This window comes from Flavobacterium sp. MMLR14_040 (assembly GCF_033657265.1).
Lineage (GTDB): Bacteria > Bacteroidota > Bacteroidia > Flavobacteriales > Flavobacteriaceae > Flavobacterium.
This window is the reverse complement of the sequence record NZ_JAWVWO010000024.1, coordinates 1-57,671: the sequence shown is the minus strand read 5'-3', so window position 1 is coordinate 57,671 and position 57,671 is coordinate 1. Positions and strand designations below refer to the sequence as shown.

The following is a 57,671-nucleotide window of genomic DNA, read 5'->3' as shown; positions in this document are numbered from 1 at the left end:
AGTTTCAGGATAACTAATACCAGTTGCTTTTTTCCAGTTTTGACCTTTATCTTCAGAATATTCAACAATTAATCCGTCATATCCTTTATAAAACAAATAAATCATATCAAACTCAACATAGGGAGAGGTAATATTTGTAAAATCAAATATTGGAGATTCTAATGTAAAATCAGAATTTGCTGGCATTCTTTCAGGAGTATTGTAATTTATACTACCCCATAAATATTTTGAATTAGTATCTCTAAATGAAATCGCGGAAGTTTGCTGCCATACAAATTTTTGATTCGTAAGTATTGATTTTGAATACCAACCACCTGGTGTTTTTTCGAAATCCTGAAAATATGGAAATTGAGTTACAACTCCATTATAAACCGAATTTGTAATACTGTTATTCGTAGTTATTGGATCTTGACTATAGGTTACAAAAGCTTCATAGTTATACAGACCAGCTGCTGACAAATCGATATTATCTAAAGGAATTGTCATTTCTGAATTGCCTTTAAACACAGTTTGCAATGTAATATCTTTCCAGATAGTTTCGCTTCCGGAAAGCGTATTTAAATATCCCACTTTTAACTGAGATCCTGCTGGTATATCCTGGCAGCCCAAATTATAAATAGTTACCGCTAATGGATGATTGGCTGATAAAACTTCGCCCGAATAAGATGGGAGATTTAATCCTGTAAGTTTAAGGTCAAAATCTTTTTGGGCAGGAGGAACCAGTAAATTTGAAACAAAAGAAACTCCGTTTTTGGATCCAAATTCTGTAACGGGATTAAAATCAAATTTAATTTCTACATAATTTACTGTAGTTAAACTTATTACATAAGGAAGATTCTCCTGAATTTTTATAACCGTTTCCTCCCCTATGCTAAGATCTTTATCAAAACTAATAATACTGTCATTAGTGTAAAAAACATTAAATCTACCACCAAAACCTTGTGTCATCAATCTTAATTTGTAATTTAAGGTCTCATTAGCTTTAATTACAGTAGATCCGGTATTTTTAATTTTAATATAAAAAGGCTCATCGCCTTTTAAAGGACCACACACGGAAGTAGGCTTTTCAACTGAAACAAGAGATATTTGTTTGTCTGCATAAGCAGCTCCAACACCAATAGCATTCCAAGCATTGGTAACTTGTTTGTACTCTTCAGAACCTAAACCGTATAAATCTTCCACAACCATTAAAGTTGCCTGACGCATATTACTAAAGTTTGAAGAGGGAGATAAATATTCTGTAAGCGTTATGTAGGCTATTTTCTCTACTTTAGCAAGGCCAATAGCTTTAACATCGTAACTGTTATTTAGGTCATTTACCCCTTGACCGCCTTCACTTAAAAGATAAAACCAATAATTTGTGATTCCGCTGTTAATGTGCACACCACCATTATCGTAACTTATATTTAATGGATTTACCCAATTTATTCCTCCATAAGTGTCAGGCTGACCCTGAGCTTTCGGATTAGACATACTTCTCATACTTCCGTGGGAATACAATTCATTTCCCAACATCCAAATGTTTTCTTTTTTATCTTTTCCAACATAAAATTCAACGGCTATACCAAATATATCACTGAAAGATTCATTCATAGCGCCTGATTCTCCCTGATAAATTAAACCCGCCGTGAAACGTGTTACACCATGTGTTAATTCATGAGCTGTAATTCCTAATCCAACATAAGGCGTATCGTAACCATCTCCAAATTGTGCCCATCCGCCTGTCCATGAAGCATTTTCGACATTATTGCCTAAATGTGCAAGACCAATAATTGTCATTCCTTTGTTGTCGATACTATTTCGATCAAATTTCTCGCCATAATATTCTATGGTTTTTTGCATACCCCAATGAATATCAATGGCAACTTCATCGTTATTTTTATTATGCAATTCATTCCAAATATTATCTTCATCAATAAAATCAGTAATTACTTCATCTGAAGCCTGATCATTGTGATTCAGGTTCATGGTATACATTGGTACATTATATTTTCCTTGCAAACCTTCTAATCTATAGCCATCAGCATATTGTTTGGTATTAAAAGTTACATCTCCGGCGTATCTTGATTTACCTCTTCCCAGCCTTTGGCCTTCGAAGCTGGCATCTCGATTTAGGTCGATAATAAGAATTATTTTTCCTGAGTTTGCATCTACATAAATAGTCTGGCTCGATTGCGGATTTGTTGCATAAATATCAAATTTCCATGCGAGGTAATATTCCTTTAATTCAGAAGAAAAATTAGGCCCAACATAAACCAATTCGCCTTGAGGTTTTGCACTTATATTTTTATCCAGCAAAGCACCTAATTTTTTACTTTCCCAAATATATTGTTTCGCATTTACTTTCCTAAGTGCATTTTCTAAAGCTGTTGCAGCATTTATTTTATAATTGCTGCTTACAGACAATTTTTTGGCAGTATAGCCAAATGCATCTATTTTGGTTTTATTTTCTCTAACCTTGTAAATTGCTCCTTCAACGGGAACAGAATTATGCAATTGCTGATAAGTAGCCAGGGTTCTTCCATGATTATCAGAGATTGATTTTAATTGCATTTTATCTGATGCAGACAAATCAAAAGCTTCTTTTTTAACTTCGAATATGTTTTTGGCAGTTAAACTTGAAGATTTAGCAAAAGATTTAACTTTCGTGCTCACAGTATCCTGTGCATTTGTTTTCTCTGTAACATTTAGCTTTTGTCCAAATAATTGCTGGCTTTGCTGCAGTTGTTTTGTTACCGATTCACTTTCTTCTTTAGAAAGTTCTTTACCGTTTATTTTTTCTTCTTCCTGAGTTTGAAGACTACCGGCATTGTTACTCTGAATAGAATTTGGATCATTACTTGTCTTATTAACTTGATCTTTTGTCTGATTTGGTGCTGGCTCATCTACAGCCATTTTCATACCATCCTTTTTTACGCTTTGAAAAGGAGACTGAGCCATTCCTACAGAACAGGCAAAGAAACTTAACAAAACAAACAAATACTTGATTTTGAGGTAAATTTGGTTCATTCTTCTAAATTTAAAATTAATATTATGGTTAGTTTGGTTATAATCACTTTAAATGGTATAGCAGCCATTCAAAGTGCTTTTCTTAAAATCATTTTGGAGTTTGATCTTCAGGATTTTCTTTTGTTATTTTTTCCAGAATCTTTAATAGGATTTCCTTTTTTGTTTTTGCCTCTTCCAAAAGCTGCTCTATACTTTTAGCTGGTACTTTTTTTTTCTTCTCGTTCATTCTAATTTATTTGCATCGATTTAGTAAATGTAGAATGGACACTATCTATTTTTTGAAAAAAGCACTATTACAAAAACACTCACAGGTAAAAAAATATCACTCAAAAAGCACTCAAAAAAAAATAACCCAAACAAAATCAGCTGATTAGTTTGGGTTATTTTTTTTAATTTATTACGCTTAAAATGTATTGAGATAAGTGGAGAGATTTACCTTTTCGTTGGTCAAATCAAATTTTTTCCGCAGTCTTGTTCTGGAATTTTCGATCCCTTTGAAGGATTGCCCCGTAATTTGAGAAATTTCTTTTGTTGTTAGATCCAGGTATAAAAGAGCACATAATCTTCGGTCTTTCGGAGTAAGGGAAGGATAATCATTCTTTAGTTTATCAAAAAAGGACTGATGAACCTGTTCAAAACTTATTTCAAATTCTTTCCAGATATCGGTATTTAAATTCTTTTCCAAACGCTTTAAAACTATATCAATAGCCTGCTGCATTTCTTTATTAATAGCTTTGAGTTTAATTTGTTTTAGATCAGTAAGGATTTCATTAATGCTGTCTGTACGATGTATTTCCGACATTGCCTTCCCTACCAAAACCATATTTTTAGCTTTCAGGTTTTCTTTTAACCCTTGCATTTTGGTATTTAATTTTTCTTTTTCCAGTTGATTTTTAATATTTCTGTTTCGGTATTTTATGAGTAAAATAATTAAAATCAAAATGCCAACCACCAATATTAATCCCACTACAGAATACTTAAATAGTTTTTTTTGTTCTGTAAGTGCTTTTATTTGTGTGCGAACTTTGTAATCCTGTTCCAATTTAATTCTTTCCAGATTTACTGCTTTTTCCTCAACATTAATGCTGTCGTTGATTGCATTGTATTTCTGGAAATAATGTACTGCATTTTTATAATCAGCCGTACTTATATACACCTCATAAAGCATTTTATTGAGTTTTAAACCCGAAAAGCTGTAAACATTATCTTTACCTAACTCTAATGCCTTTTTTGCATTTACAATTACAGCATCGTAGTTTTTCTCTTTTAATTTATATTGTGAAAAAGACTCATACACAAAAGCTTTTACAGTATTATCAATTGGTTTATCTACTAAAGTAAAAGCCTGGTCGAAATAATAATCAGCATTTTTTTTATCTTTTTTTAATGCATACGCTCGCGCTAAATTAGTAAAGACATAAATTTTTAAGGTATTATCTTTTATCGTTGCGTTTATGGCTTGAGCCTTTTGGTAATAAAATAAAGAAGAATCTGCATTTTTATCTAGATATAAAGTACCAATATTGTTTAAAATTTTTACGAGCTTAACACGATCATTCTTAGACTTTTGATAATGATATACGTTTAAGAAATATTTTAATGCTTTTTCTTTATTTTTCCCAAGTGAATAAATAATGGCGAGATTGTTTTCTAATTTTGATAATTCTTCAACATTATTTTTTTGCTTGTAAATGTCATGCGCTTTAAAATAATATTTCAAACCTACATCAAAAACTTCTTTTGAGGCATACATTTTTCCTGCCGTAACATACACATACGCCAGCGTGAGTTCTGAATTTTCTGTTTTTCTTGCTTCAGATTCGGCTAATTCAATATATTTTATAGCTCTGTCCCAGTCGGTTTTTTGTAGCCTTAAAGCAATTTTCCGACAGAGTTCTACTTTTTTCTGATGATCATTAATAGTATTTAGATCATCAATCAGCTCCTTTGTTGATTGTGAGTGAATAGTAAAGGATAGAATAAGGAAAAAGAAGGAAAATAATCGTGTCGTCATATTAATAACTCTAAAGAAGGATTCAAATTTAAACAAAAAAAATAGGATTAATAATACATAAAAAATTAAAAAAGATTGTCATGCTGTCCAGAATTTGAAATTATAACTGCTTTACGCGATTAATATTATATGCTAAGTAATCAATTATGAATTAAATTAAAAAAGCCGTCTCAAACGTATTTGAGACGGCTTTTTTTGTAAATATCTACTTGAAATTAATTAGCCTTCGGCATTTCAATTCCGGTTTGGTCTAATAAATAAAGTAAGCTTGTCATTGTTGCTGCTCCAAGTTCTAATTCTCTTTTATTAACAGCATCAAATTTGTCGTTTGCAGCGTGGTGATAATCGAAATAACGTTGAGAATCAGGTTTTAAACCAGCTTTAACAATCGCTTTCGATGTTAAATGGCTAATATCAGATCCTGCATGTCCAATTGTAAAACTATGAACTAAATAAGGCTCAAAAAAATCTCTAAATCCTTGTATTTTTTTTAGGTTCGCATCGTCTGCTTCAATTGAAAAACCTCTTGGTGAAAACCCGCCTGAATCACTTTCTAAAGCAAAAATATGGTTCTCATTTTTTTGTTTTGAAACTTCTTCGTATTTCGCTCCACCTTTTCCGCCATTCTCTTCATTCATAAATAAAACTACACGAATTGTATTTTTAGGTTTGTAGTTTAAATTTTTAAGAATGCGAACTACTTCCATACTTTGTACTACTCCTGCTCCATCATCCTGAGAACCATCAGCCAGATCCCAAGAATCTAAGTGACCGCCAACAACCAGAATGTTTTCCGGAGTTACTGTCCCTGTTAATTCTCCAATTACATTGTATGATAATGCATCTGGCAAAGTTTCACAAGATTGTTTGAAATAAAATTTTAAAGACGGATTGCTTTTTAAGGTTGCACTTAATAATTCAGCTCCGTTTGTACTAATCGCCGCTGTTGGAATATATTGCTCTTTTGGCAAATCACCATAACTTTGCGCGCCTGTATGAGGAAAATCATCTAAACGCAAATTCATCGAACGAACAATTGTTCCTACTGCTCCAAGTTTAGCCGCTTCTTTTGCACCAGCAAATCTTTGATCAACACAAGCTCCGTATGAAATGAAAGTTTCTATGTTTTCCGGATTCATTGGTCTGTTAAAAAACACAATTTTTCCTTTTACTTTATCTCCTAATTCGGCAAGTTCCTTAATTCCCTGAACTTCTACAACTTCTGCCGTAAGTCCTGTTTTTGCAGTTGCAACAGATCCTCCCAAAGCACAAATTGGCACAGCAGTTTTAACTTTTCCGTTTAGGATAAAAGCGCTTTCTTTTTCGCCACGAACCCAATGCGGAACCATAACTTCTTGTAAATACACTTTATCAAGTCCTAAGCTTTCAAGCTGAGATTTAGTATAATTAACAGCCAGCTGTGCGTTTTGAGATCCCGATAAACGAGCTCCAATATCGTTAGATAAATACTCTAACCAAGTGTAAGCTTTAGACTCGGTTAAGGCCTTTTTATAAAATAATTTAATGTTTTTTTCATCATTTGACTGGGCAAAAGATGTCAATCCGCTTAAAACTAATGCAGTTAAAAGAATTGTTTTTTTCATAGGTTTAATGGCTTTTTTCGGGTTACTTAATTTGCTTTTGATAGCCCTACAAAGGAACAAAATTCTTTTTATAACTCAGGGAGATTTTAGTGAACCTTTTATAAAAAATAGTTACAAAACTATTTTACTTCAATAAGCTTTGTTTTTGTACTAATCCCATTTTCGTTAAAAGCTTCAACCGTAAAATAATATTTTGTGCCTTTATCCAAACCTCTAAAATCATACGTGCTTTCATCATAAACCATAATGGTATTGTATAATTTATCCGGAGCAATTCCGTAATAAATATTGTATCCAATTGCATCCGTTTGTTTTTTCCAGGAAATCATTGCATTACGGGAATCTTTGGTATTTCTATTTACTTTAAAACCAGATACTGCTTTTGGTTTTGCTGCTAATCCGTTTCCAAAAACCCTGAAATCTGAAACGGCAAATAATCCCGAAGCATTATGAATGTTTTCCATTTTAATGTAACGAGCTTCAATTGGTTTTGTTAATTCAACATAATCATGCGGAGCATCTTTATCATTTTGAGATTTATCTACAACTAATGTCCAGTTTACAGCATCATCAGACATGAATATTTTATACTGATAATAAATATCCATCGCTTTATTGTATTGTGTTGCCTTATGATCGGCATAATTGATTTGCAACGCATTTATCTGCATTTTTCTTCCTAAATCAAGCTGTAACCATTCACCCGGATTACTTGTTTTTGCCGACCAATAGGTTTGAATATTTTCGTCTGTTAAATTATTAGCACCATAACAGAATTTTTCATAGACTTTTTTGCCTCCATTATCCATTCTGTGTGTTTCCACTTCCATACAATCTTCAGAAGAAGAAACGGTTACTGGTTTTTTATAAGATAAAAGCATCCACCCCGAAGAAGCTCCATTTTCGTGATTGCGTTGTTCCGTCGGAAGTTTTATTGGAAAATCTCCGTAAGAGGTGTTCGAATACATGACATCATCTTTATCAAATCCGGCAGGAAACATATCAATACGACGCTCAAAACGGTCTTTTATTGAGATTTTGCATGTTCCGGTATTCCAATAATTTCCATAAATATCTGCAAAAGTATTTCCGTGTCCGGCACCAATTACAAATCCTCCGGGTTTATATGACATCGGATTGTGTTTTTGATACACAAATGGCCCTAACGGACTATTACCCACATGAACTCCGTTTGCATATCCTTTAAATTCAGTTGCGGGAGCACCGTATTGCATGTAATATTTACCGTTGTGTTTGGTCATCCATGCACCCTCAATAAAATTACCCCAAGGTGCAGGTTCCATATCATTATTAGGTCCAAAACGTTCCCAACCGTGTGAAGCAGGATCTAAACTCACAACCGCTTTTGCCTGACCGTAAGGTTTTTGAATATCCTCAACTTCTGTCGCTGCGTACAATTGTGCATAATCTGCCTGATTTCCTTTTGGCAACCATGTTTTATAATCTACTTCTACACCTACAAGTGGTAATTTTCCGCTTGAACCGTAGTACATATATACTTTTTTATCATCATCCTGAAAAATAGCAGGATCCCAGGTTGGTAACATTGCTTTATCCACATGTCGCAACCATTTTCCTGACTTTGGATCGGCTGTTTTCCAAATCGGATGATCTTTTTTCCATGTTGAACCAACATAAAACAAAGTATCGTTTACCACCCACGCAGCAGGGGCACACTGGTCATCATCTCCGGGCTGTCTCTGAAAACTTCCGTATACAAATTTCCAGTCAGACATGTCCTTACTCCAAAAGAAACCTGCCTGATTTGTAGCAAATAAATAATATTCGCCTTTATAAGTAATGATAACAGGATCCGCACTTGAACGACGCGATTCAGGAATTCCGTTGTGCTTAAAAGTCGTGTAATTGTATCCAATATTTATTGGATTACAATAGGTTGAAGTCGGTTTATTAGGATCAAACCATTCTGTTTTTCCAGGAATGGAATTTTGCGCCGAGATATTAAATCCTATCAAAAGCAACAAAAGCGATATAGATGATAGTTTATGCATTTCTTTATTTTTATGTTATGAGTTATTCGTTATGAGTTATTTTTTAAAAGTATTCTTAACGCTTAAGTTCTAAATCTTTATTCTTTATTCTTTATTCTTTATTCTTTATTCTTTATTCTTTATTCTTTATTCTTTACTCTTTCCGTCAATAATTCCGGTTCATTGGTTGTGATATAATCGAATTTATTTTCGATAATCCAATCCATTATTTTAGGATCATTAACCGTCCAGACATTTAGTGTTATATTATTTTCTTTAGCTTCTTTGATCCATTCCGGATGTTTTTCAAAAACTGAATAATGAAAATCCACACCCGTTATATTGTCTAATTTGACTTCTTTTGGAGATTTATTTCCTTCCAGATATTGCAAAGAAGTTTTAGGGTCGATTTCTCTAATTTGTTTCAGAATGTCATAATCAAAACTGATATAGCCCGTAATTTTATCGGCTTTAAGCTTTTTGATCGTTTCAACTGTTTTTAGTGCTGTTTTCTTTCCCCTTTCTTTGCTTATTTCCGAAGGTTTTATTTCACAGACCAAAAATGTGTGGTTATTATTTTTTTTGCCTTCCGTGATATATTCATACAAAGTAGGCAGTTTCTCTCCGTTTGAAAGTTTGAATTTTATTAAGTCGGCATAATTCGTTTCTTCAATAAGAAGTTTGTTATAATGCGCGTCATGATTGATTACCAATGAATCATCGGCTGTTCGCCATACATCAAACTCTGAACCGGCCAATTTTAAATCAATCGCATGTCGAAGTGAAGCAATTGAATTTTCAGGAAGATTATTTGTTTTCCATGCTCCGCGATGCGCAACAATCGCATTTTTCTTTGCCGTGCAAGAAGACAAAACAACTATTGCAAACAGAAACAGGAATATTTTAGATATTTTAATGGTTTTCATTGGATAGAAAAATTAAATTATTTGAAAAATTTGAGTTTTTATTGATTTAAAAATCCGTACTAATTTTAATACATTTTAAGACTAAAAAACTATAAAAAAGCCCTCCGTATAACCAGTACGAAGGGCAATTTCTAATTAACAAACCAATTATTTAGTTAACTCAAAACTAACTTTCTTATCGGCATTTGAATTTCCACCAACGAAAACATCAAACTGTCCAGGTTCTGCTACGAATTGTAAATCAGAATTATAAAATTTTAAATCTTCAACAGTAATTTCAAAAGTTACTGTTTGTTTTTCCCCTTTTTTAAGGGTTATTTTTTGAAAGTTTTTCAATTCTCTAACTGGTCTTGTTACCGAACCAACTAAATCTCTGATATATAACTGAACGGTTTCTTTACCGTCATAATTTCCTGTATTTGCAACATCAACGGTAACTTTTAATTTTCCGCTGAAATTCATTTTATCAGATGAAATTTTCGGATTTGAATATTCGAAAGAAGTATAACTTAAACCAAATCCAAATGGAAATAATGGCTCGTTTCTTTCATCGATATAATTTGATCTGAATTTTTCAAATTTTCCTTCTGTATTAGAAAGTGGTCTTCCCGTATTTTTGTGTGCGTAATAAATTGGCACTTGTCCTACGCTTCTAGGGAAAGTTGTTGTCAATTTTCCGGAAGGATTTACATCTCCAAATAAAACATCGGCAATAGCGTAACCTGCTTCTGTACCGGCGAACCATGCATTTAAAATTGCCGGAACTGTTTTTTCCTCGTCTGTTATAACTAACGGACGACCATCAAACAATACCAAAACAACTGGTTTTCCTGTTTTTAATAACGCGTTTAATAAATCTTTTTGCGCTTGTGGAATTTCTAAATTAGTACGGCTGCTTGATTCTCCGCTCATTTCAGCAGATTCTCCCAGTGCCGCCACAATTACATCTGACTGATTGGCAACTTTTAAAGCTTCAGCTAATAATTCTTCTTTCGAACGTGCATCACGATGTAAGGTTTTACCAAACATTGTAGCATTTGTTTCAAAAGTTTCATCATAATCTAAATTGCTTCCTTTTGCATATAACACTTTCGTTGATGCTCCTGCAACCTCTTTAATTCCAGCTAATAATGAAACTGCATTTTCCATTTTTGTAGCTACACTCCAGGTTCCCGGCATGTTTTCTTTTGCATCTGCCAATGGTCCGATAAGTGCAATAGTTCCAGATTTTTTAAGAGGTAAAACCTGATTTTGATTTTTTAATAAAACCAATGACTGAGCAGAAATTGATCTTGCTTCTTTTCTGCTGCTTGCAGTAAAAATCTCTGTTTTAGCTCTTTTTTCATCGCAATATTTATAAGGATCTTCAAATAATCCTAAGTCATATTTTGCTTCTAAAATAAGTCTTACCGCATTGTCAATTTGTGAAATAGTAACTCTGTTTTCATCTAATGATTTTTTCAAAGTGGTTAAGAAACCTTCTCCAACCATATCCATTTCAACACCGGCATTTAAAGATAAAGCTGATACATCTTGTAGATTTCCCATACCGTGTTCGATCATTTCAGGAATTCCTGTAAAATCTGTTACAACGAAACCTTTAAAACCCCATTGTTTTCTCAAAACATCGGTCATTAACCATTTGTTTCCCGTTGCAGGAATTCCGTCAACTTCATTAAAAGAAGCCATAACCGATCCAACACCAGCATCAACAGCTGCTTTGTATGGAGGGAAATAATCGTTAAACATTCTGATATGACTCATATCAACTGTATTGTAATCACGTCCTGCTTCTGGAGCTCCGTATAAAGCGAAGTGTTTTACACAAGCCAAAATCGAATTGTTTTTCGAAAGATCGCGTTGTTGGTAACCGTTTACCATCGCTTTTGCGATTTGGCTTCCTAAATAAGGATCTTCACCTGAACCTTCAGAAACTCTTCCCCAGCGAGGATCACGTGATATGTCAACCATTGGTGAAAACGTCCAGTTAATTCCGTCTGCACTTGCTTCCTGAGCAGCAATCTGGGCACTTCTTTCGATCAAATTCATATCCCATGTACAAGATAATCCTAACGGAATTGGGAATGTAGTTTCGTAACCGTGAATAACATCCATACCAAAAAGTAACGGAATTTTCAAGCGGCTTTTTTCGACAGCAATTTTTTGAACTTCTTTAATTTTTTGTACCGATTTGATATTGAATAAACCTCCAACTTTTCCCTCGGCAATATTTTTTGCAACATTAGAACTATTAGCTTGTCCTGTAGTAATATCACCAGATGTAGGTAAATTTAACTGCCCTAGTTTTTCGTCTAAAGTCATTTTTGAAATTAACTCGGCTACAAACTCAGATTTCGGTTTCATTTTTACTGCATTTTTAGTGTTCTTTTTTTGGGCGTAACCCAAAACAGCACATCCTAAAAATAGTAAGACTAATTTCTTTTTCATTCTATTGTTTTTATTTATTTGTATTTGTTTTCATCTGTTTAAACATCCAGTGATAAATTTCCGGATTGTCATAAACTCTTGTCCAGCTATCGTGACCGGCATCATCAAAAATGGTCAGCTGAACATCTTTTGCATTGCATTTTTTTAATTCTTTGTAAATCGCAATTGCATAATCTACTTTTACCACATCATCCACTAATCCGTGATAAATTCTGGTTGGAATATTGGCTATTTTACAAGCACTTTCTAATTCAATTAAATCAACAAAACCAGAAATAGGAACTATTGCTGCAAACATATCCGGATACGAAAGTGCCAAATTCCACGCTGCCCAGCCTCCGGAACTTAAACCTGTAACATAAATTCTGTCAGGATCTATTTTGTTTTCTTTCTGAATTTTTAAAATCAATTCATAAATAGATTCAATACTCCATTTTTCACCTTCCTTACATTGCGGAGCCAAAACATAGGCATCTAATTGATGTGTTTTTAAATATTTTAAAGGCCCATGAATTTTTACTTTTTCAATGTCAGTTCCTTTTTCTCCATCACCTGAAATAAAAACTATTAAAGGTTTTTTCTCCTTTGTATTGGCGGGTTTATGTAAAACGTAACCTAATTCATAATTGGCCACCACAACCGTTTTTAGTTTTCCGTTCGTGTCAGTTTGTGCAAAACTTGCCACAGAAAAAAGAAACATCACTAATGCTAAACTATTTTTAATTTTAAATACCATTAAAAACCGTATTTACCTGATTTAAATCCAAGTTTTACTAAACCTTGTTTTACTTCGGGAGCATTCATAAATAATTTCCATAATAATCCAGTTCTGTAATTTTCGATCATCACAACTTCTGGTCCCTGATCGATTGCTAAATATCGTTTTGCAACCCAGTTATTATTCTGTAAACTCAAAGCATCATAAAAACCGGCATTTCCCCAGGTTTCTTTTTTATGATTATCGTATAAATTACGAATTACAGCCATTGATTCTTTTGGCGTATAAACAATCGAGCTTATAGCAGCAGTTGGCGACATCACGCCCTGATCATTGCTCGGCATATGTGCATTATACCCAATTGAACCATCAGGATTTCTTGAATACGAAGCGCTTAATCCCCAATAATCAGCACTATATCCTTTCTTAGGATTCTCTACACAATATTCATAATTGATTTTGGTTTGATTGACATTCAAATCCCAGTAATTAGCATATTTATCGCTCAATTGAGTTGGATCAAGTCCGACATAAGAATAATGCGCCCAGAATAACGGACCTCCAAATTCTTCTGCTCCGTTATGTTTTAAAATTAACGGAAGATTGTATTTTGTTTTTGATGAAACAATTCCTCCGCTTCTTGCCCAGCCTTCGTGGTATACTTTTGCATCAATTGCATGTGTTGGAGAAGAAGCTGCCATTACGTAAGTAATTAAACATTCATTGTATCCTTCTAATGCAAAATTCATTTGCCATGCATATGTTGGTGACCAGTGCCAGTATAGAACATTTTTGTTGTTTGTGTACCAGTTCCACTCCACTCCTTTCCAAAGTGCGTCATATTTTTGAGCTACTGCTTTTTCTTTTTCAGAACCGTCTTTTAGATATTCGCGAACCGTAATCATTCCCGCAACCAAAAATGAAGTTTCAACTAAGTCTCCACCATTATCCTTGGTTCCAAAAGGCTTTACTTTTCCTGTATTTCCGTCTATCCAATGTGACCATGCTCCATGAAAACGATCGGCTTTGCCTAAAAAATCTGCAATTTTGTTTAATCTTTCAACACCTTGATCTTTGGTAATATAACCTTCAGACATTCCAGAAACAAGCGCCATCAATCCAAAACCAGAACCTCCTGTTGTTACAATATTCGAATCATTTTCAGGATAAACTCCATCCGGATGATAACGTTCTCTGGCTAACCCAGAGTTTGGTTCAGCATAATCCCAGAAATATTTAAAGGTTTGTTTTTGAACAGCATCTAAAAGTTGTTCATCTGTTAATTTTACAGTTGCAGTATTTTCTCCTTCATTTTCTTTTGATTTTTCGGAATTTGATCCGCAACCAAAAAAGCTAAAAACTAATAATAAAACTGAAATTCTAATCATTATGAAAAAATTATGGGAATTTGTAAATAATCACTTCCTTCCAGAAACCAGAAGGAAGTGATATTTAGAATATTAATTGTAACCAGGATTTTGAGAAGACATTCCTTCTGATATTAGAATGAAAGATGCCGGAATTGGGAATACCTCATTTTTACCGACTGTAAATACTTTTCCATCTGCAGCAAAAGCATCTTTTGCCTGACCAGTTCTAACTAAATCAAAGAATCTGTCAAATTCAAAAGCTAACTCAACTCTTCTTTCTTTATATATTGCAGTTCTAACTGCTGCCTGAGAAGTTGCCGGAGTATCACCTAAACCAGCCCTGTGTCTGATTATATTTAACAATGGAATTGCTTCTGAAGTTTGCCCTAATTCATTTAAAGCTTCCGCTTTCATTAATAACACTTCAGCGTATCTTAAATATTTAATATTAGCATCTGTTTCCCATGCACTTGTATATGCAGAAGAATATGCTTTATAATTATATCTCGGATTAGGATCGTCCTCACTAATTACAGGAATTACTCTTCCGTCGTATAAAGTAGTACCTCTAAAAATAATTGTTGCATCTTTTCTAACATCTCCAGCTTCATAAGCATTTACTAAACTTTGAGAAGGCTGATTGAATCCCCATCCCCATGCATCACGAACACCTTGAGTATTAGAATATCCCTGAATTCCACGGGCTGGTACTGCACCATTACCGTTTATTTCAAAAATAGATTCTCCATCATTTTCTCCTTCTAATCTGAACATTTTAGCATAATCAGGAGAAATAATATATCCGGTAACCTGATTACAGTTGTCAACAACATTTTGCCATTTTTTCTGATATAAACTTACTTTTGCTAATAAAGCATAAGCTGCACCTTTTGAAGCTCTTGCTTTTTCAGCATCAGCATATTGAGATTTATTTGGTAAAACTGCTGCAGCCTCCGTTAAATCTTTTTCAATAAAAGCATAAACTTCAGCAGTTGTTTTACGAGTTAACTGCATTGCTTTATCTTCTGCTGATAATGGAATACTCGAAACGTGATCTACAATTGGAACTCCTCCATAACATTTTACTAGAGTAAAATACATAAAAGCTCTTAAAAATTTTGCCTCAGCCATTAATCTTTCTCTTAATGCAGGATCAGCTTTGTCTAATTTAGGTAGAATTGCTAATGCCTGATTACATCTGTTGATTCCGTCATAGTTTGCATTAAAAGTACTTTCAGCAGATGGATTTGACGCATTATAAGTTAAGGCGTCCAAAACATCTTTATCAGTACCTGTATCACTTGGAGTTGAACCTTTATCAGCATCATCAGATGTAATACTGGCTAATCCAATCCATCCGAATGAACTCATATCCCAATCTAAAAACTTACTGTAAATTGAGGTAACAAAGGTTTTTGCACCGTTGTCATTGTTAAACAACTCGATATCATTTGTCGAAATAGTCTCAGTTTGTTTAACATCTAAGTAATCATCTGCACATCCTGTAAAAGTAAATGCTGATAACACGAAGAGTGATATATATATCTTTTTCATAATATTAAAATTTTAAATTAGCGCCAATTACAAATGATCTTAATGTTGGGTAAGCATCCAATTCAACACCTTGTGTTCCGTAAGGATTACCATCTCCATTTAACTCAGGTGAAAAACCAGAAAATTTTTGTGTAATAAACGGGTTAATAGCATTAAAATAAATTCGACAAGAACTAATAAATTGATCTTCTTTAAGAGGAAGTTTGTAACCTACAGTGATATTGTTGATTCTAAAAAAATCTGCAGATTCCATGTAGTAAGTTGAAGCAACAGGAACAATATTAAATGGTGCTGGATTTGGCGATGTTGCATTTGTTGCCGTCCAATAATCATTTGTCATAGAAGCTTCGATATTTTCGCCTCCAAAACGCTGTGCCTTTTTACCATTATATACTTTTGCTCCTCCAGTTCCATATCCATCAACTGAGAAATCAATGTTTTTGTAGACTAATCCTAAAGAGACCCCGTAGTTTGCTTTTGGCAAAATTGAACCTACATATTTTTTATCAGTTGTTGCAGATAAAGCATCCTGAGTTACTTTAGCGCCAGCAGCGTTGTAATAAAGCATGTTTCCATTTGCCGGATCTACACCTGCATATTCATAAAGATAAAAACTACCTAATGGCTGACCAATTGAGTTGTTATATAACAATTTAGTATCCTGACCATTTCCTAAATTACCTCCAATAACCTGAGATAATGAAACATCTTTTAAGCTTGTAAGTTCATTTTTGTTGTGTGAGAAGTTACCTCCAACCCAGTAGCTTAAATCATCATTAATTTTATCATCCCAACGTAAAGCAATTTCATAACCTTTGTTTGAAACTTCACCAACGTGAGAAGGAGAAGCTGTGGTAATTCCAGAAGTTGGATAAGGTTTTACATATAAAATTACGTTATCTGTATTTTTGTCATAAACGTCAAATGATCCTTTTAATCTGTTGCCTAAAAATTCGAAGTCTACACCAGCAGAAGCCTCTTCAGTAATTTCCCATGTTAAAGACGGGTCAATTTGAGAAGTTATACTTGATCCTTCATATAAAATAGAACCTCCTAAATAACTATTTAATCCAGAATTATAACTTTGACTGTTTAATGGTACATTTTGGTTACCCAATTTACCCCAGCTACCTCTTAATTTGATTAAGTCCACTCCTTTAATATCTGACAGGAAACTTTCTTTAGTCATAATCCATCCAAGACCAACAGATGGGAAAGTTCCCCAACGGTAATCTTTTGCAAAGTTTGAAGACCCATCACGTCTAATAGTTCCGGTTACTAAGTATCTGTCCATTAATTTGTATTGGAAACGTCCAAAATAAGATGCTAATTTACTCTCATTAAATACGATATCTTGTAAATTTGTAACAGTACCAGAATAATCTACACCTTTTGCATCTGTTGCATTATATAAAGACCAATAGTTAGAATCAGGACTCACATTTTTTCTGGTGATTACTAACTTTTCTCTTGGACCTTTAACAGAAGTTTCAATACCTGCTGTTAATTCAACATCGTGAACTTGAGCAAATACTTTATTATAAGTCAAGTAGTTAGACAAGTTCCAGTTAAAATACTGCTCTCTTCCTCTAGTTAATAAATTGATAGGATCAGTACTTGAATAATCAGCATCTTTACGAGTTGGATTAGCTGCTAACCAAACATTTTTAGTATCCTCAAAATTATAATTTTTCCAGGTATAGTATTCACCATTAAACTGTGAAGTAAATTTTAAACCTTCTAAGATTTCATAATCCAATTTCAAACCACCCTGAAGTGTAATACTTCTCTGTTCTTCATTGTAAAAATCTAATTGTGATACAGGATTTCCAACATTGTTAAATGAAGTTCCTGTTGGGCTTGCCACTCCGCTTGCATCTGCAAAAGGCGCACCATACTGACCATTAGCAAAACGCACCGGAACAATTGATGATTGTTTGTATGCATTTGTAAATGCACTTAACGGTTTTGGTGTAGAATTGGCTGATGTAAAGCTAAAGTTCTGATTTATAGTGATTTTTTTAGAAAGCTTAAATTCATTGTTATTTCTAAAATTTGTACGGCTGTAATCTAATCCGTTAAGAATCGCTTTTTCCTGATAGTTACCTGCACTAAAAAAATATTTAACAGTTTCTGAACCTCCTGAAATAGAAATATTATTTTGAGTGTAAGTACCAGTTCTAGTAATTTCATCAAACCAATTTGTATTAACAGGCTGATTTGTAGAGAATCTGTTCGTCCCTAAAGAAGCATTAGAATAGCTTGCATATTGATTAGCATCCGCCATTTTTACTTTCTTAAGCGGTGTTCTAATACCACCAAAACTTTCAATTTCTACAGAAACTTTATCTCCTCCTTTACCTTTTTTAGTAGTAATAATGATAACCCCATTTGCAGCTCTGGTACCATAAATAGCAAGAGACGAAGCATCTTTTAGAATTTCATAAGAAGTAATATCATTTGTATTGATATTATTGATGTTTTCCGTTGGCATACCATCAACAATATACAGAGGATTTCTTCCTCCTAATGCAGTACCCAAACCTCTAATAACTACAGAAGGTGTACTTCCAGGAGCATCTGAAGAAGTTACCTGAACCCCAGCTGCTTTACCCTGGATAGCCTGAGAAGCATTTAAAACCTTTGTTCTTGTAACATCTTCTGCTTTTAATGAAGTAATTGCCGAAGTATTATCAATTTTCTTTCTTGTACCGTATCCAATTACTACAACTTCTTTCAAGGCAGTATCACCTGATTCTTTTAATGTAATTGACATTGGTTCTGCTGTTGCGGGTACAGATACAGCGTCGAAACCCAGCATTGAGATTTTTATAATCTCACCCACTTTAGCATTTATTGTAAAATTTCCGTCGAAATCAGCATCAGCAGAAGTTCGTGAATTGGGAGCGCTAATAACTGCTCCGGGAATTCCCATTCCGCTACTGTCTACTACTTTTCCTTTAATTGCTTGTCCAGACATATAAGCCGGAAGAAGCAAGAATGCTAAAAAGCTAAAAATAAAATTTTTCATACAGTTCGTAATCGTTTAAGTTAGTAGAGCCAAATTAAACAATTACAACGTTGTAGTACATCAAATACCACTACTACATAGCTACATCATTGTGTTAAAACATTTATGTATACTATTAATTTTCAGTATTTTAAATGTTAAATTATTTTCCTTAAGATTACCTTATGATGTAGTAATGATGTATTGTAATTCTATAAAAAATGATGTAGAAAAATATAAAATATGTAAAAAATAAATGCGAATCTTACAGACTTAATAAAAACTTTGACAGATTTTCTTCCTGAGCCAGATTTAATTTCTTTCTTAGGCGATATCTGTGTAATTCTACACCTCTGAAAGAGATATTCATCATCGGTGCAATTTCTTTGGATGAAAGATTCATTTTAAGATAAACACACAATTTTATGTCTTTTGGAGTTAGATTTGGAAACTTCTTTGAAAGATTTATAATGAACTCGTTGTGGATTTGGTTCAGATTGGTTTCAAAAATTTCCCATTCGTGTTTATTGACTTCATTTATCTTAATCGCTTTTTTAATTTCACTTTTAAGTTTGTTAAAATCTTTTTCAGAATCCAAAATGCTTTGAATATTTTCAATCATCTCACTTTGTTTGGCTATAGACAATGATTTTCCAGCAACTTCGGATGATTTTGTTTGTAGTTCCAATTCTAAAATGTGTTTTTCATACTCCTGAATATTTAATTCGTTTTCAGCCTTCAACTCCATTTCAAGAATTTCTCTTTGATGTTTTAATTCCTCCGCCTGCAATTTTAATTTTTGCATATAACGCAGTTTATTCCATTTGTAATAGAAAAATAAAACCGCTCCAATTATTAAAAGATATAGTAAGATCATCCAAAAAGAAAAGTACCAGGGCTGAGCTACCTTAAATTCCAAACCTGAAACTTTGTCATAATTAGCGCCATCATGTTTATAGATTACTATTGAATGATAGCCGCTGCTCAAATTATTCAGCAAAATCAATCCATCTGAAATTGAATTAAAATCTTTGCTATTATTTAATTTATAAAACAAATTTGGTTTACTGGCTCCATAGATTCCAGATATAACATTAATTTTCAGCTCGGTGTTATATTTAATTTTAGAATCATCCGGAATTAAATTTCCATCATTAAAAGCTTCAACTTTTATCTGTGTATTTTGCTTATTTTCATATTTCAACTGAAGAGAAATAAAACCATCATCAAGATTTAATAAATAATGATTCTTGTTTTTAAAAATCCTGAGGTTATCATTGATTAATTTTCCTTTATAATATTTCTCCTGAATAATATTCCATACAAATTTATTTCCCTTAACATATATATGGTATAAAATTCCCTCCTGAAGTACCATAAAATGATCTTCATCTATACCAATCACATCAGAAACGTTCTTGAAATTTTCATTAAACAATTCGTTTTCTTCAAGCTTGTTGGTAATCGAATTATACGTATACCATGAATTGTTGATTAAGAAAAGTATTTCATTTCTAAATTCAAAAATCTTAACTCCAAAGTCATTCTTGATTTTACTTTGCTGGGTTACATTCTCAATTTTCTTAGTTTTATAGTTATCGTCGTATAAAACACGATACAAACCACGATAATTATCTGCGGCCCAAATTTCATTCTTTTTATTTTGGGCAACGTATTTAATTGGTTTAGTAAGATCGTTGATTATTTTATATTTAGTAAGGTCTAAGGGATTATCATAAACCAAAACGCCACTGTAAGTCGATTGAAAATAAGTATCATTAATACTGCTTTTCGATAAATTCCAACCACCGCTTACATTATTTATTTTGGTTAAAAAACCATTCTCATAAGAAAATGTTCCGTCATTGTGACCAATAATATACTGATCATTTATTTTGGTAATATTCCAGGCTTGTCCCTGAGTATTAGGAATCATTTTAAAATTATCTGCACCAAATTCAAAAACACCATGATTTGAAGCAATTAAATAACCTTTATTTGTAGTTGCAACAGAATAAATTGATCCTAACATTCCTGAATTGTCATAAAAAAAGGAAATTGGAGAATTTACTTCAACATGCGCGATTCCGTTATCTAATCCCAGCCACAGATCATTTTCTTTATCAAAGCCGATACTTAAAATAGAATTATTCATCAAAACATTGCTCCTGTCAATATTTTTATAAGTGTTTGTATTAAAATCATAAATAAAAACACCCCTATTTCCGGTTCCAATAACGAGTTTGTTTGTTTTTATAAATTTAGCAACATTAATTGTGGCTGCTTTTAATGTTTCATTCAATGGATTATTCCAAGCCCTTAATCCGTTATTTTCAATAATAAAAATTCCTTTTTTCTGAGTAAAAATATAAAATTTGTCATTATATTTTTCAATTGCATGTACAACTGTATTTTTTAAAACATTCCAGCCTTTTGGATTGGAAATTTTTGAGCCATCCATCCTAAAAAGACCTTTTTCAACAGAAGCAACGTAAACATTCTTATTAATTACAAAACAATAAGAAATTAGAAATGGAAATTTAATTTTTTGAATATGCTTTCCGTTATAAATAAAAACATCATTAAATGACTGGAAGTAAATAGAACCATTAAATCTGAAAATTTTCCAGATTTCTTCGTTATCTTTTTCATCAAACAAACGCAGATTTTTGGTAATCGAAACATATCGCATTTTACCGTCTTTCCTGTACCAATAACCAAATTCTTTGTATGAACCGGAATAAATCTTATCGCCTTCGATCATAATCGAACGAATAATGGTTTTATTTGGCAATGTATATTTTTCCCACATTACACCATCATATCGCAATAAGTAGTGATTATTAGCAAAATACATCGCATTATCTTTTCCCTGAGCAACATTCCAAATTTGATTATCACCCTGGTAATCTGATTTATTATAATTTTCAACGAAAGGAAGTAATTCTTGTGCTTGAATTTGAGAAGCGATGAAAAAGAAGAAAAATAATTTTAGAAGTATCGATTTCAAAATATTCGGATTTATATTCAAAGATAATGACAAATATTTAATTTCTATAATGTAAAAAGCTCCTCGACTGAGAAGCTTTTTACTTATAAATGTGTTTTAAATTTTAGTTATGAAGCAATTTATAAACCTGATTGGCAATTTCATATTCTTCATCGGTTGGTATAACCAAAACTTTTGTTTTTGAATTTGGCTTACTAATTTCTCTGATCGATTTCGAACGGACCTGATTTTTTTCTTCATCTAATTCAATTCCAAAATAGTCCATATCAGTACAAACCAATTTTCGCATATAAGATGAATTTTCACCAATTCCGGCAGTAAAAATAATAGCATCCAGACCATTTAAAGCTGCGGTATATGAACCGATATATTTTCTAATTCTGTAAGCATTCATTAATAAAGCCAATTGACAGTCTTTATTTCCTTTTTCAGCTTCCCCTTCAATATCACGTAAATCGCTGTAACCTGTAAGTCCGAGCATTCCGCTTTGTTTTAATAAAATTGCATTTACTTCATCTGCAGTATAATTTAAATTTTTAGTCAGATAAAAAATAACCGATTGATCGATATCTCCGGCGCGGGTTCCCATAATCAAACCATTTGCAGGAGAAAATCCCATGGTATGATCGATGCTTTTTCCGTCTTTAATCGCTGTCATACTACAGCCGTTTCCTAAGTGAATTGTGATTATTTTCGAATTATTTTCTAAATAACCTATCGCTTTTTCGGATACATATTTGTGACTTGTTCCGTGAAAACCATAAACACGAACTTTATTTTCTGTTAAAAGATAATTTGGAATCGCATATTTGTAAGCTTCAACCGGAATTGTCTGATGGAAAGCGGTATCAAAAACGGCGACTTGTTTTGCATCCGAAAAAATTTCTTCAGCAACAGTAATTCCAACCAAATGTGCCGGATTATGCAAAGGCGCTAATTCTGAAAGTTCTTTTATTTTTTCTTTAACTTCTTCTGTTATAATTGTTGTATCAGAGAAATAACTTCCCCCATGTACCACACGATGTCCAACTGCGCCAATTTCTGAAGTCGATTTTATAACTCCTTTTTCAGGATCTAAAAGCATATCGGCAACTTTTTGCAAACCTACTTTATGGTTCGCAATTGGAAGCAATTCTTCTAATGAATCTGAAGCTGTTTTGAACGTAACATTTGAAGTTTCCAGACCAATTCTATCAATCATACCGCTACAAATTACTTCGTTTGTTGGCATAATCATTAATTGGTATTTTATTGATGAACTTCCTGAGTTTATAATTAATATTTTCATTTTTTATGTTTTTGCCACGAAGGCACTAAGTCACTAAGTTTTTTTTACTAAAAGGCTTAAGCCTATATTTTTTTAAGAACGTGAATTTGAACGCGGATGACACAGATTGCTAAAGCAAAACGCGGATAGAAACGGATTTTTTTAGTTTTTGCCACGAGGAGTTAAGCCCACTCTGTTATATTTATGTTTTAGACACAAAGTTCAAAATTTTTAATTTTTAATTCCAGATTTTTAATTAATTAAAGTCCTTGCGCCTGAATTGCTGTAATTACAACGGTATTTATAATATCGTCTACAGTACAGCCACGGCTTAAATCGTTTACGGGCTTGTTTAAACCTTGTAACATTGGTCCGATGGCTAATGCTCCCGTTTCTCTTTGCACGGCTTTATAGGTGTTATTTCCTGTATTTAAATCAGGGAAAATAAGTACGCTCGCCTGCCCTGCCACTTCAGAATCCGGCATTTTGCTTTTTCCTACGGCGCGATCGACTGCGGCATCATATTGAATTGGTCCTTCAATTTTTAAATCCGGACGTTTTTGTTTTACAATCTCAGTTGCGGCTCTTACTTTCTCTACCTCATCCCCTTTTCCTGATGAACCGGAAGAATAAGAAAGCATGGCAATTTTAGGCTCAATTCCGAAAGCTGAGCTCGATTCTGCCGAAGAAATTGCAATTTCTGCCAATTGTTCTGCGGTTGGATTTGGATTAATAGCACAATCTCCAAAAACAGAAACCCGATCTTCCAGACACATAAAAAATACGGATGAAACTACAGATGAATTTGGTTTTGTTTTAATGAATTGTAATGCCGGCAAAATAGTATGTTGTGTGGTATGCGCGGCTCCGGAAACCATTCCGTCAGCATGACCTTTATAGACCATCATGGTTCCGAAATACGAAACATCTTCCATTAAATCTCTTGCCATTGTAATACTTACATTTTTGGCTTTTCGAAGCTCATAATAAGTATTGGCGTAATCTTCATAATTTTTTGATTCGCTCGGATTTATAATATTTACTTTCGAAAAATCAAATGTGATTCCGAGTTCTGTAACCTTACTTTCAATTTGTTTTTTATCTCCAATAATCGAAATATCAACTACATCCATATCTAATAATCTAGAAGCAGCCATGATAATTCGGTCATCATTTCCTTCTGGCAAAACAATATGCTTACGATGCTGTTTGGCTCTTTTCACCATATTGTACTGAAACATTTTTGGTGTCATTCCTTCCGGTACAAAAGTGATTAATCTTTCAGATAACGCTTCATTATCAACATATTTTTCGAATGTTGTAATGGAGGTTTCGATTTTGTGGGTGTTGTTGGCATAAATTTCAGATTTTATCGCACCAATTCGGTTTGTAATATGATACGTTCCGCCATCAACAGCAATAATCGGGACAATAGCAGAAAGTCCTTCAATAAGCTTTAAAATACTTTCCTCGGGAACAATATTTCCTGTTAGAATAATTCCTGAAATAGTTGGATAATTTGCTGATTCATTGGCTTGTAAAGCACCTAAAATAATATCAGAACGATCTCCCGGAGTAATTACAAGTGCATTATTATGCAAATGCACTAAATAATTGTGCAATTGCATGGCTCCTACACTGAAGTGTCCGATTTCATTGTTCAGATAATTTTCTCCAAATAAAACTTTGGCATCCAGCTCATTGACAATTTCCTGCATTGTCGGATTATTCAAACTTGAAATAAGCGGAATTGTATTGATCAAAACATTCGCTGGTAAACTTTTCTGTAGACTTTTTGTAACCAGCTCTATATTTTCCGGTTGAACTTTATTGGCAAAAACCGATAGAACCTCAACTTCTTTTATTTTGAAAGAATCATAAACCAAGTATAAACTATCAACAAGTTCTTCTAATGTTTTACCAACTCCTGAACCGATAATTATGGTAGGAATTCCGAGATTTTTTGCAATTAAAACATTCAAATCCAGTTCGATTGAAGTTCCTTCTCCCGTAAAGCTAGTTCCTTCCACAAGAACAAAATCAAAACGTTCTTCCAGCTTTTTATATTTCTCGATAATAAGATCCAGAACCTCACCTATTTTTCCTTTATTTTTCTTCTTTATAAGTTTGCTTTTTGTAATGGCATATGCCTCTTCAAACTTAATATCAAGGTTAAAATATGAGAGAACAGTTTCGATATGATTGTCTTGTTCTCCATCGACGAAATCTTCAATTATAGGCCTAAAATAACCCACTTTAGCCGTTTTACCAATCAAAATACTCATTAAACCGAGTGTAATAATCGATTTTCCGCTATTTTGATCGCTCGTCGCTATATATATTGCTTTACTCATAGTTATTTATATTGATTCTAAACAAAGGTAATCTAAATGAAATTTTTTCAACTGAAACAAACGTTAAAACCAACGTCTTTTTTTGAAATAAATAATAAGGGCAATGACTAATAAAAACATGCCTCCCATGACCATAAAATAACCATTTCTGGCACGTAATTCCGGCATATAATCAAAGTTCATTCCGTATACTCCCACAATAAAAGTGAGTGGAATAAAGATTGCTGAAATAATTGTCAGCGTTTTCATGATCTCATTCATTTTTCGGCTTTGTTCCGAAAAATAAAAGTTTGATGCGCTTTCTAATGAACTCATATCGGACTCAATTTGTTCTAAAAGTTCTAAACTTTTTTGATGAAGCCTGATAAAAAAATTAAAGGTATCTTTCTGAATGAGTTTATTTTCATCATCATCTTTAATTGTTTTCAAATAATACAATGAATCCCGAAGCGGCACAATGGCACGTTTTAGAAAATTGAAATTATCACGATGATTTTCAATCTTTTCCAGAATAATCGGGTCTGCACCTTTTTTGGTCAAATTGATTAAATCTTCAATTTTATCCTCTTCATCTTCAATTGTAATGTAAAAATTTTCCATTACAGCGTCCAGCAGTAAGTACAATAGATAATCGACTTTTTTTGTGCGAACAATTCCCGCATGTGTGCGAAGACGTTCCCTAATATGAGTGAAAAAGTCGCTACGCTTTTCCTGAAATGAAATTAAAACCCCATCTTTTAGAATAAAACTAAGCTGTTCAACGCTTATATTATCTGAATATTCAGATGGCAAAAGCGATTTTATATTAAAAAACAAAATATCCTCCTGCTCTTGTAATTTGGTTCTTTTAGTGGTATTTAAAATATCTGCCAGCAAAAAATCATCAACTTTAAAATGCGCTCCAATCGTTTTTATCAGATTAATATCATTTAATCCATGGATATTCAGCCAGTTATTCTTAGAGTAATCTATACATGTATTTAAAGCCAGAATAGTAAATTTATCGTATTCAATAACGTCTTCATTATCATATACAAAAAGCTGCATCTCAGATTCATGATCTTTATGAGAGCCTGTATACTCTAAAGTAATATGTTGAAGCTTGCGCCCTTTCTTGTATTTTATCTTTCTCATTCAAAAAATCAATTATATAGTAATATTACAAAAAAGAATCCGGATGGGAAATGACATTTGTCATTTTGTGAATTACCTAACAATCTATACTTATTAGACGCACTGCAGTGCGTCTCTACCATACACTACGTTCATTTATGGCCACAAAAAAACCGGACTATCACTAGTCCGGTTTTCATTATTGTTAAAGAAGAATTATTTGACTTCTTCGAATTCAACGTCTTCAACATTGTCACCTTGCGATTGCTCTTGTTGTGGAGCTGCTTGTTGACCTTGATCTCCTTGAGCATACATAGCTTCTGTAGCTGTTTTCCAAGCTGCATTGATGTTGTCAAGAGCCGTTTGAATAGCTGGAATGTCTTGAGATTGGTGAGCCATTCTCAATTCAGTTAAAGCGTACTCTACAGCAACTTTATGATCGTCAGCAAGTTTACTTCCTAACTCTTTCAATTGACTTTCTGTTTGGAAAATCATGCTGTCAGCTTCGTTTAATTTCTCAGCTCTTTCTTTAGCTATTTTATCAGCGTCAGCGTTAGCTTCAGCATCTTTTTTCATTTTTTCGATTTCTTCAGCTGTTAATCCAGAAGAAGCTTCGATACGGATATCGTGAGATTTTCCTGTTCCTTTATCAGTTGCAGAAACTTTGATGATACCATTTGCATCGATATCAAAAGTAACCTCGATTTGAGGAACTCCTCTTGGTGCTGGTGGAATACCATCTAAGTGGAAACGACCGATAGTTTTGTTATCAGCAGCCATAGCTCTTTCTCCTTGTAATACGTGGATTTCAACAGATGGTTGAGAATCAGCAGCAGTAGAGAATACTTGAGATTTTTTAGTTGGAATAGTTGTGTTAGACTCGATTAATTTAGTCAATACACCACCCATAGTTTCGATACCTAAAGAAAGAGGTGTTACGTCAAGTAACAATACATCTTTTACATCTCCAGATAAAACTCCACCTTGAATAGCAGCTCCAATAGCAACAACCTCATCAGGGTTAACTCCTTTAGATGCTTTTTTACCAAAGAATTTCTCCACTTCGTCAGCGATTCTTGGCATACGAGTAGAACCTCCAACAAGGATTACTTCGTCGATATCAGATGTAGATAAACCTGCATCTTTTAATGCTTTAGCAACTGGCTCCATAGAACGTTTTACTAAAGTATCAGATAATTGCTCAAATTTAGCTCTAGACAATTTTTTCACTAAGTGTTTTGGTCCAGAAGCAGTAGCAGTTACGTAAGGTAAGTTGATTTCAGTTTCTGCAGAAGATGATAATTCAATCTTAGCTTTCTCTGCAGCTTCTTTCAAACGTTGCAATGACATTGGATCTAAACGTAAATCAATACCTTCTTCAGATTTGAATTCGTCAGCTAACCAGTCAATAATAACCTGGTCAAAATCATCTCCACCTAAGTGAGTATCACCATTTGTAGACAATACTTCAAATACACCGTCTCCTAATTCAAGAACAGAGATATCAAAAGTACCTCCACCTAAATCGTAAACAGCAATTTTTTGATCAGTTCCTTTTTTATCTAATCCGTAAGCAAGTGCAGCAGCAGTTGGCTCGTTGATGATACGCATAACTTTAAGACCAGCAATTTCTCCAGCTTCTTTAGTAGCTTGACGTTGTGCATCGTTAAAGTAAGCAGGAACAGTAATAACTGCTTCAGTTACAGTTTGACCTAAATAGTCTTCAGCAGTTTTTTTCATTTTTTGAAGTGTCATTGCTGACAATTCTTGCGCAGTGTATAAACGACCGTCAATATCCACACGTGGCGTATTGTTGTCACCTTTTACAACACTGTAAGGAACTCTTTTTGCCTCTTCCTGAGTTTCAGCAAAAGTGTGTCCCATAAAACGTTTAATAGAAGCAATCGTTTTTGTAGGATTCGTTACCGCTTGTCTTTTTGCAGGATCACCTACTTTAATTTCTCCACCTTCAACAAAAGCGATGATAGATGGCGTTGTTCTTTTTCCTTCTGCGTTAGGAATAACAACTGCTTCGTTACCTTCCATTACAGAAACACAAGAGTTCGTCGTACCTAAGTCAATTCCGATTATTTTACCCATTTTTTATATATTTAATTTTGATATACATTTTATAACTCAGGTGGCATAAGTCAATCTTTGTGCCAATATAAAAAACCAAAGTAAATTGTCAGTTTCATGTCGGCGCAATAAAATTCATCTGACAACATGACATTTTTAAAACCTGACAATCATGGCATATCAGTACTTTACGTGTCATTATCAGGAGCTGTTTCCTGCTGTCCGCTGTATCTTTTGTGCCGAACCCCGGCACAAAAGGATGCCGCTCCCATCAGGGCTAGGGCATCCTGTTTCATAAGAAAATCATTTTCTTCTGACAGTTTAATATCTTTCCAATATTTTCAATTAAATCCCGAAATACTTACATTAGCATTTTTCTAAAATATAAAAATGGAAAACTACAGCATTATTATTTTTATACTCGCCATTGTAATTGGTCTCTCTGCATTTGCAGATAAAGTAAAATTACACTACCCAATTCTTTTAGTAATTGCCGGAATCGCAATTGGCTTTATCCCTTCAATGGGCGAAATCGAAATCAATCCAGAAATTATCTTTCTGATATTTCTTCCGCCACTTTTGTATGATGCTTCTTTTAATATTTCTCCAAAACATTTTAAAACAAACCTGGGTACAATAAGCAATTTGGCAATACCATTGGTTTTCCTAACCACATTTTGGATCGCAGTCGTCTCACATTACATGATTCCCGGCATGAGCTGGCCACTATCTTTTGTACTTGGCGCCATACTTTCTGCCACCGATGCCGTTGCAGCAGTAAGCATAACAAAAGGTTTAGGAATACCCGAAAAAACCATTACAATACTCGAAGGAGAAAGTCTTATTAATGATGCCTCAGCCTTAGTTGCATACCGTTTTGCCGTGGCAGCCGCAATGGGTTCTGCATTTATAATCTGGAAAGCCACACTTAACTTTATATTATTATTAGGCGGAGGTTTTTTAGTTGGTTTTGTTATGGCAAAAATTTTATCGGTCATTCTTACCAAAGTCCATAAAAACACCAATGCGACCATTGGTTTTATGCTTTTAATGCCATTTGTAACGTATTTAATTGCAGAACATCTTCACGTTTCGGGAGTAATTGCTGTTGTCGTATTAGGTTTGGCAATATCCCGCTTCAGTAATAAAATTTTTCCTCAAAACTTAAAAAACAGTTCAAAAAGCCTTTGGGACATTATTATTTTCCTCCTAAACGGATTAATCTTTATCCTAATCGGACTAAATTTTAGATATATCCTAAAAGATATTGATAACGATATGATTTTACCATACATTGGTTATGCAGCCGTTATAACAGCTGTAGCATTATTGACCAGAATGATAAGGATATTTCTTCAAAAAATTAATCTTCAAAAAGCTTTTCAAAACAATGATAAAAAAAGACGAAAAGTAAGCGAACACGCCCTACTGGATTCTAAAAATAGTTTCATTATCAGCTGGTCCGGAATGCGCGGAATTGTTTCTCTTGCAATCGCTTTAGGTTTGCCGAAATTCCTTGAAGACGGAACTCCTTTTCCCCAACGAAATGCCATAATATTTATTTCTGTAGCCGTTGTTCTTTTAACGCTTATTGGGCAAGGACTGACACTTCCGTGGATTGTGAAAAAGCTGAATTTAAAAGAAGAAGAGCAAAAAGAATAACAATTTGCAAATAACATATAATACAATTTTAGCTACATTAGCGTTCCATAAACTAAACCAAAACCTAATGAAAAAACTAATTGTATTTGCATTTTCTTTTCTAATCTATTCAAATTCATATTGCCAAAAAACCGAATTAAGAGTGTCGCTGGATTCAGGACTTTCTTCTTTTAGTGGAGAAAGCGCAGAATCTTCTTCGTCTATAAACTTTAATAACAACTCAGGTTCAGGATATACAAACAATCCTTATGGCTCAAAAAATGTACTTTCTTATGGCGTTTCTGTAAATTTAAAAAGAGTAACCAAAGCTAACTTTGTATATGGAATTGGTTTAGGGTACGAAAACATAGGAAGCAAAACTTCTATAAACTCTATATCTCTGTATAATGAAGTAAATAGTTATAACGTTCCTGCTTCCGGAAAAACAATAATGAGCATCAATACTATAAATGCAAATCCTTTTATAGGATATCGTTTTAATGCATCAAAATTACCAATAGATTTAGTAGCTGGTTTTGATTTTGCCAGCATTTTAAACACTAAAGAATGCGGAGACGCTACTGATGAAGACGGAAATAACTATACAACCTCTGTAGACAGAAAAACAATAAGTACCGATTTTCGCCCGAGGATTCAGGTATCGACAGATTATAAAAAATTTGGTGTTTATCTGGGCTATTCTTTCGGATTGCTAAATTATATGGACGGATATGTTGGAGGTACAAATGATGCATATTCTAAAATTTTCAGATTTGGAATAACATATCAGGTTTTCTAAGAAATAATTTTACAAACAAGAAAATAAGTATAATGGATCAGGAATTAGAAAGCCAATTTAACGAATTTGAAAAACCTCCTGTCATCAGAAGAAAACTTTTACCATGGTGGATTAAAACCTTTTGCTGGATTTTTATGCTTTTGGGTATTTGTGCAATAAGTTCGCTCATTGGTAATTTATTTATGTCAAATATTGACTTATCCCTTTATGGTTTTTCAAGCAACAATGCGTATACTGGCACTGGACTTTTCATTATTGCAATTGCAGCATTTAAAGGTTTTGCCGCTTATTCTCTTTGGTTTGAAAAACCAAATGCAATCTCAATTGGCAAAATCGATGCCATTTGTGGAGTTGTAATTTGTATCGCTTCAATGTTTATACTTCCCTTTACAACCGGAGACGGTCATATTCAAATTCGAATTGAAATTTTTCTTCTTATCCCGTATTATCTAAAATTAAATAAGATAGAATATGAATGGGATAATTTAGAAACCATTTGATTTTTATTCTAAATAAATCAGTCTTTTTAAACAAAATAAATCTTTCTAATAATGGAAAACAGCATTGCAATTTATGGCGCTTACGGGCATACCGGGAAATTTATTACAGCTGAACTTCAAAGGCAAGGCTACAAATTAATTCTTTCCGGAAGAGATTATGAAAAGTTATTATATCTACAGCAACAATATCCGGATTCAGCGATAAAAGCAGCAGATATTAGTGATTCAAAATCATTAGACGAAGCCTTTTCGGGAACAAAAATTATTATAAACTGCGCCGGTCCTTTTTTAGACACTGCAGAACCTATCATTCAATCGGCTTTGCGATTAGGAATTCATTATATAGATTTAAGCGCCGAACAAAAAGCCGTTTTAGATGTATTTGAAAAGTTTTCGGAAAAAGCAAAATCAAGCGAAATTTCAGTAATTCCTGCCGTTGCTTTTTACGGCGGATTGGCCGATTTATTAAGCACTGCCATAACTCAGGATTGGGACACAATTGATGAGATAAATGTTTACATTGGCCTGGATTCATGGCATCCTACAAAAGGAACTCGATTAACGGGAGATAGAAATCATTATACAAGATTAACCTTAAAAGACAATCGTTTACAGGAACTCCAGCCGAGTGCTCCAATACAATGGGATTTTAAAAATCCAATCGGAATTAAAGATGTTGTGGCTTTGCCTCTTTCAGAAATTATTACGATCTCGCGTCATTTAAAAGTAAATTCCATTAATACTTTCCTGAGTCAAAACTCATTAGATGATCTTCGAAATGCAGAAACTCCAGAACCAAAACCAACCGATGAAAAGAACAGATCATCTCAGCTTTTTTGTTTAGAAGTTGTCGCAATAAAAGAAAATACAAAAAGAACTATTTTGGCTCAAGGCCAAGATATATATGCCGTTACATCGCCTTTGGTTGTTGAAACTGTGAACAGAATATTATCAGGAAAATTGAAGAAAACCGGTGTAACAACTATTGGTGAAGTATTTGACGCCTCTGATTTTTTACAATCATTAAATGAAGATGACATAACAATTTCTGTCATTGAAGAATCAAAATTAAAATAACTTATAATGCCCAAATTTATATTTCCGTTTGCCCTTCTTTTTTCAGTAATGCTTTCTGCCCAAAACAATTTCACCAAAGAAATTACAAAAGTAAAAGGTGATTTAAATAAAGATGGTTTAATTGATTACGTTCAGGTTTTACAAGATACTGTAAGTGAAACAGCGCCATACAAACTCGAAATTTATTTTGCAGAAACTAATGGTACTTTCAAAAAAATAATTTCTACAATCAAAGCAATAGATCCACAATTTCCAGAAGGGAGAAACGGTTATTACAATGGTAATTCTTTTTATGAAATAACCATTATAAAAGGAGTTTTAAGCATTCATAACGAACTTATCCGGGGGAATTTTGAACACAAATTCAGATATCAAAACGGGAATTTTGAGTTAATCGGTTTCTCCCAGGTATATTCTGACGGTCAGGGAACAATGGGAATCGTTGATTTTAATCTTTCAACCGGAGTCAGAATAAAAACAACAGAACCTTACGGCGAAGATGATTTTCCGAAAACAAAAAAACAAACGAAAATGATGATTCGGCCTTTGCCAAAACTACAGGATTTCACACCTTTTAAAACAGAGTATTTTTAAGATTTAACTTTTCAAAAAAGTTGCCTTTGCTTTTTTATTTGTAATTTCGATTTTCATAAAATTAAAATAAAAAATGGCTTCATTTACCAAACAAATATCTTTTCGCTGGTCAGATCTTGACCCTAATTTTCACGTTCGTCACAGTGCTTATTACGATTTTGGCGCACAGCATCGTATCGAAATCCTGGAAGAATTAGGCTTAACTTTAAAAGTAATGCAAACGCAGGGTTTTGGTCCTGTTTTGTTTAGAGAAGAATGTGTTTTTAGAAAAGAATTAAAACTTTCAGACAAAATATTCATTCATACTAAAACATCAAAAATGAAAGCTGATGCTTCGCGCTGGTCTATCATTCACGAATTTAGAAAAGAAGACGATACACTTTGTGCCGTAATTACCGTAGATGGCGCCTGGATGGATACGAAATTGCGTAAATTAGCTTCTCCAACGCCGGAAATTGCTATCGAAGCTTTAAGTATTTTCCCGAAAAGTGATGATTTTGTTGGGCTTTAAATTAAAATCTGATTTTTATAAATTACAAAACCGTTACAAATCAATGTAACGGTTTTTTTTATTAGAAATCTTTGAATATAATTTATTTAAACACATAGAAACATAGATTTTAAAAACCTAAAAAGGCGTTTTACTTATCTAAACAAACATAGCTGACTATGTGTGAGAAACTCGTTTCTTTTTGTATTCTTTTTTGACAACACAAAACTATGTTTCTATGTGTTTAGAAAGTTATTCTGCTAAAATTTTAAAAGTTCTGTTTAAATCTTCCAAAGAAATATTCAAAACATATATTCCTGCTATTTTTCTATTCGAAATATTTAAAGCAAAAAGCCCGTTTCCATCAGAAGTAATTTTTTCTTTCAGAATAATTTTGCCTGTCATATCGCTCAAAGTTGCCGTTGCATAAGACGATGCATGATCCGGAATATTAATAAAAATTTGATCTTTTACGGGATTTGGATATACAATTCCTGCATTTTTATGCTGGCTAAATTTTTCGGTACTTAAAAATTCCTGATTAAATAATCCCAATACTTCAGTTGCATTTAAAGGATAATTGAATACCTGAAGCTCATCAAATTTCCCTTTATACGGTGCAGGCGCAGTTCCTGATGCGAGTTCCAATTCTCCGATATTGCCAATTATTAAACCCGTTTCTTCAGAAATTCCGGTTACGGCAGATTCATCCAGTTCAGCCGAGAATACGCCATTGGTATAAATTCTCATTTTATGAGCAAGAACATCTCTCATAATAACAACATTTACCCAATCGTCTGTAAAATATTTGGCGGCGGCTGTTGTTACTTCTTTTTTCGTTTTATCATCATCAATGGCAAAACGCAAGAGTCCGCCCTTGATTTCTATATTATATCTTCTTCCGGTTGCTCCTGTTGTTGTGTTTTTGGTAAACGAACCTTTACACAAAACATAAATACTAGTGGTTGAAGAACCTGGCAATAAAACCGGAGCCGCTTTCATCCAAAATGAAATTGTAAACGAACTTTTATCAAACAACAAATGATCCTGATTTGGAATCTTCACCATAATTTTATCATTTGCAGATGTTGCAAAATCAATCGCATTATTTGCTTTTCCGGCTACTCTTACATTGGCATTATCAAAAGCAATATCCAAAGCCCCATGATTGGCATAAGATGTAATATCTGTAATTTGTTCTCCCTGAGAAGCAGTTTCTTTAAACGGCCAATGCCCAACAAGACTTGGTGTAAGCGCACGGAAACTCCATACATCTCCCGTTGTTGTTCCTTTTTCATTGATGGCATCAATTCTCCAATAATAATTTACTGCCGAACTTAAACCCGTAACCTGATAAAGTGGATTTGCAGTATAAGCAACATCGCCTAATTTGGTTAAGTTTAAAGGATCTGTACCAAAATATACAGCATAGTTTACTGTATTAGAACTCCCGCTCCATTTCAAAGTTAAGTTACCGCCCGACAATTCAGCATTAATAAATCCCGAATCCGGGCTTGGAGCTGTTGCCTTAGTTGGTGGTAACGGAATTGGCGGTGTAGTTAAAGATGTAGTTTCATAAACCGATGATTCAGTACTATTTGTTGCTTTAACACGATAATAATATTGTGTATTTGGTGCTAAACCGGTATCGTTATAACTTGTAATATTAGCGCCTAATGTCGCAATTACTATAAAATCAGTGCCATTTACAGAACGTTCTACAATATAATTATTTTCATTAGTGGCGCTATCAGTCCAGTTAATGTTTAAAGAACTCGATGCGGGATTTTCGATAGAAACCAGATCTGTAAAATTTATATTTGATGGCGGAATTACAAAATCGGGAGGCGTTTCATTCGTTAATCCATTAATATAAACCTCAATATTCAGATAAGGCGCGTGCGATGTACTAACAGATAAAGCATCGGCAAGGTTTTTATTCAATCCATTTGCATCTTCCCAGGCATCCGGCATTCCGTCATTGTCTGTATCCAAAGGAGCCGGAGCGCCGTAAACATGACCTGCACCACCGTTTATAAATCCAAATTGAGTAGCCAAATCTGTTTGAACATAAACATAAGTTGCCGTTGTTCCTTTCGACATCAAATCAGAAATCATCAAATTATCAACCTGATCACGTCTTGGATAAGAAGCTCCAACATCTGAAACTATTTTATTATAAGCATCCTGAGCACTTAAAGTAGTGTTCTTCATTGGATAATCATATGGAGTTGATAATATCGTAGAAATATCTCCTGTAGGATATCCGGTTAAATCTGCGGGAACCAAAGTCCCGTTTAAAACTCCATCTTTATTGTTATCAAAGTAATTTCCTGATCCGTACAAGGAGAAATTATCGTTTCCGCGGTTAAAAGGCGTTGAAATAGTTGTACTGGTATTGGGTCCGCCAATAAAATAATTATTAATGATATTTACATCAGAACTTCCTGCAGAATCACCACCCATAATGTATGCATCGCCAGATTCTGTGTGTCCGTAGGTATTACCGTAATTTCCCCAATTGTAAACCACATTGTTTACAAACTCATTAATTCCCTTAATTTTATTATTACGTGTCTTATTGCAGATATATAAATTTCCAATCAAACTTATTTTTCCGCCGGAAGGCTGTATCAATCCGCCCGCCGAATGATTATGGCGATGCAATCCCTGCCCAATAATAGAATTCTGAATTGTAATATTATCAGGACTTACACCTTTACTATCCCAGTTTATAGAAAAAACTTCATCTGTTCCCCAGGTAAAAGTCATGTGATCAAAAATCATATTGGCACCATTTGCAAGTCCCGATGCATCCTGATTTTGGGCAGTTCCGCCATACCGAATTCTAAGGTATCTGGCAATCGTATTATTGGCTCCTGTAAAAGTTACTCTTGGTCCCAAAAACACAATTCCCTCGCCTGTTGCAGTTTGTCCTGCAATCGTCGTATTACTTGCTACAACAACCTGAGTTTGCAAGTTTACAATACCTCCAACCTTAAATATCACAAATCGTCCTTCCTGACTAACGGCATCGCGAAACGAACCCGGGCCGCTGTCGTTTAAATTGGTTACCAAATAAATTTGAGGATTTGCAGCCCCTCTTGCCCCTGTTGTAAATCGTCCAAAACCAGTGGCTTCAGGAAAAGCTAATGTTTGAGCCTGAAGATTAACAAAACTGTTAATAAATCCGTAGATCATAAATAATTTAAGTAAAAACTTAAATGGTAGGTTACTTTTTTTCATAAATTTTGGTTATATGTTAGTATAACTAAATTTACTTATAAGCTCAAAAGAGACCATCCTGTCCTATCCTGCTTTATCACATTAGCTATCAATTAATTATAATTTTAAAATCAGCAAAAAATGTTCTTTCTCAGCAAAAGTCTAGCAATACTTTATAAAACAATTACGCTAATAGCTGGAAAACTTCGTAAATTAGCTTTTCTAACTTTTTAGGATTTTCACAAAACTTAAAGCGCATGATCGATTTTACAAAAGACTTTAAAATAGCTTTTACCATTGCAATAATTGCACTTACAACTATTATTTTAGGTGCTATTACAGAAAAAGCATTGCGTTATTTTTTGTACCGAAAATTATCTGATAAAGAATATGATGCCACAGGATTAAAGTTTTTAAAACATTTAATTATAACCGTAATTTATATTTTAGGATTTGCTTTTGCTTTAATTCAAATTCCTGAATTTAAAATCATTGGGCATTCTTTTCTGGCCGGAGCGGGAATGATTTCATTAGTCGCCGGACTTGCTTCTCAACAAGCTTTGAGCAATATTGTAAGTGGTGTTTTTCTGGTAATTTTCAAGCCTTTCCGAATCAACGATAAAATCACCATCAACAATTTTGTTGGCACGGTTGAAGATATAAACCTGAGACAAGTCGTTTTGAAAGATGCCGAAAACAACCGAATCATTATTCCCAATTCCGTCATTAGCAATCAGATTATTGTAAATACCAATATGCACGATACGAAATGCTGTAAAATCATCGAAATTGGTATCGGTTACGAATCAGATATTGACAAAGCATTGGAAATCATGAAAGATGAAATTGCAAAACATCCTCTTTTTATCGATACCAGAACAGCCGAAAACAAGAAACAAAATACACCTTTGGTTGTAGCGCGCGTTGTGGCTCTTGCAGATTCGAGCGTTACCTTAAAAGCATGGGCCTGGGCAAAAAATTCTACAGATGGTTTTGTCATGTATTGCGATTTATTGCAAAGTATTAAAAAACGTTTTGATGAATCTGATATTGATATACCGTATCCGCAACGGGTTGTAACACTTAAAAACAACGATATAAAAACATCATAAAAGCGAATTAGTTTATGAAATCTTCTGAAATTGTTCCGATAAAAACCTTACCTCTTTTTTCTATTCTTGATGATTTGTTAATTCAGCTTTTAAAATCATTAACCGAAGATGAATGGAATGCCAGAACTGTTGCAAAAAAATGGATCGTAAAAGATATTGCTTCCCATTTACTTGACGGAAACCTGAGAGGTTTATCTTTTTCAAGAGATCATTATTTTGGAGAAAAGCCTGAAAATATTAATTCATACCGTGATCTGGTCGACTTTTTAAATCAGCTCAATATGACCTGGACAAACGCTACAAAACGACTTAGTCCGAATGTTATAATTGAATTATTAGAAAGTACCGGAAAACAATATGCAGCACATTTACAAACATTAGATCCTTTTGAAGATGCCATTTTTTCAGTAGATTGGGCTGGCGAAGAAACTTCATTAAACTGGTTTCATATTGCCCGGGAATACACCGAAAAATTCCTGCATCAACAACAAATTCGAAATGCTGTTGGCAAACAGGCACTTTTTACCAAAGAATTATTCTATCCTTTTATCAGCACTTTCATGTATGCTTTACCCCACACTTATCGGGATGTTTCGGCACAAAAAGGCACAATCGTAACTTTGATTGTAAAGACTGAAATTGGAGGTCAATGGAGTATTATTAAAAAAGAAAAACAATGGGAATTTATTGAATTCTTTGAAGAAAAGCCAACTTCAATTATTAAAATAAATCCGGACGACGCCTGGCTTTTGTTCTCAAAAGGAATAACACCGGATGATGCAAAACAAAAAGTAGAAATTATTGGTAATCAAGAATTAGGCGAAGTTGCCTTAAACATTATTGCAGTTATGGCATAGCGTCTGGAAATAAGCATAAAAACAAACAAAAATTACACGAATTGTCATTAATTTTATTTGTGAAATAAATTTAAGAAACTAAGGTAACTATTATAATTTGTGCAAATTCGTGCAATTTGTGTTTAAATTCATTTATAATATTTTTGTCCAGAAGGTCGGTTATGGGATAATGCAAAATTGTTATTTTCTGATAACTTTAAGATTTTAAGTTTTGCTTTTAAAATGGTAAACTTTAATTTTATAGTTAATGCAAACCAATACTAAACTGAAATGAAAAATCTGAAATTTATAATTCTTCTCCTTCCCTTTCTTTGTTTTTCGCAGCAAGAAAATATAAAAGCACTCGACATTAATTTAACCAATTACGAATATCCTTTTCCTGTTCAGTTTTTAGAATTGAGCAATCAGCGCCAGCTTTTAAAAATGGCGTATATGGATATTAAACCCGATAATTACAACAACAAAAATATCGTTTTACTACACGGCAAAAACTTCAACGGAGCTTATTGGGAAACAACTATAAAAGCCCTGACAAAAGAAGGTTTTCGCGTAATTGTTCCGGATCAGATTGGTTTTGGAAAATCAACAAAACCCGAAACTTATCAATACAGCTTTCAGCAATTTGCTCAAAACACCAAAAAATTATTAGATCATTTGGGAATTAAGAAAACAACTATTCTAGGGCATTCAATGGGCGGAATGTTAGCCACAAGATTTACTTTGATGTATCCTGAAACCGCTGAAAAATTAGTTTTAGAAAACCCGATTGGTCTTGAAGACTGGAAACTTGTTGTTCCTTATCAAACCATAGATTCATGGTACGAAAGCGAACTAAAACAAAATTACGAAGCCATAAAAAAATACCAAATGGCGAATTATTATGATGGAAAATGGAATGCAGATTTCCAGAAATGGGCAGAACTAAGCGCGGGCTGGACATCGGCACCCAATTATGACCGGGTAGCTTGGAATTCGGCATTGATGTACGATATGATTTTTACACAGCCTGTTGTTTACGAATTTAAAAACATCAAAAGTGCCACTTTACTAATCATCGGAACAAGAGATAAAACCGCAATAGGAAAACAATTTGTATCGGAAGAAGTTAGAAAAACAATGGGGAATTATGCCGAATTAGGTAAAAAAACGCAAAAGGCAATTCCGAATTCAAAATTAGTTGAAGTTCCAAATACAGGACATTTACCACATATTGAATCTTTCGATCAATTTATAAAACCATTAATTGTATTTTTGAAACAATAATCTTTTCGCTACGAACGATTTTTTCGCCACGAATTACACGGATTTGCACCAATTTTTATACGCAAACTCTTCAATATGAATTCGTAAAAATTAGTGTAATTCGTAGCAAACTTTTTAACTTAAAAACTAAAATATCATGTTTACAATCGAACAAATAAAAGAAGCACATGCCAAAGTAAAAAGCGGAGCCGATTTTCCAAACTATATACAAGACTTAATTATTCTGGGTGTTCTAGGCTACGATACATTCGTAAATGACGGTCATGTTGAATATTACGGCGTTAACAACTACAATGTTAGTGCTGACGAAAAATATCCTGAAATTAAAGTTGAAGCCTTTGCTAATAAAGAACGTTTTATCGAATTTTTGGTAATGCACCAGAACGGTGAAACAGATTATCTTACTTTTTGTAATCACGCAGCACAATGCGGAATTGCAAAATGGAGAGTGGATATTATCGCCATGACCTGTACTTATTTTGATAAGGCCGAAAATGAAATATTAATCGAAAAAATCCCTGATTAATAAAACAACGGTAATTTTTATTTGAACAATACCAGAAAACAAACTATACCAAATGAAACTTTCGCCCCTTATAAATCCCGAAGAACTTTTAAATTTAAAAGATTCATCTGAAGTTGTTTTAATTGATGCACGAGCCGGCGCAAATGCCGAAGAAAATTATAGAAACGAACATTTAAAAGGTGCTCGCTATATTGATTTGAATAAAGATTTGGCAGCTGTACAAAAAAATCCTGCAAATGGCGGAAGACATCCTTTGCCATCATTGGAAAATTTTGCAGAAGTACTTTCAAAACTGGGAATTTCACCTCAAAGTCATATTATTATTTATGATGACAAAAACGGATCGAATGCCGCTGCAAGATTTTGGTGGATGCTAAAATCAATCGGACATAAAAAAGTTCAGGTTATAAATGGAGGTTTGCAGGCTGCAATAAAAGCTGGTTTTGAGACAAGTTCTGAAATTGAAACTTTTAAAACAACTGAAAAGTATCCTATTTCGAAATGGAATTTGGCTTTTGCCGATATAGAAGAAGTCGAAAAAGCCCGAAATAACAGTCAAAATATCGTAATCGATGTAAGAGATAAAAATCGTTTTGATGGTTTAACAGAACCGCTGGATTTAATTGCAGGACATATTCCCGGTGCCATAAATGTTCCATTTAGCGAAAATTTAGATGAAAATGGTTTTTATAAATCATCTGAAGTTTTGGCTGAAAAATATACTGAAATTTTAGGCGACATAAAACCCGAAAATGTAATTATACATTGCGGTTCAGGAGTTACTGCCTGCCATACATTGTTAGCAATGAATTATGCGGGAATTGAAATTCCAAAACTATATGTGGGTTCCTGGAGCGAATGGTCGAGAAACGATCGCGACATGTTTACACAAGAAACAAAATAAACCGTGAAGTAAAATTCATAATTATTAGCCATAGATTAAAGAATTAAAATGATTTTAAAAATCCGTGCTAATCTTTTTAATCTGTGGCAAAAAAAATAACTAACAAAATGCAACATTGGGATATACTTTTATCAAATCTGGTAAATAAAAAAGCCTTTATAGAAACAATACTTTCAGGCGAAGCAAAAGGAGAATTAGCCGTTTTTAACAACCAAAAAGGAATCTTGTTTTCTGATATTGCGATCGAGAAATTTATCGAAAAAGAATACCAATACGATTCTGTTGAAGCTTCTCCGGAATCACACAGACAATTGCGCACTTTTTCTTCAGGAGAACGCAAAAAAGAATTCTTAAAATACTGCATCAATCAAAAACCTGATTTTATTATTTTCGACAACCCGTTTGATCATTTAGATCAGGCTTCGCGCGTAATTTTGGCAGAATCGTTAAAAGATTTAGCAAATGTTATTGCCATTATTCAAATTGTAAATCGTGTTACAGACGTATTAAATTTTGTCCCGAATAAAGCCCAGATTAAAGACAATACATTTGAACTGCATCCTATTTCAAAAACCGAAAGCCACTTTAAAACCTTAAATACAGCTGCAATTCCAAAAGCCATAGAAACGCATTCCTTCCACGAAAGTGTATTAATAAAATTAGAAAATGTTTCTGTAAGTTATGACGAACGAAAAATAGTCGACAATATTTCATGGACCATAAAACAAGGCGAATTTTGGCAATTAATTGGTCCGAATGGTTCGGGGAAAAGCACTATTTTATCCTTAATTACAGGCGATAATCCGAAAGGTTTTGGTCAGGATTTATTTTTATTTGGAAGAAAAAAAGGAAGCGGCGAAAGCGTTTGGGACATCAAAAAACAAATCGGAATCTTCGCAACTTCAATGACCGATTTATTTCAAAAAAGCCACACTTTAGAAGAAATGATTCTCTCCGGATTCTTCGATTCTATAGGACTTTACATTGAGCCAACCACACATCAAAAACAAATTGTTTCGCAATGGCTTGAAGTAATTGAAATGACACATTTAAGAAAAAAACGTTTCATCGATCTTTCCATCGGGCAGCAAAGAGTTGCATTAATTGTTCGCGCCGTTTTAAAACATCCGCCATTATTAATTCTCGACGAACCTGTAGAAGGTCTGGATGATGAAAATGTAGAATTAGTAATCCAACTCATTAATACTATAAAACAAGAAACAAATGTGAGTATTTTATATGTTTCACATCGCATAGAACAAGGCCTAGCTCCTACTTCTGTTTTTGAACTTATTCCAACTCCAACCGGATCAATTGGAAAAATAAAATACCATTCAGAATTGAATTAAAAACACATAAATGAATTTTAAACACCTCATACTAATAACAACAGTGTTATTAATTTTTTCCTGCGCAGCAATTTCAACTAGAGAAAAAGAATATAAAATAACAAATACCTCAAAACTTAAATCAGAATGGAATTTTAATTCCAAAGAATGGATTCTTGCAAGTGATACTTTAACAGGAACCGGAGGGCCAATGCATTGGGGCGTTATAGAATCTAAAAAACAACTTCCTGAAAACTATGAAATCAGTTTTAAAGTAAACATGACAAAAGAATCTTTATTTGAAGTCATGTTAAACATCGATAAAGAAAATTACATCAGAACTTATCTCTATCAAATCGATCAAAATATCGTAATCGGTAAAGGCACTTACAAAAAAGGAAGCGATGAATACAACAAACGAGGTGGACCAACTTTATTTAAAAAAGCATTAAAATTAGAAAACAATAAATGGTACGCTGTAAAAATAAAAGTGATAAATAATCAATTATTCTATTCCGTTGATAACGAAACCACACTAGAATGCTCTCTCGAAAAAAGCAATTTGAGCCAAAAAGGAAAACTGGGATTTATAACAAACGGAGAAGCTAAAATAATTGATTTGAGGATTAAAACGATTCAATAAACAATAAATTAAAACACAAATTCCACTAATTTACACAGATTAATTTTCGTGTAAGTTAGTGGAATTCGTGTTTATATAAAATTATCTAATTGCCTAATTGACAAATTATCTAATTAATTCTCCTCGTCTTCAATATTATGCGACTTTCCGTAGTTGCGCCATTTCTCAATACAATCCTGAAAATCCTGAGGTAATTCAGTATCAAAACGCATCATTTCGCCCGTATTTGGATGCACAAAACCAAGTGTTTTAGCATGCAAAGCCTGACGTGGCAACGCTTTAAAACAATTCTCTATAAACTGTTTGTATTTTGTAAACGTAGTTCCTTTCAAAATCAAATGACCACCATAACGCTCGTCATTAAATAACGGGTGCCCGATATGTTTCATATGCGCACGAATCTGGTGCGTTCTTCCCGTTTCTAACTTACAGGAAATCAAAGTTACATAACCAAAACGTTCCAAAACTTTATAATGCGTAATGGCAGGTTTACCAATTTCGGGATCAGCAAAAACCGCCATTTGCATGCGATCTTTCAAATGTCTTGCAAGATTTCCTTCAATTGTTCCTTCTTCTTCGGCAACATTTCCCCAAACAAGAGCAATATATTCACGTTCAGACGTTTTGGCTTCAAACTGTTTTGCTAAATGCGTCATAGCCGCTTCCGTTTTGGCAACAACCAAAAGTCCGGACGTATCCTTATCAATTCGGTGCACTAATCCTGGACGTTCGCTGCTGTTCATTGGCAAATTATCAAAATGATGCGCCAAAGCATTAACAAGCGTTCCCGTATAATTTCCGTGACCTGGATGCACAACCATTCCCGGTTCTTTATTAATCAGTAAAAGTGCGTCGTCTTCATACACAATATTCAACGGAAGATCTTCCGGCAGAATATGGTTTTCAAACGGCGGATGCGATAACATAACTGTTACTACATCAAAAGGTTTTACCTTATAATTTGATTTTACCGGAATATCATTTACAAAAATGTTTCCTTCAGTTGCGGCATTCTGAATTTTATTTCGGGTCGCATTCTGAATCAAATTCATTAAATATTTGTCAATACGCAAAAGCGCCTGACCTTTAGGGACCTCAAATCTAAAATGTTCGAATAATTCGTCTTCCAGATCTAAATTTTCAATATTATTGTTCATCTTCTGGGGTTTCTGCAGGCACTGCTGTACTATCTGTCGCCTGACTTTCATCTACATAAGTCGCTTTTCCGTCTCCTAAAACCAAATCAATTTTAGAAGCTTTCAATACACGATCTCCAACTTTTAAGTTTCTTCCTTTATAACGCATCTCCAAAACCATATCTTTTCCTAAGTTCGGAATATAAGTAATCGTTCCCTCCTCAAGCCCTAAAGCTTTCAAAGTAGGAACCGCTTCACGATACGTTTTTTCGATTAAATCCGGAATTCTAACAGAAGAAAAACCGGAAGCATTGATTTTAATATATATTTTTCGACCTACTTTTACTTTCGTTCCCGGCAACGGATCTTGCTCAACAACACTGTATTTAGGAAATCCGCTTCGGTAATCAACACTATCCAAAAGCACATAATCCAGATCTAATTCATCCAATTTTGATTCTACTTGCTCCTCTGTCAGTTTAGACAAATTCGGAACCGTAATTTCATGTCCGTGATCAGTGGTAAAAGTCAGCCAATGCATAAACAAATAACCTAAAACGGCAATAATAGCAGCCGCACCCAATACTTGTAAAAAAAACACACGGCTAGTTAAATACTTACGTAAACTCATAAATTTATTTTTAGTTGTCGCAAAGATAAAGCTATTTCGTTTCAAAAAAAATGATAATTTTGTTTTAAGTAATATTAATAATAGTAGTAATACTATATTACCAAATATTAAAAAAAATGGAATTTGGACCCGAGCGATAGTGAACAGGCGAAGCAATTTCAAAATTTGGAATTTCTTCTGTCACTCTGAGCGAAGTCGAAGAGTTAGGATTAGGAGCTGTTTCCTGCTGTCCGCTGTATCTTTTCCTGGCTAAAGAAGCCAGAAAAAGTATGCCGCTCCCATCTGGGCTAGGGTTTTAGGTTTCATGAGAACACACAGTTTGTCATTCCGAGGAACGAGGGATCACATCCAGAGAGCAACGCACTGAATTTACGCAGCAAACGAAATTACTAGTGTGATTCTCCTCAGTCAAAATGACAAAGTAGAGCGACTATAGTTGTCAGACTGAGCGGAGTCGAAGTCCCGTTTGCTGAATCACTTTGCGCGGACTTCGACTCCGCTCAGTCTGACAAAAATGAGAATAAAAAATTCGAGAAAATTCGAGAAATTCGTGGCAAAAAAAACGATTAAACAACAAAACAAATAAACGATTAAACGATAAAAAATGAAAAACATAGCCATCATAATGGGCGGATATTCAAGCGAATATAAAATCTCACTTATCTCAGGAAACGTAGTACATCAATATCTTGACAAAACAAAATACAACGGATTCCGTATTCATATTTTCAAGGAAAAATGGGTTTATGTAGACCAAAATGACGCTGAATTTCCAATCGACAGAAATGATTTCTCTGTTACAGTAGACGGAAAAAAAATCACTTTCGACTGTGTTTTCAATGCCATTCACGGAACTCCGGGAGAAGACGGACTAATGCAGGCATATTTTGAGTTGTTAGGGATTCCACAATCATCATGCGATTATTATCAATCGGCGCTTACCTTCAACAAACGCGATTTATTATCGGTTTTAAAACCATACGGAATCAAAACGGCAATTTCTTACTACTTAAATAAAGGCGATGAAATCAATACAGACGAAATCGTTAAAAAAGTAGGCTTACCATGTTTCGTAAAACCAAACAAAGCCGGTTCAAGTTTCGGAATCTCAAAAGTAAAAACCGCTGCCGAATTGCCAATCGCAATTGAAGTCGCTTATAAAGAAGACAACGAAATCATCATAGAAAGTTTCCTTGACGGAACAGAAGTTTCTGTTGGCGTAATCAATTACAAAGGAGAAATTAAGGTTTTACCAATAACAGAAATCGTTTCTGACAATGATTTCTTTGATTACGAAGCAAAATATGAAGGAAAATCACAAGAAATCACTCCTGCAAGAATTTCTGACGAACTAACACAAAAAGTGGGCGAAACTGCCAAACGTGCTTATGAAGTTTTAAAAATGAAAGGTTTCTCAAGAAGCGAATTCATTATTGTAGACAACGAACCTTATATGCTTGAAATGAACACAATTCCGGGTTTAACAACCGAAAGTTTGATTCCGCAACAAGCCAAAGCAGCCGGAATTTCTCTTGAAGATTTATTCACCAATGCAATTGAGTTAGCGCTTGCTTAAAATAAGCTAAGATACTACGGTGCTAAGATTCTAAGATTTTAGCACCTTTGTTTTTTAAAACTTTGCTTTCTACACAAAAAACTTAGTAACTTAGAATCTCAGAACCTTAGCATCTTAAAAAAAATGAAAGAAATCTTTGAATGGAATAGACTATTTTTTAACGAGCTTCCCGAAATTTTTATTCTGGAAGTAATATTTCGTTCAACTGTAATGTTTACTATTTTACTGCTTACGCTAAAATTGGCCGGTAAAAGAGGTGTAAAACAATTATCTATTTTCGAAACTGTAATTATTATCGCACTTGGATCAGCAGCAGGCGATCCAATGTTTTATGAAGATGTAGGAATTATACCAGCAGCAATTGTTTTCTTGACCATCATTATTTTATACCGCGCAGTAACCTGGCTTACCGGAAAAAGTAAAAAATTTGAAGAATTTATAGAAGGAAAAACCGAATGTTTAATCCAGGACGGAAAATTTTCTATATCGAGTTTCAAAAAAGAAACTTTGGCGCAGGATGAATTTTTCTCAGAACTTCGTATACGATCCATCGAACATTTGGGTCAGGTAAAACATGCTTTTATAGAAACCAGCGGAGAAGTAAGCGTATTTTTTTATGAAGATAAGGATGTCCAATTTGGTTTGCCAATTTTGCCAGCTGCATTCAATGAAAAAAGTAAAATCATTACAACCGATGGAATCCATGCCTGTACTTTTTGTGGTCATACCGAAGAACAAAAACCCGGAACTGCCAGCTGTAAAGTCTGTAAAAAAGAGGAATGGGTTCCTGCAATAAAAACACTCAGGATAACGTAAAATATATTCCAATCCCGATAGTTATCAGGATAAATTCCAAATTCAAAAAAGAAACAGCAAAGCTTCAAACATTTTAATTTATTAAATAAAAAACTTTGAACCTTTGCTACTTTGAACCTCTGAACCTAAAAAAAAATGAGAAAAGCCATATTCCCCGGATCATTTGATCCCATTACACTTGGTCACGAAGATATTATCAAACGAGGAATTTCACTTTTTGATGAAATCGTAATCGCAATTGGTGTCAATGCTGAAAAAAAATACATGTTTTCACTTGAAGAAAGAAAACGTTTTATCGAAGAAACTTTCAAAGATGAACCAAAAATATCGGTCATTACTTATGAAGGTTTAACGATAGATTTAGCCAAAAAACAAAAAGCCCATTTTATTTTAAGAGGTTTGCGTAATCCAGCCGATTTCGAATTCGAAAAAGCCATTGCACACACCAACAGAAAACTTTCTAAAATAGAAACTGTCTTTTTATTAACCGCTGCAAGTACTTCATTTATAAGCTCAAGCATTGTTCGTGATGTATTACGAAATGGCGGTGAATACGAAATGCTGGTTCCGGATGCGGTTAGGGCGAAGAAGTAAAAAATTATTTACAATTTCAAATTATTATATTTGCATTAATATGAATAAAAATCTTTACATAATCGCAGGTTGTAACGGAGCTGGAAAAACTACTGCGTCTTTCACTATACTTCCGGAAATTTTAAATTGTAAAGAATTTGTAAATGCTGATGAAATTGCAAAAGGATTATCACCATTTCAACCTGAAAAAGTATCTTTTGAAGCTGGCAGAATAATGCTAAATCGTATAAATGAACTTTTTATAATTAAAGAAAACTTTGCTTTTGAAACAACTTTAGCAACCAAAAGTTACAAATCAAAAGTCATTGAAGCTCAAAAAAATGGTTACACAGTTACCCTTCTTTTCTTTTGGCTGCAAAATGTTGATTTAGCTGTTGAAAGAGTTAAAACAAGAGTTTTGGAAGGCGGCCACAATATCGAAACAGATGTTGTTCATAGAAGATATATAAATGGGATAAAAAACTTATTTGAAATTTATCTTCCAATAGTTGACGAAGTCATGATTTTTGATAATTCCGGAGGAAAACCTGAATTGATTGCTGAAAAAATTTTAGACGCTGAGATTAATATTGTTAACGAAATTAAATTCAATAAACTTAAAAAGTACTATAATGAAAATTCATAAAAGGACAGAAAACCAAACTAAAATTTTGGAAGGAATGGATAAAGTTTATGATAAATTAATTGAATTCAAAAAGAAAATGAATAGCGAATTAATTGTCTTAAAAGATGGCAAAATAGTTAGAATAAAACCATAATAAAATCAATTATTAAGGTTGATACCAACTCCAAAACATAAACTTGCACGCGAAAGCAATTATAAGTAATTTCGCATTTTTAAACAAACAAAAATAATGAGCATCGAAAGAGAATTAAACAAACGTAGCGGATCTAAATGTGAACTTTGTGCAGCAGAAGAAAACCTAAAAGTATATCAGGTATTGCCAACTCAAAAAGGTGGTATTGATGAAAGCATCCTTGCGTGTGCCACTTGTATAGACCAAATTGAAAACCCTGATAATGTAGATTTAAATCACTGGAGATGTCTTAATGACAGCATGTGGAATGAAAACGTTGCTGTACAAGTTGTTGCCTGGAGAATGTTAAGCCGTATGCGTGCTGCAGGATGGCCACAGGAATTATTGGACATGATGTATTTGGATGAAGATACTCTTGCATGGGCACAAGCAACCGGAGAAGGCGAAGATGATGAAAACAAATTGATTCATCGCGATAGCAATGGCGTAATTTTAGAACACGGAGATTCTGTTGTTTTAATTAAAGATTTAAAAGTAAAAGGATCAAGTATGGTGGCCAAACAAGGAACTGCTGTACGCAACATCCGTTTAGATCACGAAAACGCTGAATATATTGAAGGAAAAGTTGATGGACAGCAAATTGTGATTATTACGCAGTACGTAAAGAAAATATAACTTTTGAGGTTCAAAGGTTCAGAGTTGCAAAGGGACAAAGTTTTACAACTTGAAACCTGAAACTAAACAAAAAAGGCTATTCAAAATATGAATAGCCTTTTTTAGTTTATACTGAAGTAAATTATTTTTGGAATAATTTATTGATCTGATCTTTTACGAATGGCTCAGAAACACTGCTTGTTGCAGAAGTAGCTTCTTTGCTCGAAACCATAAACTGAACTGTAGCTTTCTCAGGAAGAACACTTCCTGTGTAATGCAACCAGATATAGTTATTAGGTAATTCTAATTTAATATCATACAAAGGGCTTGCAGTAAAGCCTCCCATGATAATACTATAAAGGCTATTGTAATCGTTGTTTACATTTTTAAATGAAAACTTTCTCATTGGTGAAGAGTCGTCATCGTTTTGAATACTTGTATAATAAACAGTATATTCATCTCCAATTTTTTGAATATAGTTGTTATTTACTTTTCCTAATTTTTCAACAGGAACAGTCTCAAGAACCTTAATCTGTGCAAACGAAACAACACTAAAGAACAAAGTGGCAAGGGTAATAATCTTTTTCATAACGGAATTTGGGGTTAATTTGTACTACTATAATAAACGCCGAAATTATGAAAAATTACTTCTAAAAACACTCTTTTATTAACAATAAATTGTGATTTTTGTTTAAATTTATTTCAACTCAAAGCAAAAACATCGCAACTTTTTAATTATCAATAAATTATATTCAAAATTTTAACTACGAAGTGCGTGCATTTAATTAAAAAAAGTCATTGCTTTTAAAATTTAACGCTCTTCTTCTTTCTTCACAACTTTACGGGCAACTTCAATTTTAAACTTTTTCCCCTTCATTTTCTCGTCTTTTATGTTTTTAAGCAAGTCTTTAACTTTATTGTATTTTACGGCAGCAAACGAAATAAAATCTTTGACTTCGATCAAACCTAAATCGCCTTTTTCCAATTTCCCTTTTTGAGAAAAGAAACCAACAATATCAATTTTATTCAGTTTTGTTTTCTTTCCTCCACTAATGTAAATAGTTTGATATTCCGGTGGTTTTGGTAAAGTAGTTGCATTTTCTACATTCAAAACATCCATTTCGTAATCAATGTAATCTAATTGTTTTTCACTTTCGTGGATGATAATATACGCCGTTCCAGAAGCCTGCATACGTGCCGTACGACCGTTACGATGTGTAAATTCATCTTCTTTTAAGGGCAAATGATAATGAATTACGTGTTTCATTTCGGGAATATCCAGTCCACGTGCTGCTAAATCTGTTGTGATTAAGTAACTCATACTTCCATTTCTAAACTGAATCAACGCACGCTCACGTTCTTCCTGATCCATTCCGCCGTGATAGTAAGTAGAATAAATTCCCTTTTCGTTTAAGGTATCACTAATACGTTCTGCGGCATCGCGATGGTTGCAAAATATAATAGCCGATTCTGATTTCAGCGAACAAAGTAAACTGAATAAACTTCCTAATTTATCTTTGGCTGGCGAAATCACCATTTTCATCGAAAGATTTGCTTTTTCTTCTTCCTCAGGAATAAAATCTAAAACCGTTGGGTTTATAACTCTCGTATATCTCGGAATCTCAATATCTGAAGTCGCCGAAACCAAAACACGTTTGTTTAGTTTGGTTAATTTACCAATGATATAAGACATTTGCTCATGAAAACCCAATTGCAATGATTTGTCAAATTCGTCCAGAATTAAAGTCTGAATTTTATCGGTACGAAAAGTGTCTCTGTCGATGTGATCTGCAATTCTGCCCGGAGTTCCAATTAAAACCGCCGGAGGATTGCTTAAATTTTTGATTTCAGTATCAATAGAGTGTCCGCCGTAGCAGATATTCACTTTGTATTGCGTTCCCATTTTCTTCCAAACCTGCTCGATTTGCAAACCTAATTCACGTGAAGGCACTAAAATTAAACACTGAACAGAAAGAATTTCAGGCTGTAATAATTCTAAAACCGGAAGCAAAAAAGCCAATGTTTTTCCTGATCCCGTTGGAGAAAGCAGTAAAACATTATTATCGTTCAAAATTGCGTCCTGAGCAACCTCTTGCATTTCGTTCAGGCTTTCAATGCCTAAATTCAAAAGTATATTATTGGAATGGTGATTTTTATTCATTTTGCAAAAGTAAGTAAATTTGTTTCAAGTTTTCTTTGTTTCAGGTTTCAAGTTGAAATGCTAATAAAAAAATTAATTGCAGAGTTCGCTAAGGTTTTTCGCAAAGTTCACAAAGCTGTACGTATTAATCTTGGTAAGGCGAAGTTCACAAAGTATATTCATAAAGCTTTGCGATCTCTGTGTTTGTCAACACAATTTACTATAAAAAACTTAGCGAACTCTGCAGTAAAAAAAAACAACCAGCATTTCAAACTTTAAACCTGAAACAATTTTACCGCAGAGTTTACAAAGGTTTTTCGCAGAGTTCACAAAGCTGTACGTATTTACTTGGCTAAGGCAAAGTTCGCAAAGTTATATTCACAAAGCTTTGCGATCTCTGTGTTTATCAACACAATTTCCTATAAAAAACTTAGTGAACTCTGCGGTAAAAAAACACCCGGCATTTCAAATTTTAAACCTGAAACAAATAAAACTTTATATTTGACTTTTCTATTAAAACCAAAACCATGAAACTTTTTACATTTCTCATTTCACTTTTCACCATAATTACTTTCGCTCAAAACAATAAAAAATACGATACTTTTTTTGAGAAAGGAAACGGAAACCAATCTGCTTCTTATGCTGAAACCATATCCTATTTCAAGCTTTTGGCTAATGATTTCCCAACGATTCAGATGAAAGAAATGGGTTTGACCGATTCCGGTGAACCTTTGCATATGGTGGTTTATAATCCTGAAAAGGAATTTGATTTTGAGAAAATCCAAAAAAATAAAGCGGTTCTTTTTATCAATAACGGAATTCACGCCGGAGAACCTGACGGAATCGATGCTACCATGCAATTTTACAGAGATTTAGCAACGGGCAAAATGAAAGCTCCAAAAAACACCGTTTTGGTTTGTATTCCGGTTTATAATATTGGAGGTGCTTTAAACAGAAATTCAACCACAAGAGCCAATCAGGACGGACCGGAAATTTATGGTTTTAGAGGAAATGCCAGAAACTACGATTTGAATCGCGATTTAATGAAATCTGATACTCGAAATACAAAGAGTTTTGTGGAGATTTTCCAGAAAATAAATGCAGATGTTTTTATCGATAATCATGTCAGTAATGGCTCTGATTATCAATATAAACTAACCTATATTATGACGCAGCATAATAAACTGGGAACGGTTTTGGGCGATTTTATGAATAACGAAATGATGCCGGCTTTGGTGAAAGATTTACAGCAAAAGAAAATCGAAACCACGCCTTATGTAGATTCTTTTAAAGATACGCCAGACAAAGGTTTTGGACAGTTTGTGGATAGTCCGCGATATACAACGGGTTATACTTCGCTGTTTAATACGATTGGTTTTGTGGTAGAAACGCATATGCTGAAAAAATATGCCGAACGTGTAAAAATGACGTATGAATACATGAAATCTACAATGGATTTTACCGATGCCAATTACCAAAAGATAAAAGAGCTTCGAGTGAAAAACCTCGAACAATATCAGCCTAAAAAAACATACACGTTGCAATGGGAACTGGACAGTACAAAAGCAACGACTTTTTCGTTTTTAGGATATGAAGCGGGTTACAAAAAAAGCGAAGCCACAACGGGAAATCGTTTGTATTATGACCGAAGCAAACCTTATAAAAAAGATGTTCCATATATCAAAGAATTCAAATCGGTAAAAGATGTTGTTATGCCTTCTGCTTATATCATTCCGAGAGGTTATTGGAATATTATTGACCTTTTAAAGAACAATAATATCTCGTTTAAACAACTTAAAAACGATACGATTATTGAAGTTGAAAGTTATAGAATTGCCGATTTTAAAACAGCTACAAATGCTTATGAAGGCCATTATATTCATAGAAATACAAAGGTTAGCTCTAAAATTACAAAAATGACTTTTGCCAAAGGCGATTACCTAGTTCCAACAAATCAAAAAGGCGTAAAATATTTAGTTGAAGCTTTTGAACCCGAAGGTGTTGATTCTTTCTTTAACTGGAATTTCTTCGATCCGATTTTACAGCAAAAAGAGCATTATTCTGAATATATTTTTGAAGATACAGCAGCTAAATTATTAAAAGAAAATCCGCAATTGAAAGCCGAATTAGAAACCAAAAAACAAAACGACCGCGAATTTGCTAAAAACGCTGAAGCACAGTTGGACTGGATTTATAAACATTCTGTTTATTATGAAAAGGCGCATATGCAATATCCTGTTTATCGTGTTTTGTAGGTTTTAATTGCTACGTTTTTTAACCGCAAAGTTCGCAAAGTTTTTTTTCCTGGTTTGTGTTGGGAAAAGGCAAAGTTCGCAAAGCTTTGCCTTTAACTTTGTGGGCTTTGTGTGGAAATCTTTGTCAAAGTTTTGAACTTTGACAAAGATTAAATTCTTAATTTGCCTTTAATTCAAAAAATTTTATTAAAGCCTAATAACAACGAAGTCAGACAAAAGACTCAATCAAACACTAACTTAATTATGGGATTATTCAATAATTTATTCAATACAAAAAAAACACAAAACAATTCTAAAGAAAATAACGGAATTGAAAATGTAAAATATTTTACAGATGAAAATGATTTTCTTGAAAAATTTGGTGCCATAGCATTAGATAAACAACGAAATCTTTTTAGTGTAATTGGAGAGAATTCCTGGAATGTAGACATGCAAAAACAAGAAATCTATTTTGGAGATCTGACTTTTTCAATTAATGTTTTAGGTTCTTTTTCGCATTCATCTGAAACCTGGCTTTGGATTTGGGAAAATAAGGCTGGCGGTTATTCTGAAGCTATAATGGAAAAAGCGCTTTCATTAAAAAAATATGGCGAAGAAAATAATATCGATTTATTAAAAATACCCCAATTTGATGCTGTTGAAAATGATTTGCATTTAATTGGAATGATTGCTTCAGAATTATTTAATTCAAGTTGTTATTATCTTGCTAATTACGGGCAAGGAACTATGGTTTTAACTATAGATTCTGATATGATTGATAAATCTGAAAGTGAAGAAATGGCGAGAATTTCGACTGTTTTTCCTGAATTGATTTCCTCTTTTGATGTAGTAAACCATAAAACCGCTTTTGCCAATTATTTAGTTGATAAAGGTTATGAAATATCTGAAAACGGAAATGAATTGACATCAGAAAAAAATGGTAATAAAATAACCGCTGTTTTTAATGAGAATAATCTTTTGACAAAATTAAATGGATATTAAGATAATTAAACCCGCAATATAAATGTCATATAAACTTTTTCTCGACGACATAAGAGATGTCAAAATGGTTTACAAAAACCTGACAGATGATGATTTTGTAATCGTTCGAAATTTTCATGATTTCAAAAAAGTAATTATTGAAAATGGACTTCCGGAATTAATTAGTTTTGATAATGATCTGGGATTGGATGAAAATGACATTATTGCCGAAGATGGTTATGCGGCTGCAAAATGGCTAGTTTATGAATCTGGACTTGATTTACAGAATCTAAAATTTAATGTTCATTCTGCCAATCCGGTTGCTTCGCAGCAAATTCAAAGTTTGCTGGATAATTATATTAAACATTTGAAAAGTTTAAACGAATAATTCTTAAACTAAAATAATAAAAATCAACATTCAGATTATGAAGAAACTTGTAGTAACTTTTTTGATTTTACTTTTTGCCAATGTATCATCCGGACAAAAATTAATTTCGGGCGATTATGGTTATGGAATGAAACTTTCTTTTGATGCATCGTCTAATATTCTTACGGGTTATTTTGAAAATTATACGGGTTTGGATGAACAAACCCAAAACCCTAAGTTTTCCTGTATTTTTTACATCGAGGGAAAAGTAACGGGAAAGAAATTCTCAATTAAAACCTATTATCCGGAAGATAAGAAAGGTGATATGATTTCTGGTACAATTGAAATAATAGATAATAAAACCATAAAAATTAAACTTCCCGAAGAGCATGGAGGTTGCTGGAATGTACAGCATTTTGCTGATAAACCCGAAGAATTCACATTAGAAAAAAAAACAAACTGGACGCAAATTGGGTATATCGATAAACCGAAATCTTTCTTTTATAAAGATCAGTCAAACGTTAATCAGACAAAAATATATTTAGTAAAAGGCGATGTTGTTTGTATTGAAAAAATCGAAAACGGCAAAGCATTCTGTACCTATTTCGGTAAAAAGATAACAAAAGGCTGGATTAATATTAGTGATTTGAATAAAGTATAAAATCATTTAATAAATTAGATTGCTAGCGCGAGCGTCCAGCTCGTGAACGCAAAATTCTGGCCTCCATTTCCCAACCCTCGCGATATATCAAAAACCTGAAACTTGAAACCAAAACCACTCACAAAGCGTAGCTCCGCATGAGGGATAGAGCTAAGCTACAGAAGTAGCAGCGAAAGCCCAACAGTAATTAAAAAAAGGCCTAATGAACGCAAAGTTGATTAGGCCTTTTTTTAATTGGTGGCAGCATGCCCACATCAATGTCAAAATTCAATTGCAAAGATCAATATCAATTTTTTTAAATTGCAATTGATATTGATTTTTGATATTGTAATTGTTATTGTTATTGAAAAGTATTCTCTTCTTCAAAAAGTAACTTGATGTTTTCGTAAGAGTTTTTTAGGGCTTCTTTGATTTGTTCGGGGTTTAGCCAGGCTACTTTTTCGATGCCTTCGTTTTCCTGACCAACGGGAGTTCCTTCAAAATCAGATTGCATTTCGAACCAATGCGTGATTTTGAGTTTGTATTTTCCGTTGCGTTTAAAAACATGATAGGTTTTTTCGAGTTTATTTGTGATTCTGAGTTTACCAACGCCGGTTTCTTCTTCGACTTCGCGCATGGCGGTGTCTTCAATTTCTTCACCTTTTTCGATTCCGCCCTTTGGTAAATCCCATTTTCCGTTTCTGAAAATGAATAAAACTTCTCCTTTTTTATTGTAAACAAGTCCTCCACCCGCTTTATTTACGGGAATTTTAGCCTTTAAGGTCTTCATGATTTCCTTTTCATCAGGATAATACAAATAAGCCTTTTGAATTTTATTTTGAAACATTTTCACTATAAGATGCTCAATATCAATACTCTCTAACAAGAACAATTGAAAATCGGTTTCTTTTGAGATTTCATTTGTCAAAAAAAGTGGTTTGTCGTTCACAAAAACTTTATACATTTGTACTATGATTTTTAATAAAGATACTGCCGAAAAAACAGCCGAATTACTTTTGCAAATAAATGCAATTAAATTGAATCCAGAAAATCCTTTTACATGGGCTTCTGGATGGAAATCTCCTATTTATTGCGATAATAGGTTAATTCTTTCATTTCCGGCTATAAGAAATTACGTTCGCGACGAGTTTGCGAAGAATATTGAGAAACAATTTGGGAAACCAGATGTAATTGCCGGAGTTGCAACCGGAGCTATTGGAATTGGGATTCTTGTTGCTGAAAGCCTTGGATTGCCGTTCGTATATGTGCGCCCGGAAGCAAAAAAACACGGAAGACAAAATCAGGTTGAGGGCTTTTTGCAAAAAGGTCAGAACGTGGTTGTCGTTGAAGATTTAATTAGTACCGGAAACAGCAGTTTAATGGCTGTAGAAGCTTTACGCAACGAAGGTGCTAACATTAAAGGTATGGCGGCGATTTTTACCTACGGTTTTGGCGTTGCCGAAGAGAACTTCAAAAATGCAAATATCGATTTGTATACGTTGAGTAATTACGAAAATTTATTAGACTTAGCGGTTCAAAAACAATACATTACCGAAGATCAACAGTCGACTTTGCAGGAATGGAGCGAAGAACCATCGACTTGGATGCAGGAGGAAGAGTAATTTTAGATTTTAGATTTTAGATTTTAGATTTTAGATTTTAGATTTTAGATTTTAGATTTTAGATTTTAGATTTTA

The 57,671-nt window shown here is 33.7% G+C and carries 46 protein-coding genes (1 of these 46 running past the window's edge); 24 read left to right on the top strand and 22 right to left on the bottom strand.

Annotated features, from left to right (window positions below):
• From SD960_RS21240 to dnaK, 16 genes are all read right to left on the bottom strand, one after another.
• Positions 1 to 3,009, bottom strand: partial view of a M4 family metallopeptidase gene (locus SD960_RS21240; RefSeq protein WP_318805870.1) — the beginning only. It extends 3,123 nt beyond the left edge of the window; the window shows 3,009 of its 6,132 coding nt (coding positions 1–3,009); the start codon lies at positions 3,007 to 3,009; its stop codon lies off the left edge, out of view.
• 88 nt (positions 3,010 to 3,097) lie between these two features.
• Complete coding sequence (locus tag SD960_RS21235) at positions 3,098 to 3,235, bottom strand: hypothetical protein (RefSeq protein ID WP_318805869.1); 138 nt, start codon at positions 3,233 to 3,235, stop codon at positions 3,098 to 3,100.
• 177 nt (positions 3,236 to 3,412) lie between these two features.
• Entirely contained in the window at positions 3,413 to 5,023 is a 1,611-nt protein-coding gene (locus tag SD960_RS21230) for a hypothetical protein (protein ID WP_318805868.1), read from the bottom strand.
• A 215-nt stretch (positions 5,024 to 5,238) separates the two neighbouring features.
• Positions 5,239 to 6,627, bottom strand: a complete 1,389-nt coding sequence (locus tag SD960_RS21225) for a M20/M25/M40 family metallo-hydrolase (protein ID WP_318805867.1) — start codon at positions 6,625 to 6,627, stop codon at positions 5,239 to 5,241.
• A 119-nt stretch (positions 6,628 to 6,746) separates the two neighbouring features.
• Entirely contained in the window at positions 6,747 to 8,660 is a 1,914-nt protein-coding gene (locus SD960_RS21220; protein ID WP_318805866.1) for a discoidin domain-containing protein, read from the bottom strand.
• A 119-nt stretch (positions 8,661 to 8,779) separates the two neighbouring features.
• The gene (locus SD960_RS21215; protein WP_318805865.1) at positions 8,780 to 9,565 is read right to left on the bottom strand and encodes a glycerophosphodiester phosphodiesterase family protein; all 786 of its coding nucleotides are present in this window, start codon (positions 9,563 to 9,565) and stop codon (positions 8,780 to 8,782) included.
• 147 nt (positions 9,566 to 9,712) lie between these two features.
• On the bottom strand, positions 9,713 to 12,013 hold the full coding sequence (gene bglX / locus SD960_RS21210; RefSeq protein WP_318805864.1) for a beta-glucosidase BglX: 2,301 nt from the start codon (positions 12,011 to 12,013) through the stop codon (positions 9,713 to 9,715).
• 10 nt (positions 12,014 to 12,023) lie between these two features.
• A complete protein-coding gene (locus SD960_RS21205; protein ID WP_318805863.1) occupies positions 12,024 to 12,749 on the bottom strand; it encodes a prolyl oligopeptidase family serine peptidase in 726 nt (241 codons plus the stop codon).
• Positions 12,749 to 14,119: a glucoamylase family protein gene (locus tag SD960_RS21200; RefSeq protein ID WP_318805862.1), complete on the bottom strand. Its 1,371-nt coding sequence runs from the start codon at positions 14,117 to 14,119 to the stop codon at positions 12,749 to 12,751. Before SD960_RS21200 ends, SD960_RS21205 begins: the two co-directional genes overlap by 1 nt.
• A 72-nt stretch (positions 14,120 to 14,191) precedes the next feature.
• Positions 14,192 to 15,655 carry a RagB/SusD family nutrient uptake outer membrane protein gene (locus tag SD960_RS21195; protein ID WP_318805861.1) on the bottom strand — a complete coding sequence of 488 codons (1,464 nt, stop codon included), beginning with the start codon at positions 15,653 to 15,655 and terminating at the stop codon, positions 14,192 to 14,194.
• Between the two features lie 4 nt (positions 15,656 to 15,659).
• A complete protein-coding gene (locus tag SD960_RS21190) occupies positions 15,660 to 18,686 on the bottom strand; it encodes a SusC/RagA family TonB-linked outer membrane protein (protein WP_318805860.1) in 3,027 nt (1,008 codons plus the stop codon).
• 244 nt (positions 18,687 to 18,930) lie between these two features.
• Positions 18,931 to 21,675: a LuxR C-terminal-related transcriptional regulator gene (locus tag SD960_RS21185; protein ID WP_318805859.1), complete on the bottom strand. Its 2,745-nt coding sequence runs from the start codon at positions 21,673 to 21,675 to the stop codon at positions 18,931 to 18,933.
• Positions 21,676 to 21,778: 103 nt separating this feature from the next.
• Positions 21,779 to 22,963 carry an acetate kinase gene (locus tag SD960_RS21180; protein ID WP_318805858.1) on the bottom strand — a complete coding sequence of 395 codons (1,185 nt, stop codon included), beginning with the start codon at positions 22,961 to 22,963 and terminating at the stop codon, positions 21,779 to 21,781.
• Positions 22,964 to 23,202: 239 nt separating this feature from the next.
• A complete protein-coding gene (pta, locus tag SD960_RS21175) occupies positions 23,203 to 25,296 on the bottom strand; it encodes a phosphate acetyltransferase (RefSeq protein WP_318805857.1) in 2,094 nt (697 codons plus the stop codon).
• 63 nt (positions 25,297 to 25,359) lie between these two features.
• A complete protein-coding gene (gene corA / locus SD960_RS21170) occupies positions 25,360 to 26,430 on the bottom strand; it encodes a magnesium/cobalt transporter CorA (RefSeq protein WP_318805856.1) in 1,071 nt (356 codons plus the stop codon).
• Between the two features lie 195 nt (positions 26,431 to 26,625).
• Positions 26,626 to 28,509 carry a molecular chaperone DnaK gene (dnaK, locus tag SD960_RS21165; RefSeq protein WP_042564297.1) on the bottom strand — a complete coding sequence of 628 codons (1,884 nt, stop codon included), beginning with the start codon at positions 28,507 to 28,509 and terminating at the stop codon, positions 26,626 to 26,628.
• Between the two features lie 369 nt (positions 28,510 to 28,878).
• Between dnaK and SD960_RS21160 the strand changes: the two genes are divergently transcribed.
• The 6 genes from SD960_RS21160 (at position 28,879) to SD960_RS21135 (ending at position 33,610) form a co-directional block, all read left to right on the top strand.
• Complete coding sequence (locus tag SD960_RS21160; RefSeq protein ID WP_318805855.1) at positions 28,879 to 30,150, top strand: Na+/H+ antiporter; 1,272 nt, start codon at positions 28,879 to 28,881, stop codon at positions 30,148 to 30,150.
• Positions 30,151 to 30,217: 67 nt separating this feature from the next.
• Positions 30,218 to 30,928: a hypothetical protein gene (locus tag SD960_RS21155; protein ID WP_318805854.1), complete on the top strand. Its 711-nt coding sequence runs from the start codon at positions 30,218 to 30,220 to the stop codon at positions 30,926 to 30,928.
• Between the two features lie 32 nt (positions 30,929 to 30,960).
• Entirely contained in the window at positions 30,961 to 31,428 is a 468-nt protein-coding gene (locus SD960_RS21150; RefSeq protein WP_318805853.1) for a hypothetical protein, read from the top strand.
• 51 nt (positions 31,429 to 31,479) lie between these two features.
• On the top strand, positions 31,480 to 32,505 hold the full coding sequence (locus SD960_RS21145; protein WP_318805852.1) for a saccharopine dehydrogenase family protein: 1,026 nt from the start codon (positions 31,480 to 31,482) through the stop codon (positions 32,503 to 32,505).
• A gap of 6 nt (positions 32,506 to 32,511) precedes the next feature.
• Entirely contained in the window at positions 32,512 to 33,099 is a 588-nt protein-coding gene (locus SD960_RS21140; protein ID WP_318805851.1) for a hypothetical protein, read from the top strand.
• 73 nt (positions 33,100 to 33,172) lie between these two features.
• Entirely contained in the window at positions 33,173 to 33,610 is a 438-nt protein-coding gene (locus tag SD960_RS21135) for an acyl-CoA thioesterase (RefSeq protein ID WP_318805850.1), read from the top strand.
• A 231-nt stretch (positions 33,611 to 33,841) separates the two neighbouring features.
• Here the strand turns inward: SD960_RS21135 and SD960_RS21130 are convergent, their stop codons facing one another.
• Positions 33,842 to 36,835, bottom strand: coding sequence for a LamG-like jellyroll fold domain-containing protein (locus tag SD960_RS21130; protein WP_318805849.1), 2,994 nt, complete (start codon positions 36,833 to 36,835; stop codon positions 33,842 to 33,844).
• Positions 36,836 to 37,071: 236 nt separating this feature from the next.
• Between SD960_RS21130 and SD960_RS21125 the strand changes: the two genes are divergently transcribed.
• From SD960_RS21125 to SD960_RS21095, 7 genes are all read left to right on the top strand, one after another.
• Positions 37,072 to 37,926: a mechanosensitive ion channel family protein gene (locus SD960_RS21125; protein WP_318805848.1), complete on the top strand. Its 855-nt coding sequence runs from the start codon at positions 37,072 to 37,074 to the stop codon at positions 37,924 to 37,926.
• A gap of 14 nt (positions 37,927 to 37,940) precedes the next feature.
• A complete protein-coding gene (locus SD960_RS21120) occupies positions 37,941 to 38,783 on the top strand; it encodes a maleylpyruvate isomerase N-terminal domain-containing protein (RefSeq protein ID WP_318805847.1) in 843 nt (280 codons plus the stop codon).
• A gap of 270 nt (positions 38,784 to 39,053) precedes the next feature.
• On the top strand, positions 39,054 to 40,046 hold the full coding sequence (locus SD960_RS21115) for an alpha/beta hydrolase (RefSeq protein ID WP_318805846.1): 993 nt from the start codon (positions 39,054 to 39,056) through the stop codon (positions 40,044 to 40,046).
• A gap of 136 nt (positions 40,047 to 40,182) precedes the next feature.
• On the top strand, positions 40,183 to 40,572 hold the full coding sequence (locus tag SD960_RS21110; protein ID WP_318805845.1) for a DUF1398 domain-containing protein: 390 nt from the start codon (positions 40,183 to 40,185) through the stop codon (positions 40,570 to 40,572).
• 52 nt (positions 40,573 to 40,624) lie between these two features.
• Positions 40,625 to 41,476: a sulfurtransferase gene (locus SD960_RS21105; protein WP_318805844.1), complete on the top strand. Its 852-nt coding sequence runs from the start codon at positions 40,625 to 40,627 to the stop codon at positions 41,474 to 41,476.
• Between the two features lie 107 nt (positions 41,477 to 41,583).
• Positions 41,584 to 42,825, top strand: coding sequence for an ATP-binding cassette domain-containing protein (locus tag SD960_RS21100; protein ID WP_318805843.1), 1,242 nt, complete (start codon positions 41,584 to 41,586; stop codon positions 42,823 to 42,825).
• Between the two features lie 10 nt (positions 42,826 to 42,835).
• Positions 42,836 to 43,447, top strand: a complete 612-nt coding sequence (locus SD960_RS21095) for a hypothetical protein (RefSeq protein ID WP_318805842.1) — start codon at positions 42,836 to 42,838, stop codon at positions 43,445 to 43,447.
• Between the two features lie 113 nt (positions 43,448 to 43,560).
• On the opposite strand, the gene SD960_RS21090 is transcribed toward SD960_RS21095, so the two are convergent.
• Both SD960_RS21090 and SD960_RS21085 read right to left on the bottom strand, forming a co-directional pair.
• Complete coding sequence (locus tag SD960_RS21090) at positions 43,561 to 44,604, bottom strand: RluA family pseudouridine synthase (RefSeq protein WP_318805841.1); 1,044 nt, start codon at positions 44,602 to 44,604, stop codon at positions 43,561 to 43,563.
• Positions 44,594 to 45,214, bottom strand: coding sequence for a PASTA domain-containing protein (locus SD960_RS21085; RefSeq protein WP_318805840.1), 621 nt, complete (start codon positions 45,212 to 45,214; stop codon positions 44,594 to 44,596). Before SD960_RS21085 ends, SD960_RS21090 begins: the two co-directional genes overlap by 11 nt.
• Before the next feature lie 604 nt (positions 45,215 to 45,818).
• On the opposite strand from SD960_RS21085, the gene SD960_RS21080 reads away from it, so the two are divergent.
• The 6 genes from SD960_RS21080 (at position 45,819) to SD960_RS21055 (ending at position 49,633) form a co-directional block, all read left to right on the top strand.
• Positions 45,819 to 46,790, top strand: a complete 972-nt coding sequence (locus tag SD960_RS21080) for a D-alanine--D-alanine ligase (protein ID WP_318805839.1) — start codon at positions 45,819 to 45,821, stop codon at positions 46,788 to 46,790.
• 123 nt (positions 46,791 to 46,913) lie between these two features.
• Entirely contained in the window at positions 46,914 to 47,606 is a 693-nt protein-coding gene (locus SD960_RS21075; RefSeq protein WP_318805838.1) for a DUF421 domain-containing protein, read from the top strand.
• A 135-nt stretch (positions 47,607 to 47,741) separates the two neighbouring features.
• A complete protein-coding gene (coaD, locus tag SD960_RS21070) occupies positions 47,742 to 48,200 on the top strand; it encodes a pantetheine-phosphate adenylyltransferase (protein WP_318805837.1) in 459 nt (152 codons plus the stop codon).
• 40 nt (positions 48,201 to 48,240) lie between these two features.
• The gene (locus SD960_RS21065) at positions 48,241 to 48,825 is read left to right on the top strand and encodes a zeta toxin family protein (protein WP_318805836.1); all 585 of its coding nucleotides are present in this window, start codon (positions 48,241 to 48,243) and stop codon (positions 48,823 to 48,825) included.
• Positions 48,812 to 48,958: a hypothetical protein gene (locus SD960_RS21060; RefSeq protein WP_318805835.1), complete on the top strand. Its 147-nt coding sequence runs from the start codon at positions 48,812 to 48,814 to the stop codon at positions 48,956 to 48,958. Before SD960_RS21065 ends, SD960_RS21060 begins: the two co-directional genes overlap by 14 nt.
• Before the next feature lie 96 nt (positions 48,959 to 49,054).
• Positions 49,055 to 49,633, top strand: a complete 579-nt coding sequence (locus SD960_RS21055) for a PhnA domain-containing protein (RefSeq protein WP_318805834.1) — start codon at positions 49,055 to 49,057, stop codon at positions 49,631 to 49,633.
• 121 nt (positions 49,634 to 49,754) lie between these two features.
• On the opposite strand, the gene SD960_RS21050 is transcribed toward SD960_RS21055, so the two are convergent.
• Both SD960_RS21050 and SD960_RS21045 read right to left on the bottom strand, forming a co-directional pair.
• The gene (locus SD960_RS21050; protein WP_042564278.1) at positions 49,755 to 50,201 is read right to left on the bottom strand and encodes a hypothetical protein; all 447 of its coding nucleotides are present in this window, start codon (positions 50,199 to 50,201) and stop codon (positions 49,755 to 49,757) included.
• 222 nt (positions 50,202 to 50,423) lie between these two features.
• Positions 50,424 to 51,773 carry a DEAD/DEAH box helicase gene (locus SD960_RS21045; RefSeq protein ID WP_318805833.1) on the bottom strand — a complete coding sequence of 450 codons (1,350 nt, stop codon included), beginning with the start codon at positions 51,771 to 51,773 and terminating at the stop codon, positions 50,424 to 50,426.
• Positions 51,774 to 52,279: 506 nt separating this feature from the next.
• On the opposite strand from SD960_RS21045, the gene SD960_RS21040 reads away from it, so the two are divergent.
• The 4 genes from SD960_RS21040 to SD960_RS21025 all read left to right on the top strand — a co-directional run bounded on the left by SD960_RS21040 (position 52,280) and on the right by SD960_RS21025 (position 55,995).
• The gene (locus SD960_RS21040; RefSeq protein WP_318805832.1) at positions 52,280 to 54,007 is read left to right on the top strand and encodes a M14 family metallopeptidase; all 1,728 of its coding nucleotides are present in this window, start codon (positions 52,280 to 52,282) and stop codon (positions 54,005 to 54,007) included.
• Between the two features lie 243 nt (positions 54,008 to 54,250).
• Entirely contained in the window at positions 54,251 to 54,988 is a 738-nt protein-coding gene (locus SD960_RS21035) for a DUF6882 domain-containing protein (protein ID WP_318805831.1), read from the top strand.
• Between the two features lie 22 nt (positions 54,989 to 55,010).
• On the top strand, positions 55,011 to 55,355 hold the full coding sequence (locus SD960_RS21030) for a cyclic-phosphate processing receiver domain-containing protein (protein ID WP_318805830.1): 345 nt from the start codon (positions 55,011 to 55,013) through the stop codon (positions 55,353 to 55,355).
• Between the two features lie 37 nt (positions 55,356 to 55,392).
• Entirely contained in the window at positions 55,393 to 55,995 is a 603-nt protein-coding gene (locus SD960_RS21025) for a hypothetical protein (RefSeq protein ID WP_318805829.1), read from the top strand.
• A 340-nt stretch (positions 55,996 to 56,335) separates the two neighbouring features.
• On the opposite strand, the gene SD960_RS21020 is transcribed toward SD960_RS21025, so the two are convergent.
• Positions 56,336 to 56,938, bottom strand: a complete 603-nt coding sequence (locus SD960_RS21020; RefSeq protein ID WP_318805828.1) for an NUDIX hydrolase — start codon at positions 56,936 to 56,938, stop codon at positions 56,336 to 56,338.
• A gap of 7 nt (positions 56,939 to 56,945) precedes the next feature.
• Here SD960_RS21020 and pyrE point away from each other — a divergent pair, with 7 nt between their 5' ends.
• Entirely contained in the window at positions 56,946 to 57,596 is a 651-nt protein-coding gene (pyrE, locus tag SD960_RS21015; RefSeq protein ID WP_318805827.1) for an orotate phosphoribosyltransferase, read from the top strand.
• The last annotated feature ends 75 nt before the right edge of the window (positions 57,597 to 57,671 follow it).

Coding starts and splice junctions, on each gene's coding strand:
- SD960_RS21235 (WP_318805869.1), bottom strand. CDS start 3,235: ATGAACGAGAAGAAAAAAAAAGTACCAGCTAAAAGTATAGAGCAGCTT.
- SD960_RS21230 (WP_318805868.1), bottom strand. CDS start 5,023: ATGACGACACGATTATTTTCCTTCTTTTTCCTTATTCTATCCTTTACT.
- SD960_RS21225 (WP_318805867.1), bottom strand. CDS start 6,627: ATGAAAAAAACAATTCTTTTAACTGCATTAGTTTTAAGCGGATTGACA.
- SD960_RS21220 (WP_318805866.1), bottom strand. CDS start 8,660: ATGCATAAACTATCATCTATATCGCTTTTGTTGCTTTTGATAGGATTT.
- SD960_RS21215 (WP_318805865.1), bottom strand. CDS start 9,565: ATGAAAACCATTAAAATATCTAAAATATTCCTGTTTCTGTTTGCAATA.
- bglX (WP_318805864.1), bottom strand. CDS start 12,013: ATGAAAAAGAAATTAGTCTTACTATTTTTAGGATGTGCTGTTTTGGGT.
- SD960_RS21205 (WP_318805863.1), bottom strand. CDS start 12,749: ATGGTATTTAAAATTAAAAATAGTTTAGCATTAGTGATGTTTCTTTTT.
- SD960_RS21200 (WP_318805862.1), bottom strand. CDS start 14,119: ATGATTAGAATTTCAGTTTTATTATTAGTTTTTAGCTTTTTTGGTTGC.
- SD960_RS21195 (WP_318805861.1), bottom strand. CDS start 15,655: ATGAAAAAGATATATATATCACTCTTCGTGTTATCAGCATTTACTTTT.
- SD960_RS21190 (WP_318805860.1), bottom strand. CDS start 18,686: ATGAAAAATTTTATTTTTAGCTTTTTAGCATTCTTGCTTCTTCCGGCT.
- SD960_RS21180 (WP_318805858.1), bottom strand. CDS start 22,963: ATGAAAATATTAATTATAAACTCAGGAAGTTCATCAATAAAATACCAA.
- pta (WP_318805857.1), bottom strand. CDS start 25,296: ATGAGTAAAGCAATATATATAGCGACGAGCGATCAAAATAGCGGAAAA.
- corA (WP_318805856.1), bottom strand. CDS start 26,430: ATGAGAAAGATAAAATACAAGAAAGGGCGCAAGCTTCAACATATTACT.
- dnaK (WP_042564297.1), bottom strand. CDS start 28,509: ATGGGTAAAATAATCGGAATTGACTTAGGTACGACGAACTCTTGTGTT.
- SD960_RS21160 (WP_318805855.1), top strand. CDS start 28,879: ATGGAAAACTACAGCATTATTATTTTTATACTCGCCATTGTAATTGGT.
- SD960_RS21155 (WP_318805854.1), top strand. CDS start 30,218: ATGAAAAAACTAATTGTATTTGCATTTTCTTTTCTAATCTATTCAAAT.
- SD960_RS21150 (WP_318805853.1), top strand. CDS start 30,961: ATGGATCAGGAATTAGAAAGCCAATTTAACGAATTTGAAAAACCTCCT.
- SD960_RS21145 (WP_318805852.1), top strand. CDS start 31,480: ATGGAAAACAGCATTGCAATTTATGGCGCTTACGGGCATACCGGGAAA.
- SD960_RS21140 (WP_318805851.1), top strand. CDS start 32,512: ATGCCCAAATTTATATTTCCGTTTGCCCTTCTTTTTTCAGTAATGCTT.
- SD960_RS21135 (WP_318805850.1), top strand. CDS start 33,173: ATGGCTTCATTTACCAAACAAATATCTTTTCGCTGGTCAGATCTTGAC.
- SD960_RS21130 (WP_318805849.1), bottom strand. CDS start 36,835: ATGAAAAAAAGTAACCTACCATTTAAGTTTTTACTTAAATTATTTATG.
- SD960_RS21125 (WP_318805848.1), top strand. CDS start 37,072: ATGATCGATTTTACAAAAGACTTTAAAATAGCTTTTACCATTGCAATA.
- SD960_RS21120 (WP_318805847.1), top strand. CDS start 37,941: ATGAAATCTTCTGAAATTGTTCCGATAAAAACCTTACCTCTTTTTTCT.
- SD960_RS21115 (WP_318805846.1), top strand. CDS start 39,054: ATGAAAAATCTGAAATTTATAATTCTTCTCCTTCCCTTTCTTTGTTTT.
- SD960_RS21110 (WP_318805845.1), top strand. CDS start 40,183: ATGTTTACAATCGAACAAATAAAAGAAGCACATGCCAAAGTAAAAAGC.
- SD960_RS21105 (WP_318805844.1), top strand. CDS start 40,625: ATGAAACTTTCGCCCCTTATAAATCCCGAAGAACTTTTAAATTTAAAA.
- SD960_RS21100 (WP_318805843.1), top strand. CDS start 41,584: ATGCAACATTGGGATATACTTTTATCAAATCTGGTAAATAAAAAAGCC.
- SD960_RS21095 (WP_318805842.1), top strand. CDS start 42,836: ATGAATTTTAAACACCTCATACTAATAACAACAGTGTTATTAATTTTT.
- SD960_RS21090 (WP_318805841.1), bottom strand. CDS start 44,604: ATGAACAATAATATTGAAAATTTAGATCTGGAAGACGAATTATTCGAA.
- SD960_RS21085 (WP_318805840.1), bottom strand. CDS start 45,214: ATGAGTTTACGTAAGTATTTAACTAGCCGTGTGTTTTTTTTACAAGTA.
- SD960_RS21080 (WP_318805839.1), top strand. CDS start 45,819: ATGAAAAACATAGCCATCATAATGGGCGGATATTCAAGCGAATATAAA.
- SD960_RS21075 (WP_318805838.1), top strand. CDS start 46,914: ATGAAAGAAATCTTTGAATGGAATAGACTATTTTTTAACGAGCTTCCC.
- coaD (WP_318805837.1), top strand. CDS start 47,742: ATGAGAAAAGCCATATTCCCCGGATCATTTGATCCCATTACACTTGGT.
- SD960_RS21065 (WP_318805836.1), top strand. CDS start 48,241: ATGAATAAAAATCTTTACATAATCGCAGGTTGTAACGGAGCTGGAAAA.
- SD960_RS21060 (WP_318805835.1), top strand. CDS start 48,812: ATGAAAATTCATAAAAGGACAGAAAACCAAACTAAAATTTTGGAAGGA.
- SD960_RS21055 (WP_318805834.1), top strand. CDS start 49,055: ATGAGCATCGAAAGAGAATTAAACAAACGTAGCGGATCTAAATGTGAA.
- SD960_RS21050 (WP_042564278.1), bottom strand. CDS start 50,201: ATGAAAAAGATTATTACCCTTGCCACTTTGTTCTTTAGTGTTGTTTCG.
- SD960_RS21045 (WP_318805833.1), bottom strand. CDS start 51,773: ATGAATAAAAATCACCATTCCAATAATATACTTTTGAATTTAGGCATT.
- SD960_RS21040 (WP_318805832.1), top strand. CDS start 52,280: ATGAAACTTTTTACATTTCTCATTTCACTTTTCACCATAATTACTTTC.
- SD960_RS21035 (WP_318805831.1), top strand. CDS start 54,251: ATGGGATTATTCAATAATTTATTCAATACAAAAAAAACACAAAACAAT.
- SD960_RS21030 (WP_318805830.1), top strand. CDS start 55,011: ATGTCATATAAACTTTTTCTCGACGACATAAGAGATGTCAAAATGGTT.
- SD960_RS21025 (WP_318805829.1), top strand. CDS start 55,393: ATGAAGAAACTTGTAGTAACTTTTTTGATTTTACTTTTTGCCAATGTA.
- SD960_RS21020 (WP_318805828.1), bottom strand. CDS start 56,938: ATGTATAAAGTTTTTGTGAACGACAAACCACTTTTTTTGACAAATGAA.
- pyrE (WP_318805827.1), top strand. CDS start 56,946: ATGATTTTTAATAAAGATACTGCCGAAAAAACAGCCGAATTACTTTTG.